The organism is Polaribacter sp. Z014, from assembly GCF_023555435.1.
Taxonomy (GTDB): domain Bacteria; phylum Bacteroidota; class Bacteroidia; order Flavobacteriales; family Flavobacteriaceae; genus Polaribacter.
The window spans coordinates 115,343-173,013 of the sequence record NZ_JALCZP010000005.1; the positions used below are offsets into that span (position 1 = coordinate 115,343).

At 29.1% G+C, this 57,671-nt stretch carries 58 protein-coding genes (2 of these 58 running past the window's edge); 28 read left to right on the forward strand and 30 right to left on the reverse strand.

Going from position 1 to position 57,671, the window contains the following annotated elements:
* The 6 genes from MPF19_RS08760 to MPF19_RS08785 all read right to left on the reverse strand — a co-directional run.
* A protein-coding gene (locus MPF19_RS08760) for a TonB-dependent receptor (RefSeq protein WP_249987822.1) crosses the window boundary here: on the reverse strand, nt 1-109 show its 5' portion. The gene continues 2,105 nt to the left of window position 1, outside the view; only the first 109 of its 2,214 coding nucleotides appear in the window; its start codon is at nt 107-109; its stop codon lies off the left edge, out of view.
* Between the two features lie 368 nt (nt 110-477).
* On the reverse strand, nt 478-792 hold the full coding sequence (locus tag MPF19_RS08765) for a hypothetical protein (RefSeq protein ID WP_249987825.1): 315 nt from the start codon (nt 790-792) through the stop codon (nt 478-480).
* Nucleotides 793-797: 5 nt separating this feature from the next.
* The gene (locus tag MPF19_RS08770; protein WP_203392120.1) at nt 798-1,562 is read right to left on the reverse strand and encodes a TerC family protein; all 765 of its coding nucleotides are present in this window, start codon (nt 1,560-1,562) and stop codon (nt 798-800) included.
* A 1-nt stretch (nt 1,563) separates the two neighbouring features.
* The gene (locus tag MPF19_RS08775; RefSeq protein ID WP_249987826.1) at nt 1,564-2,031 is read right to left on the reverse strand and encodes a hypothetical protein; all 468 of its coding nucleotides are present in this window, start codon (nt 2,029-2,031) and stop codon (nt 1,564-1,566) included.
* Nucleotides 2,032-2,051: 20 nt separating this feature from the next.
* A complete protein-coding gene (gene purB, locus MPF19_RS08780) occupies nt 2,052-3,395 on the reverse strand; it encodes an adenylosuccinate lyase (protein ID WP_249987828.1) in 1,344 nt (447 codons plus the stop codon).
* 255 nt (nt 3,396-3,650) lie between these two features.
* Nucleotides 3,651-4,190, reverse strand: a complete 540-nt coding sequence (locus MPF19_RS08785; protein WP_249987829.1) for a HEAT-like fold family protein — start codon at nt 4,188-4,190, stop codon at nt 3,651-3,653.
* An 80-nt stretch (nt 4,191-4,270) separates the two neighbouring features.
* On the opposite strand from MPF19_RS08785, the gene MPF19_RS08790 reads away from it, so the two are divergent.
* The 7 genes from MPF19_RS08790 (at nt 4,271) to MPF19_RS08820 (ending at nt 10,346) form a co-directional block, all read left to right on the forward strand.
* Entirely contained in the window at nt 4,271-4,984 is a 714-nt protein-coding gene (locus tag MPF19_RS08790; protein WP_249987830.1) for a toxin-antitoxin system YwqK family antitoxin, read from the forward strand.
* 111 nt (nt 4,985-5,095) lie between these two features.
* A complete protein-coding gene (mnmA, locus tag MPF19_RS08795; RefSeq protein ID WP_249987832.1) occupies nt 5,096-6,283 on the forward strand; it encodes a tRNA 2-thiouridine(34) synthase MnmA in 1,188 nt (395 codons plus the stop codon).
* Nucleotides 6,284-6,296: 13 nt separating this feature from the next.
* Entirely contained in the window at nt 6,297-7,106 is an 810-nt protein-coding gene (locus tag MPF19_RS08800; RefSeq protein ID WP_249987833.1) for a toxin-antitoxin system YwqK family antitoxin, read from the forward strand.
* A 43-nt stretch (nt 7,107-7,149) separates the two neighbouring features.
* The gene (locus MPF19_RS08805; protein WP_249987835.1) at nt 7,150-8,811 is read left to right on the forward strand and encodes a S8 family serine peptidase; all 1,662 of its coding nucleotides are present in this window, start codon (nt 7,150-7,152) and stop codon (nt 8,809-8,811) included.
* Nucleotides 8,811-9,752, forward strand: coding sequence for an NAD(P)H-dependent flavin oxidoreductase (locus tag MPF19_RS08810; protein WP_249987836.1), 942 nt, complete (start codon nt 8,811-8,813; stop codon nt 9,750-9,752). The genes MPF19_RS08805 and MPF19_RS08810 overlap by 1 nt, the downstream gene beginning before the upstream one ends.
* Before the next feature lie 116 nt (nt 9,753-9,868).
* Nucleotides 9,869-10,060, forward strand: a complete 192-nt coding sequence (locus MPF19_RS08815) for a cold-shock protein (RefSeq protein WP_018943662.1) — start codon at nt 9,869-9,871, stop codon at nt 10,058-10,060.
* An 88-nt stretch (nt 10,061-10,148) separates the two neighbouring features.
* Nucleotides 10,149-10,346 carry a YwbE family protein gene (locus MPF19_RS08820; protein ID WP_284041439.1) on the forward strand — a complete coding sequence of 66 codons (198 nt, stop codon included), beginning with the start codon at nt 10,149-10,151 and terminating at the stop codon, nt 10,344-10,346.
* Nucleotides 10,347-10,354: 8 nt separating this feature from the next.
* Here the strand turns inward: MPF19_RS08820 and MPF19_RS08825 are convergent, their stop codons facing one another.
* Genes MPF19_RS08825 through mtaB form a run of 3 tightly spaced genes read right to left on the reverse strand, consistent with a single transcriptional unit; the run spans nt 10,355 to nt 13,319 of the window.
* Nucleotides 10,355-11,257 (reverse strand): lytic transglycosylase domain-containing protein, encoded by a 903-nt coding sequence (locus MPF19_RS08825; protein ID WP_249987838.1) that lies wholly within the window; start codon nt 11,255-11,257, stop codon nt 10,355-10,357.
* A 46-nt stretch (nt 11,258-11,303) separates the two neighbouring features.
* Entirely contained in the window at nt 11,304-11,963 is a 660-nt protein-coding gene (locus MPF19_RS08830) for an alpha/beta hydrolase family protein (protein WP_249987840.1), read from the reverse strand.
* 21 nt (nt 11,964-11,984) lie between these two features.
* Nucleotides 11,985-13,319, reverse strand: coding sequence for a tRNA (N(6)-L-threonylcarbamoyladenosine(37)-C(2))-methylthiotransferase MtaB (gene mtaB / locus MPF19_RS08835; RefSeq protein ID WP_249987842.1), 1,335 nt, complete (start codon nt 13,317-13,319; stop codon nt 11,985-11,987).
* A 126-nt stretch (nt 13,320-13,445) separates the two neighbouring features.
* Between mtaB and MPF19_RS08840 the strand changes: the two genes are divergently transcribed.
* Nucleotides 13,446-13,943 carry a GNAT family N-acetyltransferase gene (locus MPF19_RS08840; protein ID WP_249987843.1) on the forward strand — a complete coding sequence of 166 codons (498 nt, stop codon included), beginning with the start codon at nt 13,446-13,448 and terminating at the stop codon, nt 13,941-13,943.
* Between the two features lie 57 nt (nt 13,944-14,000).
* Here the strand turns inward: MPF19_RS08840 and MPF19_RS08845 are convergent, their stop codons facing one another.
* The 7 genes from MPF19_RS08845 to MPF19_RS08875 form a co-directional block, all read right to left on the reverse strand.
* Nucleotides 14,001-15,011: an endonuclease/exonuclease/phosphatase family protein gene (locus MPF19_RS08845; RefSeq protein WP_249987845.1), complete on the reverse strand. Its 1,011-nt coding sequence runs from the start codon at nt 15,009-15,011 to the stop codon at nt 14,001-14,003.
* 1 nt (nt 15,012) lies between these two features.
* Nucleotides 15,013-15,867: a rhomboid family intramembrane serine protease gene (locus MPF19_RS08850; protein ID WP_249987848.1), complete on the reverse strand. Its 855-nt coding sequence runs from the start codon at nt 15,865-15,867 to the stop codon at nt 15,013-15,015.
* Nucleotides 15,867-16,595 carry a rhomboid family intramembrane serine protease gene (locus MPF19_RS08855; protein ID WP_203392134.1) on the reverse strand — a complete coding sequence of 243 codons (729 nt, stop codon included), beginning with the start codon at nt 16,593-16,595 and terminating at the stop codon, nt 15,867-15,869. The genes MPF19_RS08850 and MPF19_RS08855 overlap by 1 nt, the downstream gene beginning before the upstream one ends.
* A 2-nt stretch (nt 16,596-16,597) precedes the next feature.
* Nucleotides 16,598-18,412: a DNA mismatch repair endonuclease MutL gene (mutL, locus tag MPF19_RS08860; RefSeq protein ID WP_249987849.1), complete on the reverse strand. Its 1,815-nt coding sequence runs from the start codon at nt 18,410-18,412 to the stop codon at nt 16,598-16,600.
* Nucleotides 18,412-18,687, reverse strand: coding sequence for a riboflavin synthase subunit beta (locus tag MPF19_RS08865; RefSeq protein WP_203392136.1), 276 nt, complete (start codon nt 18,685-18,687; stop codon nt 18,412-18,414). The genes mutL and MPF19_RS08865 overlap by 1 nt, the downstream gene beginning before the upstream one ends.
* Before the next feature lie 303 nt (nt 18,688-18,990).
* The gene (ribH, locus tag MPF19_RS08870; RefSeq protein WP_249987851.1) at nt 18,991-19,497 is read right to left on the reverse strand and encodes a 6,7-dimethyl-8-ribityllumazine synthase; all 507 of its coding nucleotides are present in this window, start codon (nt 19,495-19,497) and stop codon (nt 18,991-18,993) included.
* A 91-nt stretch (nt 19,498-19,588) separates the two neighbouring features.
* Entirely contained in the window at nt 19,589-20,380 is a 792-nt protein-coding gene (locus tag MPF19_RS08875; RefSeq protein WP_249987852.1) for a tetratricopeptide repeat protein, read from the reverse strand.
* 88 nt (nt 20,381-20,468) lie between these two features.
* On the opposite strand from MPF19_RS08875, the gene recF reads away from it, so the two are divergent.
* Nucleotides 20,469-21,548, forward strand: coding sequence for a DNA replication/repair protein RecF (gene recF / locus MPF19_RS08880; protein ID WP_203392138.1), 1,080 nt, complete (start codon nt 20,469-20,471; stop codon nt 21,546-21,548).
* 233 nt (nt 21,549-21,781) lie between these two features.
* The gene (locus MPF19_RS08885) at nt 21,782-22,078 is read left to right on the forward strand and encodes a DciA family protein (protein ID WP_203392139.1); all 297 of its coding nucleotides are present in this window, start codon (nt 21,782-21,784) and stop codon (nt 22,076-22,078) included.
* Between the two features lie 121 nt (nt 22,079-22,199).
* Here MPF19_RS08885 and MPF19_RS08890 read toward each other — a convergent pair whose 3' ends face one another.
* The 4 genes from MPF19_RS08890 to MPF19_RS08905 all read right to left on the reverse strand — a co-directional run bounded on the left by MPF19_RS08890 (nt 22,200) and on the right by MPF19_RS08905 (nt 25,404).
* Nucleotides 22,200-22,790: a hypothetical protein gene (locus MPF19_RS08890; protein WP_203392140.1), complete on the reverse strand. Its 591-nt coding sequence runs from the start codon at nt 22,788-22,790 to the stop codon at nt 22,200-22,202.
* Between the two features lie 206 nt (nt 22,791-22,996).
* The gene (locus tag MPF19_RS08895) at nt 22,997-23,581 is read right to left on the reverse strand and encodes a tetratricopeptide repeat protein (protein ID WP_203392141.1); all 585 of its coding nucleotides are present in this window, start codon (nt 23,579-23,581) and stop codon (nt 22,997-22,999) included.
* A 321-nt stretch (nt 23,582-23,902) separates the two neighbouring features.
* A complete protein-coding gene (locus tag MPF19_RS08900; protein WP_203392142.1) occupies nt 23,903-24,322 on the reverse strand; it encodes a nucleoside-diphosphate kinase in 420 nt (139 codons plus the stop codon).
* Nucleotides 24,323-24,372: 50 nt separating this feature from the next.
* Complete coding sequence (locus tag MPF19_RS08905; protein WP_249987854.1) at nt 24,373-25,404, reverse strand: alkaline phosphatase D family protein; 1,032 nt, start codon at nt 25,402-25,404, stop codon at nt 24,373-24,375.
* An 80-nt stretch (nt 25,405-25,484) separates the two neighbouring features.
* Here MPF19_RS08905 and MPF19_RS08910 point away from each other — a divergent pair, with 80 nt between their 5' ends.
* Genes MPF19_RS08910 through MPF19_RS08930 form a run of 5 tightly spaced genes read left to right on the forward strand, consistent with a single transcriptional unit; the run spans nt 25,485 to nt 29,504 of the window.
* A complete protein-coding gene (locus tag MPF19_RS08910) occupies nt 25,485-26,513 on the forward strand; it encodes a DHH family phosphoesterase (RefSeq protein ID WP_249987855.1) in 1,029 nt (342 codons plus the stop codon).
* Nucleotides 26,503-27,036 (forward strand): gliding motility-associated peptidyl-prolyl isomerase GldI, encoded by a 534-nt coding sequence (gene gldI, locus MPF19_RS08915; protein WP_249987857.1) that lies wholly within the window; start codon nt 26,503-26,505, stop codon nt 27,034-27,036. Before MPF19_RS08910 ends, gldI begins: the two co-directional genes overlap by 11 nt.
* Before the next feature lie 2 nt (nt 27,037-27,038).
* The gene (gene bamJ / locus MPF19_RS08920) at nt 27,039-27,767 is read left to right on the forward strand and encodes a BamJ family beta-barrel-assembly machinery protein (RefSeq protein ID WP_249987859.1); all 729 of its coding nucleotides are present in this window, start codon (nt 27,039-27,041) and stop codon (nt 27,765-27,767) included.
* An 8-nt stretch (nt 27,768-27,775) separates the two neighbouring features.
* Entirely contained in the window at nt 27,776-28,939 is a 1,164-nt protein-coding gene (locus MPF19_RS08925) for a peptidylprolyl isomerase (protein WP_249987860.1), read from the forward strand.
* 1 nt (nt 28,940) lies between these two features.
* The gene (locus tag MPF19_RS08930) at nt 28,941-29,504 is read left to right on the forward strand and encodes a phosphatase PAP2 family protein (protein ID WP_249987862.1); all 564 of its coding nucleotides are present in this window, start codon (nt 28,941-28,943) and stop codon (nt 29,502-29,504) included.
* A gap of 322 nt (nt 29,505-29,826) precedes the next feature.
* Here the strand turns inward: MPF19_RS08930 and MPF19_RS08935 are convergent, their stop codons facing one another.
* Nucleotides 29,827-31,824, reverse strand: a complete 1,998-nt coding sequence (locus tag MPF19_RS08935; protein ID WP_249987864.1) for an LTA synthase family protein — start codon at nt 31,822-31,824, stop codon at nt 29,827-29,829.
* 130 nt (nt 31,825-31,954) lie between these two features.
* Here MPF19_RS08935 and pheT point away from each other — a divergent pair, with 130 nt between their 5' ends.
* On the forward strand, nt 31,955-34,381 hold the full coding sequence (gene pheT / locus MPF19_RS08940) for a phenylalanine--tRNA ligase subunit beta (RefSeq protein WP_203392150.1): 2,427 nt from the start codon (nt 31,955-31,957) through the stop codon (nt 34,379-34,381).
* Nucleotides 34,382-34,451: 70 nt separating this feature from the next.
* Here the strand turns inward: pheT and MPF19_RS08945 are convergent, their stop codons facing one another.
* The 4 genes from MPF19_RS08945 to MPF19_RS08960 form a co-directional block, all read right to left on the reverse strand.
* Nucleotides 34,452-39,014, reverse strand: coding sequence for a T9SS type B sorting domain-containing protein (locus MPF19_RS08945; protein ID WP_249987866.1), 4,563 nt, complete (start codon nt 39,012-39,014; stop codon nt 34,452-34,454).
* Nucleotides 39,015-39,146: 132 nt separating this feature from the next.
* Nucleotides 39,147-39,992, reverse strand: coding sequence for an ABC transporter permease (locus tag MPF19_RS08950; protein WP_249987868.1), 846 nt, complete (start codon nt 39,990-39,992; stop codon nt 39,147-39,149).
* A 22-nt stretch (nt 39,993-40,014) separates the two neighbouring features.
* A complete protein-coding gene (locus tag MPF19_RS08955) occupies nt 40,015-40,914 on the reverse strand; it encodes an ABC transporter ATP-binding protein (protein ID WP_249987870.1) in 900 nt (299 codons plus the stop codon).
* Between the two features lie 177 nt (nt 40,915-41,091).
* Complete coding sequence (locus MPF19_RS08960; protein ID WP_203392154.1) at nt 41,092-41,595, reverse strand: IS1096 element passenger TnpR family protein; 504 nt, start codon at nt 41,593-41,595, stop codon at nt 41,092-41,094.
* Between the two features lie 71 nt (nt 41,596-41,666).
* On the opposite strand from MPF19_RS08960, the gene MPF19_RS08965 reads away from it, so the two are divergent.
* Both MPF19_RS08965 and MPF19_RS08970 read left to right on the forward strand, forming a co-directional pair.
* On the forward strand, nt 41,667-42,092 hold the full coding sequence (locus tag MPF19_RS08965; RefSeq protein ID WP_249987871.1) for a PaaI family thioesterase: 426 nt from the start codon (nt 41,667-41,669) through the stop codon (nt 42,090-42,092).
* A 211-nt stretch (nt 42,093-42,303) separates the two neighbouring features.
* Nucleotides 42,304-43,353, forward strand: a complete 1,050-nt coding sequence (locus tag MPF19_RS08970; protein WP_249987872.1) for a chorismate-binding protein — start codon at nt 42,304-42,306, stop codon at nt 43,351-43,353.
* 209 nt (nt 43,354-43,562) lie between these two features.
* On the opposite strand, the gene MPF19_RS08975 is transcribed toward MPF19_RS08970, so the two are convergent.
* The gene (locus MPF19_RS08975) at nt 43,563-43,940 is read right to left on the reverse strand and encodes a PUR family DNA/RNA-binding protein (RefSeq protein WP_203392156.1); all 378 of its coding nucleotides are present in this window, start codon (nt 43,938-43,940) and stop codon (nt 43,563-43,565) included.
* 80 nt (nt 43,941-44,020) lie between these two features.
* On the reverse strand, nt 44,021-45,775 hold the full coding sequence (locus MPF19_RS08980) for an ABC transporter ATP-binding protein (protein WP_249987873.1): 1,755 nt from the start codon (nt 45,773-45,775) through the stop codon (nt 44,021-44,023).
* A gap of 194 nt (nt 45,776-45,969) precedes the next feature.
* On the opposite strand from MPF19_RS08980, the gene nusB reads away from it, so the two are divergent.
* From nusB to MPF19_RS09020, 8 genes are all read left to right on the forward strand, one after another.
* Nucleotides 45,970-46,908: a transcription antitermination factor NusB gene (gene nusB, locus MPF19_RS08985; RefSeq protein ID WP_249987875.1), complete on the forward strand. Its 939-nt coding sequence runs from the start codon at nt 45,970-45,972 to the stop codon at nt 46,906-46,908.
* A 51-nt stretch (nt 46,909-46,959) separates the two neighbouring features.
* Nucleotides 46,960-47,421, forward strand: coding sequence for a DUF1573 domain-containing protein (locus MPF19_RS08990; protein WP_203392159.1), 462 nt, complete (start codon nt 46,960-46,962; stop codon nt 47,419-47,421).
* 5 nt (nt 47,422-47,426) lie between these two features.
* Entirely contained in the window at nt 47,427-47,747 is a 321-nt protein-coding gene (gene yajC, locus MPF19_RS08995) for a preprotein translocase subunit YajC (RefSeq protein WP_203392160.1), read from the forward strand.
* Nucleotides 47,748-47,853: 106 nt separating this feature from the next.
* The gene (locus tag MPF19_RS09000) at nt 47,854-48,792 is read left to right on the forward strand and encodes a CdaR family protein (protein WP_249987876.1); all 939 of its coding nucleotides are present in this window, start codon (nt 47,854-47,856) and stop codon (nt 48,790-48,792) included.
* Nucleotide 48,793: 1 nt separating this feature from the next.
* Entirely contained in the window at nt 48,794-49,384 is a 591-nt protein-coding gene (coaE, locus tag MPF19_RS09005) for a dephospho-CoA kinase (protein WP_203392161.1), read from the forward strand.
* 109 nt (nt 49,385-49,493) lie between these two features.
* Complete coding sequence (locus MPF19_RS09010; RefSeq protein WP_203392162.1) at nt 49,494-51,062, forward strand: sensor histidine kinase; 1,569 nt, start codon at nt 49,494-49,496, stop codon at nt 51,060-51,062.
* 11 nt (nt 51,063-51,073) lie between these two features.
* Nucleotides 51,074-51,775 (forward strand): response regulator transcription factor, encoded by a 702-nt coding sequence (locus tag MPF19_RS09015; RefSeq protein ID WP_203392163.1) that lies wholly within the window; start codon nt 51,074-51,076, stop codon nt 51,773-51,775.
* 73 nt (nt 51,776-51,848) lie between these two features.
* A complete protein-coding gene (locus tag MPF19_RS09020) occupies nt 51,849-52,469 on the forward strand; it encodes an L-threonylcarbamoyladenylate synthase (RefSeq protein ID WP_249987877.1) in 621 nt (206 codons plus the stop codon).
* A 294-nt stretch (nt 52,470-52,763) separates the two neighbouring features.
* Here the strand turns inward: MPF19_RS09020 and MPF19_RS09025 are convergent, their stop codons facing one another.
* Nucleotides 52,764-53,762: a glycosyltransferase family 2 protein gene (locus MPF19_RS09025; protein ID WP_203392165.1), complete on the reverse strand. Its 999-nt coding sequence runs from the start codon at nt 53,760-53,762 to the stop codon at nt 52,764-52,766.
* 159 nt (nt 53,763-53,921) lie between these two features.
* Nucleotides 53,922-54,365 carry a type I restriction enzyme HsdR N-terminal domain-containing protein gene (locus MPF19_RS09030; RefSeq protein ID WP_203392166.1) on the reverse strand — a complete coding sequence of 148 codons (444 nt, stop codon included), beginning with the start codon at nt 54,363-54,365 and terminating at the stop codon, nt 53,922-53,924.
* 17 nt (nt 54,366-54,382) lie between these two features.
* On the opposite strand from MPF19_RS09030, the gene holA reads away from it, so the two are divergent.
* Nucleotides 54,383-55,384: a DNA polymerase III subunit delta gene (holA, locus tag MPF19_RS09035; RefSeq protein WP_249987879.1), complete on the forward strand. Its 1,002-nt coding sequence runs from the start codon at nt 54,383-54,385 to the stop codon at nt 55,382-55,384.
* A 1-nt stretch (nt 55,385) separates the two neighbouring features.
* Nucleotides 55,386-55,838, forward strand: a complete 453-nt coding sequence (locus tag MPF19_RS09040) for a DUF1569 domain-containing protein (protein WP_249987880.1) — start codon at nt 55,386-55,388, stop codon at nt 55,836-55,838.
* A gap of 398 nt (nt 55,839-56,236) precedes the next feature.
* Here the strand turns inward: MPF19_RS09040 and MPF19_RS09045 are convergent, their stop codons facing one another.
* Nucleotides 56,237-57,671: the 3' portion of an alpha-amylase family glycosyl hydrolase gene (locus tag MPF19_RS09045; RefSeq protein ID WP_249987882.1), read on the reverse strand. 1,334 nt of this gene lie beyond the right edge of the window; only the last 1,435 of its 2,769 coding nucleotides appear in the window; the start codon falls outside the window, past its right edge; it ends in the stop codon at nt 56,237-56,239.

A 57,671-nucleotide genomic window follows, 5' to 3' on the forward strand; every position in this document is an offset into this window, starting at 1 on the left:
CGTCGGCTAAAGAGTTATTATCTATATCCGTAATTTTTCCTGAAATGCTATTTTGTGCATTCACAGAAAATCCCGCCACTAAAAGTAGCAATGTTATTAATGTTTTCATTGATGTTTTTTTACTGATTATTAAAATCTATGCGTCATTTTAAATAGTATGAAGCAATCTGTTTGTTTTATAGTGAGGTTACTTCGTCATTCATCCTACCATTTTTATATTTGGTGGTGATTCTGTTTTAAATGATCTATTGAGTTTAAAAGTTAAGAAAAACCTTCCGGTAGTCATTTCGACGATAGGATAAATTTCATAATTTAGAAAACCAAAATCATGTAACTTTAAGTAATTTCTTCATAGCTTCGCTAGATACTTTCAATTAAAAAATATTTTAATTTTAGTAGTAGTAGAAATGACAAAACTTCACTAGATCATTTTCGTTTGAGAATTTTTTTCTCGCGTATCAAAATGACAATTGTAATTTAAACAGTAAAATAGGGTGGGCCTCTAGATGTTTTTATAGACTGACAAACTTCTTTAATTCTTTGAGGTTTATCTATGAAAATTGAAGTGTAATAATGCGCAGGAATTACATCGAAATTAGATGTAAAATCCATTGAAAATATGGTTAAATGCTTATGGAATTTAGCACAATTTAAATGTTGATTATGTATGTGATGTTCACTAACAGAAGTACATACAGAGTGTTCATGATTTTGTAAATCGTGAATTATTTCTATAGATGTTGGTAACATCAATAATAAGAGAAAAAAAAAGCTAAATAATTTTTTATACAAAAGTTTTATTTTTTTCTAATTTTTAAATTTAGCATTTCTACCCCTAAAGAAAATGCGATCGCAAAGTACAAATAACCTTTTGGAACCGCACCAACAGATTGGTTAAAAATTACTGTATTAGATAAATGAGCACTTTCTGTAATCAACATAAAACCTATTAAAATTAAAAAGGACAATGCCAACATTTGTATCGTCGGGTTTCTGTTTACAAAATTACTAATAGGGCTCGAAAAAATCATCATAATTATAATAGAAACAATTACGGCAATAATCATAATTAATAATGCGCCATCAATTCCGTTAGTCATACCAACGGCAGTTAAAATACTGTCAAAAGAAAAAACGATGTCTATTAGTATAATTTGAATTATAACATTTGTAAGAGATATTACTTTTGGCGTTTTTAAAATTTCATCTTCATTTGTGTGTTCTACTTTTTCTCTAATTTCTTTGGTACTCTTGTAAAGTAAAAAAAGGCCACCTAAAAATAAGATGATACTTTGGCCTGTTAAAGCTGTTTTAAACCAACCAATATTAATTTCTAAAAAAGGTTCTTTAAAAGCAATTAGATAAGAGATACTAATAAGTAATAAAATTCTAGTAATCATTGCTAAAGACAATCCTAGAAGTGTTCCTTTTTTTACTTGGTGTTTAGGTAGTTTATTAGCAGAAATTGAAATAAAAATAATATTGTCTATTCCTAAAACTATTTCTAAAAAAGTTAAGGTTAATAAGGCAACCCAAGTATCTAAATGTAAGAAAATTTCCATTTTACTTTACTTTATAAACAGTACCGTTTTGTTTAAATTTACTAAAACCAATTTTTGCAGTAAAATTATAAGAGCTGTCAGTAACTTTTGTTATTTGAACATAAATAGGATCTTTGTCAAGTTCTTTTTTTGGAGATTTCATTTTTAAAGAATAAAAGAAATTATTTTTCCATTTGATATATAAGGTATCAATATGTTTCATTCTTTTTTCAGTTGTAATACTGTCATTAGAAATACTTATAATCTTTTCGTATTCTTCAATTTGAAGGCTATCTTTTCTTATTACGGTGGTTTTACTATATCCTTTTCCTGCAGGAATTTCAAAAACTCCTTTTTTAAAACGATCTCCATTGTCTTTAATTTCTGATTGACAAGAAGCCAGAAAAAAGAAAAGAGATAAGAGAGAAAAGAACATAAATCTTCTTTTATTTATATTAAAAACAGAAACTTTTACATTCTTTACTCTCATAATATTTACTTCTTAAAAATTTATATTCCTGTATAGTTTGCAGGTGTAATTGCTTTTAATTCTTCTTTAATCTCTGAAGAAACTTCTAAAGTGTCAATAAAATCTGCAATAGATTTTTGGTTGATTTTAGCATTTGTTCTTGTCAACCCTTTTAAGGCTTCATAAGGGTTAGGATATGCTTCTCTTCTTAAAATAGTTTGAATTGCTTCAGCAACAACTGCCCAATTATTTTCTAAATCATCCTCAAATTTTTGCTTGTTTAGTAACAATTTGTTCAATCCTTTTAAGGTAGATGTAAAAGCGATAATTGTATGCCCAAAAGGCACACCAACATTACGTAAAACTGTACTGTCTGTTAAATCACGTTGCAAACGAGAAACTGGTAATTTTGCAGAAAGGTGTTCGAAAATGGCATTTGCCAATCCTAAATTTCCTTCAGAATTTTCAAAATCTATAGGATTTACTTTATGTGGCATTGCAGAAGAACCAACTTCACCGGCCTTAATTTTTTGTTTAAAGTACTCCATAGAAACGTATGTCCAGAAATCTCTATCTAAATCTAAAACAATAGTATTTATACGTTTTAGCGTATCAAACAAAGCAGCTAAATGATCGTAATGTTCTATTTGAGTTGTAGGAAAAGAGTGATGTAATCCTAATTTTTCTTGTACAAAAGTACTTCCAAATTCCTTCCAATCTATGGTTGGATAAGCCACTTTATGAGCGTTATAATTACCTGTTGCACCACCAAATTTAGCTGCACTTGGTATGTCATTTAATAAGTTAAATTGCTCTTTTAAACGAACTACATAAACATCTATTTCTTTACCTAACCTTGTAGGAGATGCTGGCTGACCATGCGTTCTTGCCAACATAGAAATGTCTTTCCACTCAATAACTAGTTCTTGTAATCTTTCTAAAAGCTCAATATATTGAGGAACATAAACATCATTCATTGCTTCTTTTATAGAAAGCGGAATGGCAGTATTGTTTATGTCTTGAGAAGTTAAACCAAAATGGATAAATTCTTTATGTGCTTGTAAACCTAATGCATCAAATTTTTCTTTGATAAAATACTCAACAGCTTTTACATCATGATTGGTAATGCTTTCTATATCTTTTATTTTCTGAGCATCTTCTGTAGTAAAATCGATATAAATTTCACGTAAATCATCAAATAAATCGGTATTAAAGTCTGCTAATTGTGGTAAAGGAATTTCGCACAAAGCAATAAAATATTCAATTTCTACACGAACTCTGTATTTTATTAAAGCTTCTTCAGAAAAATAGTCTGCTAATTTTGATATTTTATCTCTATAACGTCCATCAATAGGAGAGATGGCATTTAATTTAGTTAAGTTCATTTTTTAGTTATGTTGTTAATTGCAAAAATAGTGAATTTAGCAGATTTATGATGTTTTTTGGATACGAATTTTATGAATTAACACATTTTTAATGGTCAGAAATTCACGATTTTTTTAATTATTAATTATGGCAAAGGTTGTTTCTTAAATTTTTAAATAAGGTGAATAATTTTAAACTTTAGATATTATGTAAGCGCTGTTAATTTTTTTTACTAAATGAATTTTAGATAAAAAGAATCTGGTTTTCTAATTATTTTAAGTTCGTTTAGCGATCAAACTTAAAATAAATTTTCCACGTGCTTTACAGCCTTTACTTTCGTGAATAATTTTAGTTTCAATTAAATATTTTAATTCTGGGTGAATCCATTTTTTTTCTAAGCCAAAGAAGTACAACGTATTCATAGTATAAGCTCTTACCGCAATTTTTTGTGGTGTAATGAGCCAATCGAAACCTGTTTCTATTATGGCCTCTATTTGCAGATGGGTAAGTTTTTTTTTGATTTCATTTTCATTTTTGGCATAATAAGCAGTCGCTAAATGTTCGCAAATTTTGGCACAAGGTCTAATAGCACTATCAAATTTTAGAGATGCTATTTTTGAAGTAAATGCATCTAAATGTGGTAAAATCCATTCTAAATGATGATGCGTACATATCCATTCTAAAACCCAAGCTGCTTTTATAGAAACTTTATTTTCAATATCAAAAGTAATAGAAATCAATTCTTTAAATAAATTTTGATTTTCCAATACAATATCCGCAACTCTTTGTCGGTTTTCCTTTTTAGGGTTTTCCATATTATGGAGGTGTTCCGTTAAGAAATGAAGATTTGTTTTTGGCACTATTAATGTATATTTGTTTTCAAAATTAATACTAAATGTTAAATGTAAAGAGACTATTTTTTATTTTACTCTTTTTTGCCTGTTTTTTCACTAATGAAACAAGCAATGCTCAGAGAATTAATCAATTTGATCAGAATAAAAAAAGAACAGGTGTCTGGAAAAAATATTATTCCAATAAGAGAATACGGTATGTAGGCGAATTTAAAAACGGAAAAGAAGTTGGCGTTTTTAAGTTTTATGATATTACTAGCTCTAAACATCCTGTTATTATAAAGACGTTTTTTACAGACTCTGATTCTTTATATGTTCAATTTTTTACATTAAATGGTAAAATTGAAACAGAGGGAGTTATAAATGGTAGAAAACGTGTTGGAAATTGGAAATATTTTTATCCTGATGGCAAAATTATGTCGGAAGAAAATTATAAAAACGGTAAATTAGATGGAGCTCAAATAATTTATTATCAAGATGGCCAGGTTACAGAGTTTGCCACTTATAAAAATGGTTTGTTAGATGGTGTTGCTAGTAAATATTCTGATAAACGGGTTCTTATTCAGGAGATTACTTATAAAGAAGGAGTGTTAAACGGATTGGCGAAATACTTTGAACTCGACGGAAAATTAAAAGAAACTGGAAATTATAAAAACGGATTAAGAGTTGGCAATTGGGAATATTATATGGATGGGGAAGTGGCAACAGAAAAAGAACTAAGAAAGAAAAATACTTTTACTCGTAAAAAGGAAGATTGATTTTAGGCGTTTTTTCGTTATTCTATATAAAACAAAACAATAGCTACATCAATTCTTTCAATCTATAAAAACCATTTCTAATTTGTATCTTTGCAACCTCAAAAATTAAAAATGAAACGAGTAGTTGTTGGTCTTTCTGGTGGTGTAGATTCTAGTGTTACTGCACATTTATTAAAAGAACAAGGTTTTGATGTTATAGGACTTTTTATGAAAAATTGGCATGATGATTCTGTCACTATTTCTAATGAATGTCCTTGGTTAGAAGATTCTAATGATGCAATGATTGTTGCAGAAAAGCTAGGAATCCCTTTTCAAGTGGTAGATTTAAGTAACCTATACAAAGAACGTATTGTAGATTATATGTTCGATGAATATTCTAAAGGTAGAACGCCAAATCCGGATGTACTTTGTAACCGAGAAATAAAGTTTGATGCTTTTATGGACATTGCTTTAAAATTGGGTGCAGATTATGTGGCTACCGGTCATTATTGTAGAAAAGGAGAAGAGATTATCGATGGGAAACCAGTTTATAAATTATTAGCAGGTAAGGATAATAATAAAGATCAGTCTTATTTTTTATGTCAATTATCTCAAGAACAATTAACAAAAGCATTATTCCCGATTGGTGAATTAACAAAACCAGAAGTAAGAAAAATTGCCAAAGAAGCAGATTTAATTACCGCAGAGAAGAAAGATTCTCAGGGTTTATGCTTTATTGGTAAAGTTCGTTTACCAGAGTTTTTACAACAAAAATTGCAACCTAAAGAAGGTGTAATTGTTACCATTCCAGCGGATTTTGAGCAGTACACAAAACAAGCTCCTTCTTTTGAAAATAAAGAAGAGGAGTTAAAATATTATGCTACTAAATTCACTTACAATAAAGAAGATGGTAAAGTGGTTGGTAAACATCAAGGAGCACATTATTTTACGAAAGGACAACGTAAAGGCTTAAATGTTGGTGGCACAAAAGAAGGTTTATATGTAATTGAAACGGATGTTGTAGAAAATGTAATTTATACAGGAGAAGGTAAAAATCATCCAGGATTATATAGAAATGTGTTATTTGTTTCTAATAAAGAAATACATTGGATTCGTAAAGATTTAACACTAAAACCTGGTGAAAATATGCAAGTAGCTGCTAGAATTAGATACAGACAACCTTTAGAAAATGCTACTTTATATAAAGTAGAAACAGGTTTGTATGTTGCGTTCGAAAACCAACAATCTGCCATACAAGAAGGGCAATTTGTAGCTTGGTATAAAGAAGACGAATTATTAGGTTCTGGAGTCATCTCTTAAAGTTTAAAAAAATATGAAAAAGAAGTTTTTATTATTGTTTTGTTTCCTGGTTTCTGTATCAACTTTTTCTCAAAAAGATTCTGTTGTAAATTATTTAGACAGAAACTATAAGAAAATAAAGAAAGAACAAGCAACATACATTCAAACAATTGTTGAAAAAGATTCTTCTTGGTTAGGCACAGTTTACTTTGGAAGTGGAAAAATGAAACTTCAAGGTTCTTTTAAAGAGAAAAATCTTAAAACAAGAATAGGTGTTTTTAAGACGTTTGATGAAAAAGGAAATTTAAAATCTATTCAAGAATACAATTCCAAAGGAAAAAAGGAAGGTGTTTATACGTATTTTAATGATAACGGACAAAATATTACAAATGGATATTTTCTTAATGGAAAAAAAGAAGGTGTTTGGAATTATTTAGATAATCAAGAAAATAATAGAGCTAGAATTGTTTTTAAAAAAGGCAAAGTATTAAAGTACAATTTATGGGATGAAAAAGGAAATGTTTTAAATGAAAAGTTGATTTTATTTAGAAAACCAACCTATAAACGAGGAGACGAAGCTTTTAAATCAAAATTAAGACAAGAACTATTATCCGATTTAAAGAAAGAAGGTTTTAGCACTAATTTTTTAGTAAAATGTTTTATAAATGAATCTGGAAAAATTAAAAATATTCAGATTACTCCAAAGTTAGATGTTGTTTTTGAAGAAAAAATAATTGATTATTTCAGTAATGTTGAAGATATGGAACCTGCTATTATAGCAAATAGAAAAGTTAAATTCCCGCTAAAAGTCCCGATTATATTAAATAATACAAAAAAGCATTGATATAAATTATTTTAAAATCGTTAAAAAGTAGTAATTTCGGAATATGAAGAAATTACTACTTTTTTTATTTTTAAGTACTTTTATTCAAATTACAGCACAAGAAGATGCTTGGCTTTTTTTAAAAGATAAACCAAGTGAAACTTCTTTTTTAGAAACCCCCTTAACAATGCTTTCTCAAAGAGCATTAGATAGAAGATCTAAACTAAATATTTCTTTAGATTCTAAAGATGTTCCTGTTGAAGAAGCGTACTACAGCCAACTTAAAAATGATGTAAACATTGCTGTTTTAGGGAAATCTAAATGGCTAAATGCGATTCACATTCAAGGAGAAATAAGTGCTATTAATAATTTACGATCCACATATAATTTTATAGATCATATTGAGTTTGCTAATAAATCTTTAAATTTAAACGGAAAATCAAAAGGAAAAAAAATAACACCTAATCATTATAATAAGCTGAATGAAACCTTTATTGATTTTGATTATGGTGCTACCGATAATCAAATTAAAATGTTAAATGGAGATTATTTACATCAGCAAGGTTTAACAGGTGAGGGGCAAATAATAGCTATTATAGATGCCGGTTTTCCTAATGTAAATACCTTAGATGCTTTTAGTAGAATTAGAGATAATGGTCAAATATTAGGCGGTTATGATTTTGTTGAAAGAAGTACTGATTTTTATACGGGCGATAGCCACGGAACAAATGTTTTGTCTACCATTGGTGGTTATATAGAAAACGAATTTGTGGGTGCTGCCCCAGATGCTTCGTTTTATTTGTTTAGAACAGAAAACGGAGCAGTAGAAGTTCCTTTGGAGGAAACTTTATGGGTAGAAGCAGCTGAAAGGGCAGATAGTATTGGGGTAGATGTTATTAATACTTCTCTAGGATATACCACTTTTGATAATCCTAATTACAATTATTCTTACGCAGACATGGATGGTAAAACAACCTTTATTTCTAGAGGAGCAGAAATAGGTGCTTCTCGTGGCATGCTTCTAGTAAATGCGGTAGGTAATGATGGAGATAAAACATGGAAATATATGGGAGCACCTGCAGACGCAGCTTCTGTAATAAGTGTTGGAGCGGTAGATTTTTCTGGTAATATTGCTAGTTTTAGTTCTTTTGGACCAACTTCCGATGGAAGAATAAAACCAGAAATTTTGGCGAAAGGTCAAAATCCTGCCGTTATAAATTATGATACAGGAGAAATAAGTACAGCATCTAGCGGAACCTCTTTTTCATCGCCTATTATGGCAGGTTTAATTGCGTGCCTAAATCAGCATGAAGGTAATTTGTTGAAATCATCATCAAAAACAGCTACAGATAATTTTAATACTTATTTAAAACAAGCTATTTATGAATCTGCGGATAAATTTAATAATCCTACGGACCAATATGGATATGGAATTCCGAATTTTGAGGTGGTTTTGAATAGTTATATTGCTAGTTTATCCGTGTTAAACAATGAGATTATCAACTTTAAAATATTTCCAAACCCTGCCGAAAGTGAGTTTCTAGTATCTACAGACAGTTTAAATAATTATACAATTCAGATATACACGGTTCTAGGAAAAAAAGTTCTAGAGAAATTAGATTCGAATTTTAAGTCTGTTGATATTTCTTTTTTAAATAAAGGTGTTTATATCTTAAAGATTTCAAAAGGAAATCAACATAAAACAATTAAGTTGATTAAAAAATAATGAAAAATAAAATCACGGAACTTTTTAAAGTAAAATACCCAATTGTTCAAGGAGGAATGGTTTGGGTGTCTGGTTGGAGATTAGCTTCTGCAGTTTCTAATGCTGGTGGCTTAGGTTTAATTGGTGCAGGTTCTATGTATCCAGATGTTTTAAGAGAACATATTATAAAATGTAAAAAAGCGACTTCTAAACCTTTTGGAGTAAATGTGCCAATGTTGTATCCTGAGATTGAAAATCTTATGGATATTATAGTGGAAGAAGGTGTGAAAATTGTTTTTACTTCTGCAGGAAATCCAAAAACGTGGACTAATTTTTTAAAGGAAAAAGGAATTACAGTTGTGCATGTAGTGAGTTCTGTAAAGTTTGCTTTAAAAGCCGAGGCAGCAGGTGTAGACGCTATTGTTTGTGAAGGTTTTGAAGCAGGTGGACATAATGGGAGAGAAGAAACGACCACTTTTACACTTATACCTATGGTAAAAGAACAAGTTAAAATACCTGTAATTGCAGCTGGTGGAATAGGAACCGGTAGAGGAATGTTGGCTGCTATGGTTTTAGGAGCGGATGGAGTGCAAATAGGAAGTAGATTTGCAGCAACAGTAGAATCTTCTGCACACATAAATTTTAAAAATACTATTATTGATGTTAAAGATGGGGATACTTATTTAACTTTAAAAGAGTTGGCTCCTGTACGTTTGGTGAAAAATAAATTTTATAATGATGTACAAGAATTGTATAAACAAAACCCATCTAAAGAAAATCTTATAGAATTATTAGGAAGAGCAAGATCTAAAAAAGGAATGTTTGAGGGAGATTTAGAGGAAGGGGAGTTAGAAATTGGTCAAATTGCTGGTTTAATTCATGAAATAATTTCTGTTAAAGACGTATTTAAAGAGATAATTGATGAATTTAACTTAGTTAATTCGTTGATTATTAGTTTGTAGTGCTGTTTTTTAAAAATATTTTAAATATTTTGTTCTGTTTGTTGTTTTTTGGCATTACATTTGCAATTCAATAAACGTTGTTAGGAATTAATTTAACAACATTATATTTTTTTATTATGAATAAAGGTACCGTAAAATTTTTCAATGAATCTAAAGGATTTGGATTTATCACTGAAGAAGGATCAAACAAAGAACATTTTGTACATGTGTCTGGATTAATTGACGAAATTCGTGAAAACGATGAAGTTGAATTTGACTTACAAGATGGAAAAAAAGGATTAAACGCAGTAAACGTAAGAGTATTATAATATATATTTATTACTAGTTAAATTTTTATCTAAAAGCCTATCAAATTTTGATAGGCTTTTTTTATTTTAGTACTTTAAAACTTTATGTATGATTGACGGTAGACAACGAAAAAATGTTAAGATTGGTTTATTTGTAGAAATTGTACAAAAACCACATCAAAGAAGTGGGGAGTTAACAGAAGGCGTAATTGCAAAAATTCTAACTAAATCTCAAAACCATCCGTATGGAATTAAAGTTCAGTTAGAATCTGGTTTGGTGGGTAGAATTAAAAATATTATTGAATAATAGGATTCTTAATTTACAGGTATTTTAATTTCGTATACTTTTCTACTCTTATTGTTCAGTTTGTTCTCTCTTAGCCAAGGATTGTATATTTTAAATTCTTTATAATTCATTCCGAATTTTTTAGCAAAATGAGTAATATTAGAAATTGCGGTGTCAACTTTTATAGTTCTAGTTGCTGCCAAGGTATATAAGTCTTCATTTTCAAAAACAAATCCATATTTTCTAGGGTTAGAAATTACTTCTTTTAGCGCAATAATTCTTAAAACATATCTTTCTGTCTCATCAGGTAGTTTAGCATCATAATAATTATCTACTTCTTGGGTTTCTAGTCGTTTACTAACTCCATAGTTTCCTGCGTTGTATGCAGCAGCAGCTAAGGTCCAAGAGTTAAAACGTTCTTTAGATTTTATTAAATATTCTGCAGCAACTCTTGTAGATTTTTCAATATCATAACGTTCATCTACGTTACTATTTATTTCTAAACCATATTCTTTTCCTGTAGCCTTCATAAAATGCCACATACCTGCAGCACCTACATTAGAGGTTTCATCTATAAAAGCACTTTCTGCCAAGGCTAAAAATTTAAAATCGTCTGGTAAACCATATTTTTTAAGTAAAGGCTCTAAAATAGGAAAGTATTTATTAGCTCTTTTTATAAGTAACAACCCATTAGATTGCCAATAGGTATTTACTAATAATTCTCTTTCCATTCTTTCTTTAACATCTGGTATTTCTACAGGAACTCTTTCTCCGGCAAGATTTAAATTTACAGGAAGTATTAAAGCTTTTATTTTATAAGTTTTAGATGTACTAGTTTTAGGGTCAGTTTCATTTTTATTAATAGCGTTATAAAACAAGAAAGCAACTATTAGTACGCAAAATAGCGAAAGGAAACGGAAGGATTTATTCATAATATTAAATTTTTTAGTTATTTAAAAAGAAGGAAATATGCTGGTTTTAAGAAGTTAAAATAGCATCAATAATTTTAGATATTTTTTTTGCTTTCGTGATAATCATAATGTGGCTTCCGCCTTTAATCTCTATACAATTATCTATATTTTTAATAGGAAACACATGATCATCTGTACCATGAATGTGAGTTATGTTTGTGTCTTTTTCTGTTTGTTCCCATCTAATAATAGTACCTATAGACCAGTTTAAGTATAATTTACTTCTTACCGAAAGATATTTTTTATAAATATCTGCTCTCTTTTTTAAAGATTTTCCTAAAAAATATTGAGCGTAATCTTCAAAATTAGAAACAACTTTTGTTGGAAAAAATTTATATGCTTTTGTGAATTTTACTACTCGAAATCTTTTTGGAAGTTCTTGATGATGTTTTACACTAGAAACGATAATTACTTTTTTCGTGTCTAAGTATTTACTCATTTCTTGCACCATAATTCCCCCAAAAGATACACCAATTAAAACAGGATTTTCTGTTTTAACTTCTTCACACATTCTCATGGCATAGTTAGCAATCGTTTCTTCTTGTGCTACAGGCGTTATCCATTTTAAATAATGAATTTCATATTTGTCTTTTGGTAATTCTAAGTTTTCAAAAATTTCTGGTCCAGCAGCTAATCCAGGTACTAGGTAAATAGCAATTTTTTTCATGTTTTATAGAAATAATATTTTTTACGCTGTAATTTTATTTTTATCAAAATTAAATCTTACAAGACCATCTTCATCAATTTTGGTAAGTGTTATAGTGTGTAATGTATTCACTAACTCCGGATTCCAAGGTGTTTTAACTTTAACGTAATTTTCTGTAAAACCGTTTATAAAACCTTCTTTATTTTCGTTTTCAAACAAAACAGTTAATGTATTTCCTAATTGACTTTCATAAAAAGCACGCCTTTTTTTAGCAGATAAACCACGTAACATTTTACTACGCTTTGCACGTACTTTTTTAGGTATAACACCGTCTAAAAGAACAGCTTCTGTGTTAGGCCTTTCCGAATAGGTAAAAACATGTAAATATGAAATATCCATTTCATTTAAATAGTTGTAGGTGTCTAAAAAGAGTTCATCCGTTTCACCAGGAAAACCTACAATAACATCTACACCAATACAAGCATTAGGCATTACTTCTTTAATTTTAGAAACTCTATTTGTATACGTATTGATTAAATACCTACGTTTCATTTTCCTTAGTAATTCATCACTACCAGATTGTAGAGGTATGTGAAAATGAGGTACAAAGGAATTTGATTTTGATACAAAATCAATGGTTTCATCTTTTAATAAATTAGGTTCTATTGATGAAATTCGTAAACGATGAATGCCCTCAACTTTATCTAATTCTTTTACTAATTCTAAGAAAGTATGTTCGTGCTTTTTATTACCAAATTCACCTTTACCATAATCACCAATATTAACGCCAGTTAAAACGATTTCTTTAATTCCTTTAGATGATATTTCTTTGGCATTTTCAATCACATTTTCTAAAGTATCACTTCTAGAAATTCCACGAGCTAAAGGTATTGTACAATACGTACATTTATAATCGCAACCATCTTGCACTTTTAAAAAGGCTCGAGTTCTATCTCCTATGGAATAAGAGCCCACATAAAAATCTGCATCAGAAATTTCACAAGAGTGAACTTCACCAATATTATTTTTAGTTAAGTCGTTTATATAACTTGTAACATTAAATTTTTCTGTTGCTCCTAAAACTAAATCTACACCATCTACTGCAGCTAGTTCCTCTGGTTTTAATTGCGCATAACAACCAACAGCAATTAAAAAGGCATCATCATTTTTCTTTAAAGCATTTTTTACAATGGTTTTAAAGCGTTTATCGGCATTATCTGTAACGGAACAGGTGTTTATAACATATACATCTGCTTTTTCTTCAAAATCTACACGTTCAAAACCTTCACTCACAAAATTACGAGCAATTGTAGATGTTTCCGAAAAATTTAATTTGCATCCTAAAGTGTAAAAGGCAACTTTTTTTTCTGCATTCATTCTAATAAGTTTGTTTAACTAAAAAACAAAACTTTAAAAAAAAGGATATATTTCTTAAAGTTCTAATTGTATATTTACAAATACTGTATTAAACAGTTTAGTAAGAGCAAAAGTACGACATTATTGATGATTTTTGAAACGGAAAGGTTAATTATTAGAAGACTAATTTTGGAAGATTTAGATGCATTTCATGAACTTGAGAGTAATGGTAATGTTCTAAAATATGCTACAGGTACACCAAAAACATTTATTGAAAATAAAAGAGAATTAAATTCTTTAATTTTAAGATATAATCAGCAAAAAAATGATTTTTGGATTTACGCAATCATTAGAAAAATAGACAATCAATTTATAGGAACAGTTGCCCTGGTAAAAGACAATTTAGATGATGAAATTGGATACCGATTTTTAGAAAAGTTATGGGGTTATGGTTTTGGAACAGAAGTTTGTGTTGGGTTAATTTCTTATTGTAAGAAAATTGGAATGAAAAAAATTGTAGGCTATGTTGTGGATAAGAATAAAGCTTCGGCAAAAATATTAGAAAAAAATGGCTTTACGGTAGTAAAGAAATTTATTAGTGATGATCTAAAGCTTCCTGAAACGAAATATGAATTGTATTTATAATTGAACGTAAATATGGGGTTGAAAAGTAAATTAAAGTATTTTTTAAGATAAATAAATTTACCAATTAATTCTTGCCATTATAGGATAGTGATCGGAGTATTTTTCTGTATATGTTTTAAATTGATTTATTGTTGCTGTATTATCTGTTAAAATAAAATCTATCCTCATGGGAAAAGGGTAATCAAAACTTTTTCCAAATCCTTTACCTGCATTTATAAAAGCATCTTTTTTGTTTCTAGAAATTTGGTTGTAAACCCAAGAATATGCTGTGTTATTAAAATCTCCACAAACAATTTTTTTGCCTTTCCATTCTTTTTCATGGGCTAAAAAGAGTTCTGTCTGTTCTGCTTGTTTTTTAAAGGAATTTGTAACTCTTCTTAATAGTTTTTCTGAATTTTTTTGACCAAAATTTTCTTCATGCGGTCTTATTCCAAGAGATTCTAAATGTGTACCATAGATTCTTATAGTGTCTTTATCCTTTACAATATCCGCAAAAATTATATTATTAACCGTGTTTTTTAAATCGAAAGAACCAGAATTTATTATTTTATATTTAGAATAAATGGCCATTCCATATTTATGGTTTTTTGGCCATAGCCTAATATATTTATAGGGAAATGAAATATTTACTTTTTTAGATTTGTAAAATTCTTGAACTACTAAAATGTCGGGATCTTTAACTTTAATAAATTCAAAACCATTTAGCTCTTTACCTTTAGAATCTTTTTTTATAAAAAGATCAAAAGATTTAACATTATAAGACATTACCTTTAAATCATTATTTAAAGCTGAGGTTTTACTAGAAATTTTAAAAAGAGGAGTAGAGAAAAAGAATCCTATTATTAAAACTAAAGAAGATAATAAAAGTTGTTTTTTTAGTTTTATTAACCAATAAAAGACAAAAATTATATTAATTATAATTAGTAAAGGGATAAAAGTACTTAAAACAACAAAAACAGGTAACGTTTTTGGAGAGATATAACGTAGAAAATAAGACAGCAATAAAATTGAAGCCAATAGCCCATTTATAGTGTATATAACCTTGTCAAAAAGCGATAATTTCTTCATGTTATTTTCTTCCTTGTTTAAACAAAAATTCTTTCTCGGCTTTGGTTAAAGTATCATAACCAGATTTACTAATTTTATCTAAAATACTATCTATTTGCTGCTGATTTAAATTGTTATTATTACTTGAATTAGCAGTCTTTTTAGGAGCTTTGTATACCGTTTTTAAAGGTTTCTGTTTTGATGAAAAAAAGGAAGAAAAATACTCCCAAATTTTTATTTCTTTATTTGCCGCTTTCTTAACGTAAAAAAAACCGAATAATGCGCCGCCTAAATGAGCAAAATGTCCTCCTGCATTACCTCCGGATAAGGCTAAAATATCTAAACCAACCCAAATGACAGCAAGGTGCCAAAGTTTTACAAAACCAATAAAGCGTATTTTTAATTGATAATTAGGCATGTAGGTGGTTATGCCTATAAAAATGGCTGAAATTCCTGCGGAAGCTCCTACTAACATAGAAGATTGTCCTTGAAATAAGGGAAAATAATTTTGGCTTAAAATGAATAAAATTCCACCAAAAAGAGTTCCTAATAAGTAAAAAGTTAATAATTGTTTTTGTGTAAAATATTCTATAAATAGATTGCCCACAAAAAATAAGGTGATTAGATTTAAAAGAATATGTAAAAAGTCTGCATGCAAAAATCCATAAGTAATAATAGTCCATGGTTTTGTAAGGATAGAAGATAAGTTATCATCTAAAGAAAACCATTCTACTACCCAATTTACTTCTCCTTTATACAAATCTTGAAAAACAGAAACTAATAAGGTAAAAACAAAAACAGCAATATTTACGTAGATTAATTTTTCTACGATATTTCCACTTTTATAGCGGTTTTTTATTTCATCTATAAAACTCATTAACTTGATTTAAATTGATTTTTTTTCCAATACCAGGCAATAATAAAGCCTATTAAAGCACCACCAACATGAGCAAAGTGTGCTATATTTCCAATAGAATACTTTGTCATTCCAAAAAACAAATCACCTAAAATAATAACAGGAATAAAGTACTTTGCAGCAATAGGAACAGGGAAAAATATTAAAGCCAATTTTGCGTCTTTAAAATACATTCCAAAGGCAACTAAAACCCCATACACTGCTCCAGAAGCTCCAATTGCAGGAGTATGATATAAGCTGTAAAATTTATTCATAGTTTCGCTAGAAAGGGTAATAAGAGAATCATTATAACTACCACTATTTAATATGTTTTGAATATCTGAAGCATTTAATCCTAATGCTATAAGTTGATCGTATATTCCATTAAATTGATAATAATTAACTAAAGTATAAATAACTCCTGCTCCAATTCCGGCAGAAAAATAGAAGAATATAAACTTCTTTTTTCCCCACATTTGTTCTAAAGGTGTTCCAAAAGCCCATAAACCATACATATTAAATAATATATGGCCAAAACTACCATGCATAAACATGTGAGTTACATATTGCCAAATTCCGAAATGTTCATTTTTAGGAAAATGTAAAGCCAAAACATTTGTTAAATCTATTTTTAAAAGTTGTGGAGCAACAAATAAAATTACATTTATAATAATTAAATGTTTTATAGCATCTGTAAGTTTATTATTCATTTTTAACTGTTAAATAGATTATCTATTTCGTTTAATGTTAGTGTTTTAAAAGTGGGTTTTCCAAAAGGAGAAACAGTAGGTTCTTTGCAAGAAAATAAATCATTTACCAAGCCTTCTTGTTCTCTCTCAGAAAGTTGAGTTCCTGTTTTTATAGACAATGTTTTTGCAAATGATTTAGCCATTACGTCAAAATGACTAAAACTTGCGTCTGGCACTTCTAAATCTATATCACTTAATAATTCTTCTAATATAATAGTTATTTTACTTTCTGTAACGGAAACCGGAATTCCTTTTATAGTAACACTATCTTTTGTAAATTCATCAAAAGAAAAACCTGCATTTTCTAATTCGGTTTTTATGGTGTAAATCATTTCTATTTCTGCAGATGTATAAGAGATTTTAACCGGAAATAATAATTGCTGACTATTGGCTTCTTTTACGGTAATACTTTCTAAGAAATCTTCGTATAAAATACGCTGATGTGCTAAAGATTGATTTATTAAAACAACACCAGACTTTATAGAACTCAATAAATATTTACGTTGAATTTGAAACGTTTTTTGTGTTTTTATTTCTTGCTGATTGTCAAATAATTCAGACTGTTTTTCTTCGTCTGTAATAGCAACTGAAGTATATAAAGATTCCCAACTTTGGGTTTGTGTTTCTCTTTTAAACGGCGTATGAATTTCTTTACTGGCTTCTTCTTTAAATGGATTAAAATCTGGATCTACAGATATTCTAGGAGTAGAAGTCGGTTTTGTTTTTGTATTAAACTCATAAGGAGTGTCTAAATTAGCATCTCTATTAAAATCTAAAAGAGGCGCTACATTATACTGCCCTAAACTGTGCTTTACAGTGGCTCTTAACATGGCGTACAATGCTTTTTCATTATCAAACTTTATCTCCGTTTTTGTGGGATGTATATTGATGTCAATAGTGTTTGCAGGTACGGTTAAATACAAAAAGTAGGAGGGATGCGATCCCTGTTCTAATAGACCATCAAAGGCATTTACAACTGCATGATTTAAATAAGAACTTTTTATAAAACGATCATTTACAAAAAAGAATTGTTCTCCTCTTTTTCTTTTAGAAAATTCTGGTTTTGCAACAAAACCTTCTATACCAACAATATCTGTTTGTTCGTTTATGGGAACTAATTTTTCATTCATTTTAGTACCGAAAACACTCACAATTCGTTTTCTTAAATTACTGCTTTTTAAATGATACACTTCATTATTGTTATGATGCATTAAAAAAGCAATAGTTGGATGTGCTAATGCTACTCTTTGAAATTCATCTATAATATGACGCGTTTCTACAGTATCCGATTTTAAAAAATTTCTTCTAGCAGGAATATTGTAAAACAAGTTTTTTACAGCAATACTTGTTCCTTTACTGGTAGAAATAAAATCTTGTGATACAATTTTACTTCCTTCAATTTTTATACAAGTACCCAGTTCTTCGTTGTCTTGTTTTGTTTTTAACTCTACATGAGCAATTGCTGCAATAGAAGCCAAAGCTTCTCCTCTAAAACCTTTTGTGCTAAGGTTAAATAAATCTTCTGCTTTTTGAATTTTAGAAGTTGCATGACGCTCAAAACTCATTCTAGCATCTGTAGCGCTCATTCCTTTTCCGTTATCAATTACTTGAATTAACGTTTTTCCAGCATCTTTTAATAATAGTTTTATGTTGGTTGCACCTGCATCGATTGCATTTTCTAATAACTCTTTTACTACAGAAGCAGGACGTTGAACGACTTCTCCTGCAGCAATTTGGTTTGCAACATGATCTGGTAATAGTTGAATAATATCCGACATTAATTTTTATTGAAAATAGATAAATCGAAATCTATGATGTACAAAAAGATAAGTACCAAAATTGCGATGATAATAAAAAGTGTTTTGTTTACGCTTTTATCTGAGTTTTTTAGATCGTCAATAGCGTCACCAAATTTACCTTTAATCCCTTTATTTTTACCAGTAGTAGATCTAAATTGATCTAATTTATGTTCAATTTTAAAAGGACTTCCTTCTCCCTTGTAGAAGCGAGGTTGGTAATCAAATTTTTTATTAGTACGTTTTAAAAATCCCATAGTTTTAGTATTATTGGTTTATAATTTCTTGAATAAATCAAGGATTATACCAACTTATATAAGTATTTCAAATTTACAGAATTAAAAGTAATTCTTCAAAAAAAGATGTTAAAAGAGTTCTTAAAACTGTCAGAAGACACGAGGGGTCAATTAATTTCACATACAGTTTTGTTATTTCTACCAAAGGGAGAAATAACATAAAGCTATAATCCTTTAACTATAAAAACTTAGAAATTATTTAAGAATTTAAGAATACCTATCCTGCAAGGTTTCTAAAACATTGCAGGGTAGGTGTTAATTTAATTAATATCCAATACTTTCTGTAGAAGTATCAATGTTTTTAAGTGCAGCCATTTTTATTGCTGCTACAGCACATTCGGTTCCTTTATTACCTAATTTACCGCCAGATCTATCTAAAGATTGTTGTTTTGTGTTATCTGTTAAAACACAGAAAATTACAGGAACATCATACTTTACATTTAAATCTACAATACCTTGGGTAACACCTTCACAAACAAAATCGAAATGTTTTGTTTCTCCTTGTATTACATTACCAATGGCAATAATAGCATCTACTTGTTGTGTTGCAATCATTTTTTTGCAGCCATAAACCAATTCAAAACTTCCAGGAACATTCCAAGAAATAATGTTTTCTTTAGTTGCTCCACAATCTAATAAAGTGTCAATTGCGCCTTTTTGTAAATTCTCTGTAATTTCTGGATTCCATTCAGAAACAACAATCCCAAATCGAAAAGATTTCGCATTTGGGATTGTTGTTTTATCGTAAACTGATAAATTGGTAGTAGCCATTTTTATTAAGTTTTAAGTTTTAAGTTTCAGTATCTAGTAAGTTACTGCCTACTGCAACTGCTTACTGGTGGACTGAGAACTGCAGACTATTTTAGTTAGCGTATTTTGCAGCTGCTATATATTTTTCTATATCTCTACCTTGGTCAGATTTAGAATAGTTTTCTTTAATTTTTGTAAATAATGTTTCTGCTTTACCAAAATTCTTTAATTCCATAGCAGTTTGTCCTGCTTTAAATAAGTATAATGGAGCAGTAAATTCATTACTTTTTTTATTCGCTGCTTTTTCATAATATTCTAAAGCATCTTCTGGTTGATTAATATCTGCAAAAGCATCACCAATAGCACCTATAGAAACAGGTCCTAATAATTCATCATCAGAATTAAATTTACTTAAATACTCAATTGCTTTGTCGTATTTCTTCATTTGTAAGTAAGAAACACCAGCATAATAGTTTGCTAAATTTCCAGCATCTGTTCCGCTAAAAGAATCTGCAATGTCTAAAAAACCATATTTACCATCTGCACCTTCTAAACCTAAAGTTAACAAAGAATCTATTCCGGTACCTGCAATGGCAGCTTCATCAAAATATTTTCTAGGAAAAGCTAATTCATTAGAAGCTTCTGTTTCATTTGGTTCAGACACATATTTATTATATCCTAAATATCCTAAGAAGATAACAACAATTGTTATTAAAGTTAAAAACAAAGGTTTGTTATTCTTTTCAATCCATTGTTCTGATTTAGAAGCTGTTTCATCTAAAGTATGTAATACTCCAGCTGTTTCAAATTCTGATTCATCAATTTGATTTTCTACTTTTTTACTTTCTGCCTTATATTTTTTCTTGTATGTTGCCATTATTTCCTTAAAAATTAGTGGCGACAAAAATAGTTTTTTTAATTGGATTTTAAAAGCGGATAATTCGCTAAATTTTCAATAATTTGCAAAACGTTTTCAATATCAAATTTTATTCATGTATTTAAAGAAAATTTCTTTACTCAATTTTAAAAATATTGAGTCGCAATCTTTTGATTTTCAACAGAAAATAAATTGCTTTGTAGGTAATAACGGTATTGGAAAAACCAATGTTTTAGATGCTATTTATTACTTGTCTTTTACAAAAAGTTATTTTAATTCTGTCGCAGTTCAGAATATTAGGCATGGAGAAGGGTTTTTTATGATAGAAGGAGACTATCTTTTAAATGATAGAAATGAAAAAATAGTCTGCAGTCTTAAAAAAGGACAAAAGAAAGTCTTAAAAAGAAACGGAAAAAGTTACGAGAAGTTTTCTGAGCATATTGGTCAGTTGCCTTTGGTCATTATTTCGCCTGCAGATAGAGATTTGGTAACGGAGGGGAGTGATACGAGGAGAAAATTTATAGATGGTGTAATTTCTCAGCAAAATAAAACTTATTTAAAAGATTTATTGTCGTATAATAAGGTATTGAGTCAGCGAAACGCATTATTAAAATATTTTGCAGCTAATAGAACTTTTGATGCTTTAAATTTAAGTGTTTATGATGAGCAACTTTCTGAATATGGAAGTCGAATTTATGAGGTTAGAAAAAAATTTTTAGAAGAGTTTATTCCTATTTTTAATGAAAAATATCAAATTATATCTGGCGATAAAGAACGTGTTAATTTATTTTATAAGAGTCAGTTACATGATTTTGAAATGCAGGATTTATTGCAAAAATCATTGGTAAAAGATAAGATTATACAATACACCACTTCTGGCATACATAAAGATGATTTAAGTTTTGATATTGGCGATTATCCTATTAAAAAGTTTGGCTCACAAGGACAGCAAAAATCGTATTTAATTGCATTAAAATTGGCGCAGTTTGAGTTTATCAAACAACAATCGAAGGTGATTCCTATCTTATTATTAGATGATATTTTTGATAAATTAGATGAAAATAGGGTGTCTCAAATAATAGATTTGGTAAATAATGATGAATTTGGACAAATATTTATAACAGACACTCATTTTGAAAGAACCGAAAATATATTAAAGCAAGGAAGTAAAGAGTATCAGATTTTTAAATTGTAAGTTTCAAATCAAAACTTTAAAAATGAATCTGATAAAAATTGATAAAATGTTTATTTGATACAATAATGAGATTACTATGTCAAGCAAAAAAAGTTTGATTCGTAATGACGAAGAAGTTTCATGATTTCAAAATTCAATTTATTTTACGAATATCAGACAGCGCTTGTCGAAGTCTTTTTATTCAAACAACAATTAGCGAAAGGCAAATAGTAAAAAGTAAAAAGCTACATATAATGGCAAAAAGAGAAAACGATTCCTTTTCAATAGAAGATTTAATGAAAAGTTTTATCAAGGAAAATAACTTGAGTAGGGGAATGCAAAAAATAAAAGCAGAAGAAACTTGGAATAAAATGATGGGGCCTGGAGTTGCCAATCATACAGTTTCTGTGAAATTGCAAAACAAAACTTTGGTTATTCAATTAAACTCTTCTGTTTTACGGGAAGAGTTAAGTTATGGAAAAGAAAAAATTATTAAAATGATGAATGAGGAAATTGGCGACGGTGTAATTTCTAAATTGTTATTGGTGTAGGGTTTTTCTCAACGTTCTATTAAAAGAATCGCGTTTAGATTGAAAAGAATATTTTTCAGTTTAAGAAGACCTTTTCTATTCTTTATTGTTTTTAAAACCTTAGGGCTTGTTCGTTATTTTTTTACTTTTTTATCTTCATCATTTCACTAAGCAAGTCATTCAAAAATTTTTGTTGCTTTTCATCTTCACTAAAATATCTTTGATAATTTACACTACAAGATTCAATATCCGAAATATTTTTTTTATTAAAAGACCAATCGTCAGTGTCTTGCACACTTATTTGTAATTTACTACTACAACTTTTCCATAAATTAGAAAATTGGGTTTCTTTGTTTTTATCTAATCTATTAAAATCAGCATAAACACTAAAACCTTTCATTTCTGGATTAAAAAATTTTAAAATAGAAGTAATTGGAACTCCTCCCCAATTTATTACTTCTGGAAAAGAAATCTCTTTAATGTTTTTTTCATTAAGTAGTTCTTTTTGCTCATATTTTTGCCAAAAGTAGTTTTTCTTATAGCTGATTTTCGTTCCTTTTGGCAAAAGTATATTTTTAACCACTATAGGTTTGGTTGTTATATAAAAAGGACTTTCATCAGGCTTATTCCCAAGAGCATACATTGAACCCAATCCTTTGGCATAGATGTAAAATAAACCAATAAGAACAAATAGTATTATTCCTAGTATTATAAGTATTTTCTTAGTTTCCATTCTTTTTTAGAGATTTTGTTACATATGGAAAGTAACCTTCCTTATGTAATTTTCAGTTTAATGATTTAGTTTAGAAGTTAGCTAAATTAAAGTTTTTGGCGTAGAAAGTGAATATGAAAACTTTTATTCCATCATAGAAATAAAAGTTTCCATGAAAGTATTATGGTCTCACCTATTTTTTTACCTTTCTATTTGTGGAAGATGTCTTATTTTATCAATTCTTTCATGATCATTTGGTTGGTCTTGTTTTTGAATTGGTGAACTAAAAAAGAATAATCCTTCATCTTCTCTAGTTCTTTAAAGTCTTCAAGATAAGATTCGTCTCCCATAAATTTCTTTGATAATGCTCTATTCAATTTATTAGCATTAATATCCTTTAGGTTATCAGGATTATTAATTCTGTCTGTGAAAATTTTAATACTTTTCTTATAATAAGTATTCGCTTTTTTATTATTCCCTTGGTGTTCATTTAAAAGTCCAGCAAAAAACCAACCTTCTGCTAATTTAGGTTTTTTCTTTATTACCATTTCACTTTCATACAGAGCTTTTTCGTATTCTTTCATCTCTAAATAAACTCTAATCTTGTTTAAATGTGGTAAATAGTAACTGTTATCAAGTTCAATAGCTTTGTTGTATAAAGTTAAAGCACTGTCTTTTTTAGAATCTATTGAAAGCTTTAAAGCATTATTGTTCAATTCTACGGCTTTCCGATTATATTCTGAATTTGCTTTTTTAGCATTCTTACAGCTTGCAAGCCCAATAATAATGAATAAGGTTATTAAATATTTCATATTTGTTTTTTTTACGTACTCTAACTTAAATGATACAACGTTTGTTTTACTGATTTAAATTAGAAGTTAGCGAAATATATTGGTTTTAAGGCAGAAGGTTAAAATGAAAAAAACTTTTTTAAAAAGTAAGCGTCTTAAAAAGATTAGGTCTTGGTGGTGTTGAATTAATTTTTTGTGTCTGAATATAAAAATAGCTAGTTGCTATGAGAATATGTAATAAGTTTAGGTTGATAAAAAAAGTATTCATTTTTAAACGAAAAAGACTCGTAACAATTATGTTACGAGTCTTTTTAAAATATTTTATTAAGAATTTTAAAATTCTTAAAATTGCTCTCTTCCAGAAAAATGAAAGTTTCCTTCAATTTCTGCATTTTCATCAGAATCAGAACCATGTACTGCATTTTCTCCCATAGAAGTTGCATACAATTTTCTAATAGTTCCTTCTGCAGCATCTGCTGGGTTTGTAGCGCCAATTAAAGTTCTAAAATCTTCTACAGCATTCTCTTTTTCTAAGATTGCAGCAACGATTGGTCCACGTGTCATGAACTCTACTAATTCTCCAAAAAACGGACGCTCATTATGCACAGCATAAAAAGTTTCTGCATCTGCTTTTGTCATTTGAGTTTTTTTAACTGCTACAATTCTAAATCCTGCAGCGTTAATTTTTTCTAAGATAGCACCAGTATGTCCGTTTTCTACAGCATCTGGTTTAAGCATTGTAAATGTTCTATTTGTTGCCATTCTATTTTTTATATTTTTGCAAAAATACATTATTTAATGTTAACTGCAAGTTAAGGGTAAACTTGTGTTAATTCTTGCTGTAATTTGTTGTTTTTACCTCGCATTTCCATAGTGATTTCTTTTTTCTTAAAATTGAATTTTAAAAGCCCAAAACTAATTTTAGAGACTACATTTTGCACTCTATATTTATTGGTTTCCTTAGTAAAATCACTATAAGAGTGAGTAAGTCCGCTAGAAGTGAAATCTATAAGTGGGTACGAAAGGTTTGGGACTGCTGTTTTAGAAAATTCAGAAATATGTCTATCTCCAGAAAGTAATAAAACACCTTTTGCTTTACTTTTAATAATTGTTTGTTTTAATTTATCAACTTCATTTGGGAAATTTCCCCAAGTTTCAAAACCATGCTCTGCAGCTAATACCTGAATACTACTTGTAATGATATTAAAATCTGCTTTAGAGGTGTTTAATTCTTTTATAAACCATTCCCATTGCGTTTTTCCTAAAATAGTTCCTTTTTCGCTAGTGTTTGGTGTAAATCTTTTAGAATTTTTGGTATCTTTTGTTAAAGCACTTCTAAAGTATCTAGTATCTAAAACAATAACTTTAATACTTCCTTTTGTTGTATTAAAAACTTCTGAATGATAAACGCCTTCCTGTAGCCTTCGAGGGCTTGTTTTATCAACATTAAAAAAATCTAAGAAAATTTGTTGCGCTTCTTTTTTTGTTGGCGATTCTACACCGCTATCATTTAGTCCATAATCATGATCATCCCAAGTAGCCATAACAGGTATATTTTCTACCAAGTCTAAATACCCCTTTTGCTTTCTTAATGTTAAGTAATCATTTCTTAATGTGTCCATGTTATGTGTATCCGAATAAATGTTGTCACCTCCCCAAATCCATAAATTTGGTTTGTTTTTTTTGATTTCTTTCCATAAAATATTTTCTAGATATTGTTTATTACAAGATCCAAAAGCAATGGTAAAATCATTGGTGTTACTATGATTAGAGTTTTTAGAGGACGAGCAAGAAACGAGAGCAATTGTAACTAAAAGGTAAATAAAGTTTGTTAAATTTTTCAAGACTAAATGGTTTTGTTTTAACACAAATGTAAAAGAAATAATATTTTGAACAATGTTATTAAATTGTATCTTCGCAGCTTATGATTTTAAAAGGATTTGAAGACTTAAAAATATTTCTTGATAAATCGAGAAATATTGTAATTGTAGGACATAGAAATCCGGATGGAGATGCTATGGGTTCTACATTGGCTTTAAAGCATTATTTAGATAAAAAAGGACACAATGCAACTGTTGTTGTACCGAATGAATATCCAGAATTTTTACATTGGTTGCCAGGGTCTGATACCACATATCGTTTCGATTGGCAAAATAATCAATCTCAAAAAGCAATAAAAGCATCAGATCTTATTTTTCTTTTAGACTTTAATACGTTGCATAGAGTAGGTTCTGATATGCAAAAAACGTTAGAAAAATATCCTAAAGATTTTGCTATGATAGATCATCATCAACAACCAGATGATGTAAAATATATGTATTCTGATGTTACTATTTGTTCTACAAGTCAAATGGTGTATCAATTTATAGAAATGAATAACGATTTAGATTTAATTGATGCCGCAATAGCTACTTGTTTATATACAGGTATTATGACAGATACTGGGTCTTTTCGCTTTAGATCTACTACAAGTACAACACACAGAATTATTGCAGATTTAATAGATAAAGGTGCTAAAAACGATAAAATACATAACAATGTATACGATGCAAATTCTTATAATAGATTGTTATTATTGGGACAAGCATTAAGTAATTTACAAATTTTACCAAAATATAAAACGGCTTATATTACCTTAACTTCGGAAGAAAAAAAGAGATTCGATTTTCAAAAAGGAGATACAGAAGGTGTTGTAAATTATGCACTTTCTTTAAAAGGAATCATTTTTGCAGCCATTTTTATTGAAGACAGCGAGCAAGGAATTATAAAAATATCTTTCCGTTCTAAAGGGCGTTTTTCTGTAAATCAGTTTTCTAGAAACCATTTTTCTGGAGGTGGACATGATAATGCAGCCGGAGGAAGGTCTGAGGAATCGTTGGCAGAAACTGTAACCAAGTTTGTTAACTTATTACCACAATATCAAAAAGAATTGGAAGCGTCTTATGAAAATTAAAATTTTAATTCTTACAACTATTTTGTGTTGGGGTTGTTCTAAAGTAGCACCTAGAAGACCAATAAATCCTAAAAATTCTACCACAATTTTAAAAGAAACTATAAATAAGTCTATTCGATTAAATAAAATTGAAGAAGATAAAATTGTAACGTTAATTAAAAAAGATTCAACTAAAACGTATCAAATTTCCCCAAATGGATTTTGGTATACTTATATCAATAAAATAGAAAAAAATACACCAACGCCAAAAGTAGGAGATGTGGCAACTATAGCATATAATATATCTGATTTACAGGATCATATTATTTATAGTAAAGAGGCAATAGGTGAAAAAAAGTACCAAGTAGATAAAGAAGATTTTATTTCTGCACTTCAGGCCGGAATAAAGTTGATGAAAGTTGGAGAAACCATTACATTTGTCATTCCGTCTTATAATGCTTTTGGTATTTCTGGTGATGGAAATAAAATAGGAATTAATCAATCAATAAAAAGTACAGTAACATTAATCAATATAAATAATTAAAAATGAAAGTAGTAAAAAGTGTTTTAGCAGTAGCAGTTGTTGCGTCTATGGTTTCTTGTAGTAACCAAGTAAAAGAAGTTAAATCTTTAGAAACAGAAATAGATTCTGTTAGTTATGCAATTGGTTTAAGTATGTCTGGTCAATTAAGGTCTGGTTTTGAAGAAGTTAATCAAGAAGTACTTACACAGGCTATTAGAAATGGTTTAGATTCTACTAATTTATTAATAGATATTAAAGATATTCAGAAAGTAATAAGCCCTTACTTCCAAAAGAAGCAAGCAGAGCAAATGAAAGAACAACAAGCTAAAGTAGCTAAGGAAGCAGAAACTAAATTTGGTGATAATAAAAAAGCAGGTGAAGATTTTTTAGCTGAAAACAAAACTAAAAAAGGAGTTGTAACTACAGCTAGTGGTTTACAATACATTATTTTAAAAGAAGGTACAGGAGAAAAACCAGCAGGACCAACAACTAAAGTTAAAGTACATTACCATGGTACTAATTTAGAGGGTAAAGTTTTTGATAGCTCTGTAGATAGAGGTACTCCTGCAGAATTTGGTTTAAATCAAGTAATTAAAGGATGGACAGAAGGTGTGCAATTAATGAATGTTGGTTCTAAATACAAATTTTTTATACCTCAAGAATTAGCTTATGGAGCAAGACAACAAGGTGCAGATATTAAACCATTTTCTACATTAATTTTTGAAGTAGAGTTATTAGAAATTAAAAAATAATACCCTTTATGAAGAATTTAAAATACTTAATAGCATTTGTTGTTTTATTAACTGCATGCAGTACTACTCCAGAAAAGTATAAAGAACTTAAGGATGGAGTTTATGCTGAAATCTTAACTAACAAAGGAACGATTTTAGTAGAATTATATGCAGAAAATGTACCCATGACAGTTGCTAATTTTGTTTCTCTTGTAGAAGGAACAAATAGTAAGTTAGTAGATTCTTTAAAAGGTAAAGACTTTTATGAAGGTATTATTTTTCATAGAGTTGTAGATAATTTTGTAATTCAAGGTGGTGGTTTTACTGCTACTGGAAGAAAAGATGCGGGTTATACTTTTGGAGATGAATTTCCGAAAAGTGAAGATGGTAATTTAATGTACAGACATGATGATAAAGGGATTCTTTCTATGGCAAATGCCGGACCAGAAACCAATAATAGTCAGTTTTTTATTACACATAAAGCCATACCGCATTTAGATGGTAAGCATACTGTTTTTGGTAAAACAACCATCAATTCTCTTCAATTAAAAGAATTAAAAAATAAAATTAAAGATTCTTTACAGTTAAAAAAGGCTATAGATTCTACAAGAATGGCTGTTGTAAATAGTATTGTACAAAAAGATACTATTTTATCTGTAAAGATTCTTAAACTAGGTACTAAAGCAAGTAATTTTAACGCAGCTGAAGTTTTTGATGCGCAATTGGATGCATTTGAAAACTCAGAAAAAGATAAAAAGAAAGCAGAAGAAGAAGTTGAAAAAGCAAGATATGCTACTTACTTAACTGAAAAAGAAGCGTTTTTAGCTAAAATGGATGAAGGCAAAGCGATAAAAACATCTTCTGGACTTAGAATTTTAAAATTAAAGAAAACTTCGGGTAAAAAGATAGTTGATAACAAACCTTTGTCTATTAATTATACCTTGTATACGGCCGATGGTAAAAAGATTCAATCTACTTCAGATGCTAGTGGAAAACCTTTTGTTTGTCAGTTAGATGATGCTCAAAGGCCTATGATTGCTGGTTTTAAAGAAGGTGTTTTAACCATGAATGAAGGCGAAAAAGTACGACTGTTTATCCCTTATTATTTAGGGTATGGAGAAGGTAAATACGGTCCTTTCCCGGCAAAATCAGATTTAGTTTTTGAAGTTGAAGTTTTAAAAATAGGAAAGTAATTTGTTAGATAATCTTATACATTTAGATAAAAATCTTTTAGTTTTTTTAAATAATTTAGGAAGTGAACAATGGGATCCGTTTTGGTTGGTAATTACCAATCAAATTTATTGGAGCCCATTGTTTATTTTTATTTTCTACCTAACCATTAAAGGTTATGGTTGGAAACGTGGAGGAATCATGATTCTTTCTATGATTTTATTGGTTGCATTTTCAGACCAATTTACAAACCTTATTAAAAATAACGTACAACGTTTACGTCCGAATAACGACCCAGAAATAATGCATTTATTAAGAACTTTAATAAATCCACAGAGTTACAGTTTTACGTCTGGGCACGCCACAACATCTACATTTTTCTCTGTTTTTGTAGTGCTTCTTTTAAAAGATAAATACAAGTACATTTATTTTATTTTATTTTGGCCATTAATATTTGCTTATAGCAGATTGTATTTAGGAGTACACTTTCCTATTGATATTTCTGCCGGAATTATTCTTGGCGCTACTTTGGCTAATATTTACTATTTCTTTTTTAAGAAGATAGATAAGAGATTTTTTTTAGGATAAAAATCTAAAATACAAGTTATTTTAACATGCATTTTTTAGGAGAATTATAATATCTTATTTTAAAGGTAAGGTGTTTTCTTTCTGTGAATTATCTTTTAAAAAAATGTAAAGTGTAAATAAATAAGGACTCAAAGGAAGCTTTATAAATTACTAAAACCCTTAGATTTGTTTTAAAACTAATAAACAATAGGCGGTAAGGAATATTCTACCTACCATTCTGTCTATTACATCAAAGATTGCAATCTTAAATCTAAGGCGTTAATAATAACTTTAAGGTTTATTAAACTACGTAAATTGTAGTATTAGTAAATCACAAAACCAATTACTTCTTTTTCTTATTGTTAAAATATAAATATTTTGTAGCATGGTAATAAGCGCTCAATAAACTATCCATTTTCTTCGCTACTAAAGGATATGTATCTTTAATATCTTTTACTTCTTTTGTTTTTAAATTAAACAACCCAGTTGTTTTACTGATGTCGGTTTTAGAGTAATATAAACTATCTTGTAGTAAACCTACAGCAGGTTCTCCATTAATTTTTAGATACACAAAAGAAGCTGTTTTTTTAGGGATAGAATCTAATAAATTGTTACCAAGTGTATAGTTTGTATAATTTATTTTAGCCAAACTAGCTACTGTTGGAAATAAATCTATTAGTTTTCCATTCTTAGAAATTGTTCCTGTTTTAATTAAGTTAGGTGCATGAATAAAGAAAGGAACATGTTGAGCTTGAATATTTAAGTCAAATTCTTTGGTAAACTTATCGGTCCTTTTCATAGATGTATTATGGTCTCCAAAAAACGCAAAAATGGTGTTGTCATAGTATCCAGATTTTTTAGCTCTTTCTAAAAATTTAGCAATGTTAAAATCTAAATATCTTAAAGCATTTAATTGAGCAACAGATTTAAAACCAGATTTCTTTAACAAATCATCACTCACTTCATCTTCACTTAAAGGCATATAACTTTCTTTTTGATCAGGCACTGTAAAAGGCATGTGATTAGAGGCGGTTTGTATAAAAGCAATAAAAGGTTTATCTTCTTTAGATAATTTTTTTAATACTTTATTCGATTCATTAAATAACTCATAATCATCAATCCCCCAAACATCAGCTCTTTTTTCGGTTTTGTAACTTCCTTCTTCAAATATTTGTAATCCATTTATATTCGATTGAAAAATACTTCTAATATTAGCCCAATTGGCACTTCCTCCTAAAAAGTATAATTTTTCATATCCTTTAAATTGATCAAAAATAATACGCTGATCTTGAATTAATGGATTTCTAGAAGCTGTTTTAACATTTTCTATATCTGGTAAACCTGTTATGGTTGCAAAAACACTAGCGGCAGTACCTACCTTATGAACATAAAAATTAGAAAAGCTAAGACTCTTTTTTATAATAGAATCTATTTTTGGAGAGCTATTTATAGCATTTCCGTAATAACTTAGTGGTTTTACCCCAACAGATTCCATCATAACAATAACTACATTTGGTTTTTTTGTATATGTGGAATCAAAAACTACTTTTCTTTCAAACGAAATACTGTCTTTTGGTAAGTTTAATTGTTTAGCTATAACAGGATAATAGGCTTTAAAACTATCCATATTTACGCCTTCACTTCTAAAAGCAAAACTATCGAAAAAGTATAAAACAGGATTCAAAGCAAATTGATTGACTTCGTTCTTTTTAGAGAAAAAAGCTTCACTCCAACGCAAAGGGTAGTGGGTAATACTATTGTAAATTCCGTAGGATAAAAGTAAGATTGTACTAATAAAATAGATGGCTTTTATTTTTTTTGAAATAGTAGTTCTCTGACTCGAATAAAAGTTATAAATAAATTTAGAGAATTTAAAAATTAGGAAGCATAGCAGTAAAAGCCCAAAAATTCCTTTATAAATGGGATAACTTTCCACTAAAACCTGACTAGAAATTTCTAAATTACTTAAAAAACGGAGAGAGGAAGCATCTAGTCGAATGCTTAAGTAATCATAATAACCAAAATCAAAAAGATAAAATAGGGTAAGTATTAAATATGCAAGTACTAAATATAAGTTAGCAATTTTTTTGTAAATTTTTGTTTTAAAAAAACGATAGTTAACAATTAGAATTAAGATTGCCAAAGGTAAAAATGTAATTACGGCTAATTTTAAATCAAAACGAACACCTAACGAAATTGCTTTTTGAACTTCTGAAGTAGCAACTCCTTCTAATTGCGCAAAAAACTGATAAAAAAGGATTCTAAAAAGTAAAATATAGATAAATAAAAATAAAACATTTGTAAAAATGTATTTGACGTAATTCGGTATTTTCTTGAACATTATTCAGATTTAAGAGTGCAAAGGTATTTATTTTAAAATTATTTAAATAAACTTTCGTTTTTAAAATGAAAAAGGATGATAAAAAGTAGATTTTAAGTAAATTTGCAGCTAATAAACGTATAGACAGAATATGAAAATATCATACAGTTGGTTGCAACAATTTTTGCAAGTAGATTGGGAACCTATTAAGACAGGAGAATTGTTAACTGATTTAGGATTAGAGGTGGAAGGAATTGAAACCAAAGAATCTATAAAAGGAAGCCTAAAAGGAATTGTTGTTGGTAAAGTTTTAACCTGTATACAGCACCCTAACGCAGATAGATTAAAAGTAACTACGGTAGATTTAGGTTCTGGAGAACCTGTACAAATTGTTTGTGGTGCACCTAATGTAGCCGCAGGACAAAAAGTACCCGTAGCAACTATTGGTACCACTTTATATGATGATAAAGGTGATGGCTTTAAAATAAAAAAAGGAAAGATTAGAGGAGAAGAAAGTCATGGAATGATTTGTGCCGAAGATGAATTAGGTTTAGGTAAAGGTCATGACGGAATTTTAGTTTTAGATGACAAACTTAAAGAAGGAACTCCGGCTGCAGAAGTTTTTAAAATAGAAACAGATTATGTGTTCGAAATTGGGTTAACACCAAATAGATCTGATGCTATGAGCCATTTTGGTGTAGCAAGAGATTTACGAGCAGGTTTAATTCAAAAAGAGATTAAATTAGAATTGATTTCTCCTTCTGTAAGTAATTTTCATGTAGATGAAAGAACACTGCGTATAGATGTAGAAGTAGAAAACAAAGAATTGGTTCCTCGTTATTGTGGAATAACGATAACAGATGTAGAGGTAAAGGATTCTCCAGAATGGATTCAAAATAGATTAAAAGCTATTGGTTTAGTGCCTAAAAATAATATTGTAGATATTACCAATTATGTGTTGCACGAATTAGGACAGCCTTTACATGCCTTTGATGCTCAGAAAATAAAAGGAAATAAAATTCTTGTTAAAACATTAAAAGAAGGTACTAAGTTTACCACTTTAGATGAAGTTGAAAGAGAGTTATCATCCGAAGATATTATAATCTGTGATGCAGATTCTAATCCGCTTTGTATAGGTGGTGTTTTTGGAGGTTTAAATTCTGGTGTTACAAAAAACACAACTTCAATCTTTTTAGAAAGTGCCTATTTTAACCCAGTTAGTGTTCGTAAAACGGCTAAAAGACATGGTTTAAATACAGATGCATCTTTCCGTTTTGAACGTGGTATAGATATTAATACAACAGAATATGCTTTAAAAAGAGCCGCTTTGTTAATTGAAGAATATGCAGGAGGTAAATTGGCTTCTGATGTTTCTGATTTTTATCCGGTTAAGATAGAAGATTTTCAAGTGTTTTTGTCTTACGAGCATGTTTATAGATTAATAGGGCAGGAGATTCCAAAAGAAACCATTAAAAATATTTTAGCTTCGTTAGAAATTAAAATTAATAGTGAAACAAATGGTGGTTTAGGTTTAACCATACCTTCTTATAGAACAGATGTTCAGCGTGAAGCAGATATTATTGAAGAAATCTTAAGAGTATACGGTTACAATAATATTGAGTTTTCTCATAAACTAAATACGTCTATTTCTTTTGATTCTAATAAAGAAACGAAGATTGAAAACGTTATTGCAAACCAATTAAGTGCTTTAGGTTTTAACGAAACGATGGCTAATTCTTTAACAAAGCCGGAGTATACTGCATTGTCAGAGAATATTAATGAAGAAGCTAACGTAGCAATGTTAAATCCGTTAAGTAACGATTTAAAAGTATTACGTCAGTCTTTATTGTTTAGTGGTTTAGAATCTGTTGCGTATAATATCAATAGAAAAAATAATTCACTACAATTTTATGAGTTTGGTAAAACCTACCATAAGTATACTGATAAATACGAAGAAAATAAACATTTAACGCTTTTTGTTACTGGTAGCAGAACTAAAGAAAGCTGGAGTGTTGCTAATAAAATGTCTGATTTCTTTTACTTAAAAGGTGTTATAACTTCTTTATTAAGTAGATTAGGTATCGATAAAGTAAAATCTTCACCATCGAAACAAGATGTTTTTTCTGAAGGAATTTCTTTTGGTTTGGGAAAAATAAAATTAGTAGAATTTGGTGTAGTTAAAGGATCTCTTTTAAAAGAATTCGGAATTAAGCAAGAGGTTTTATTTGCAGATTTTAATTGGGACACTATTTTAAAATTAGTAGGAAATAAAAACGTAAAAGTAAGTGAATTACCTAAATTCCCTACTGTAAAGCGTGATTTAGCTTTGCTAATAGATTCTAAAGTAGCTTTTAATGAAGTTTATAATTTAGCTTTTCAAGCTGAGAAAAAACTATTAAAAGAGGTAGATTTATTTGATGTTTATGAAGGAGATAAACTACCTGAAGGGAAAAAATCGTATGCAGTAAGTTTCTTATTACAAGATGAAACAAAGACTTTAGCAGACAAACAAATAGATAAAATAATGCAAAAATTACAGCAATCTTTTGAGAAAAATTTAGATGCTGTTTTAAGGTAATTTAAGAATTACTGTTATTCTTATAAAAACAAAAACCTCTTTGAGAAATCAAAGAGGTTTTTTATTAGTTTTATTTTCTAATTAAAGAAAAATGTCCTTTTTTAAGAATGGGCATTTTGTTGGTGTCTATTGGAATTAGTTGTGCAGTAAACCAATAATCGTTAGAAGGTAATAATTTTCCGTTGTAAGTTCCGTCCCAACCTTCACCACCTATAGTTGTTTGGGCTACTAATTTACCATATCTATCAAAGATGTTAATGCTACTGTTAGATTGGTATAACGTGTTACTAGCTCCTTTTACAAACCAAGTGTTATTTTTTGTATCGCCATTTGGCGTAAAGAATTTTGGAAATTGAATTACAGAAACTATTAATTCTGAAGTACCACACCCATCTTTATTTTCAACAATAATTTTATAAATTCCGCCTTCTATGTCTTCAAAAATATTACTGTCTTGAAAAGAACGTATTGTATTTCCGTTTTCATTTTCTAAAGCAAATAGAAATTCCTCATTAATCAATGGATTTGTAGGAATGTCTATACGGATACTTAAATTAGAGCTTATACCAGAAGTATCATCGGTAATGGTAACAATACTTTCTTCTAAGGTTTCAAAATTAGATTTTAAAACAATAATGGTTCTAGAATATGAACAAACTTTTGTTGTTTTACTAAATGCGGTAACTGTGTAATTTCCTGCATCATTAATGTCAACTTCTTTGGATTTTCCACCAAAAGGATCTCCGTTTTTTGTCCATTCATACTTATAAGCACCAAGGGTATTTACTTGTAATGTATACGGAATGTTTTTTGTGCAAATAATTATCGGGTTGTCTGGATCTTCTCCATCAACAGAAAAAACAGGGATAGCATTTGTTTTTAGAGATAATTTTCCAATTCCTTCACAATCGTTATTATTCTTATTTTTTATTTTGATGTATATAGTTTGATTAAAAGGATAACCAGTATTTCTATGTTTAGAAATATTTGGAATTGCGTTTGTAGCAGCATCTCTGTCTGTGGTAGTTTCGTAAAAATACACTTCGATATCTCCTTTAATTCCTGGAGGAAAAGTATCTATAACCTCTTGTCTTGCTGCACTAAAATCAAAATTTGTAATTCCATCAGGAGCATCATCAATATCTGTATAATCATCACATTCTTCAAAGGTTTTGTCATACAAAACATTGCCTGCATAAGAAGCTTCAACTTTAATATTAGCAATAGAGTAACAACCCGTATCGTTAGAAATTATTCTTACTCCCGCTTTAGCCAAACCATCAGTTACAAGGTAGTTTTCTATGTCAGTTATAAGATTGCTTGTATTTCCGTTAATAGCGTCTGTTTCTGTTTCATAATACTCAAAATAAAATTTACTATCGGTATTATTGATAATGGTTTTTTCTGCTTCCGAAAGATTTATAATGGTGTTTTTACTAGTATTGTCTGCACATTGTCTAAGCAAAACGCTATTATTTAACAATATTGGTTTTGGGTTTACCGTTAAAGTAATTGCTTTAGAAGTTAGTCCGCATGTATTTCCTGCTTTGTTTAAAAGAACTCTATAGTGGTTGCCATTATAAGAAGTTGGAATGTCTGTAATTTGTAAAGAGTTAGTGGTACTTCCTTGGTATAAATCTGTGGTATCAGTATCATCAATAATGGTCCAAGTTGTGCCATCTGTAGAAACTTCCCATTGAAAACTGTATTCTGATGCGTCTAGATCCATATCAATTGAAATTGTATCTGTATCACTTTCACAAAATGTAACATCTATAAATGATGTTATAACTATTGGTGCAGCTATAATATAATCTAAATTAGGGTCTGAATAACCATCAGAATTATTTATTATTTTTCCGTTTATATCTACTTCAAAAGTTGATGTATCTAAAATTCCATTTTCATTTGTATCACTAAATCCAGCTTCTTTAACATCAAAACAACCATCATCATCTGCATCTAATTCAACAAAATTAAAATTAGTATCTGCGTCAGTGTCTGTAATGGTATAATTAAGTGATAATGTTTGTATTGAAGTATCGTTTTCTAAAGAGTCTGCCAATCCGTTTTTATTGATGTCTGTAAAAGTATCAACAATGCTATCAAAATTTGTATCTAAATTATGACCCGCTTCTGTAGCATCAAAAATACCATCGTTATCAGAATCGTAGTCTAAATAGTTTTTTACACCATCAGCATCAGTGTCTAAATTTGTTGTTGTGGTGTCAAAAACATCATCTAAACCATCAACGTTTGTGTCTATTTTTATTAATGTAATATTTTGACCATAAGCATCGTATAAATCAGGAATTCCGTCATTATCAGTATCTAAATCGAACATGTTTTCAATTCCGTCTCCATCGGAATCTAAGGTAAAACAAGTCAAGCCTAAAGTTCCATTAAACGTAGAAATTTCACTGCTATTATTGTTGTGGTGTTCAAAAGAGATGTTTTTAATTTGATTAGCTACGAATTGAAAAGTACTTGAACTTCCTGCTAGATTAGATTTGAATTTGAATTTAATTTCTATGGAAGAAAATTGTGTTATGCCACTTTCAAATTCATTGTCATTATTGGTATCCACCAAAATTTGATCATCTGGATCTATTAACGTAATGTTTTTTTCTGTTTGTGATAATTTGATGATAAAATATTCATCAGAAGAAATAGTATGATTAGTTGTTGGATTTTGTGTTAATTTAAAGTTGATGTTTTTATCGAAATCTAACGTGTATTTTGTATTTGATGTTCCGCCTGAGCTCGCTATAGAAATAAAATTACCTGTTGCATCTCCTGTAAAGGTTGTATTTTTAGATGTAATATCAGCAGTAATTGTAGTTAAGTTATCTTCTACAATTGGTGAACTAGTATTTGTTAAATTGATAGTTTTATTCCCTAAAGATTCATCACAATTTAAAATTCCATCGTTATCTATGTCAACATCTACATTGTCGATAATACCATCTTTGTCATAATCATCAGGGCAAATACTAATGGGTATGTCATCAGAAATAAAATTTGTACCCGTACATAAAATTGTACCAATTAATCGGTATCTACCAGGTTCTGTTTGTAAAGGAGTGTAAGTGTTTTCTGTTCCTTTGGTTATCCAGGAATCTGAAGAGGTATCATATAATTGCCATTGCATACCACCATCAAATAAATCTGTATTTGATGCTTGTAATTTTAAATCATTACCAAGGCAGTTTCCTAGAGTAGAAATAGCTACGTTAAAAATAATTTCTGGTTTAGAAGGGAAACCTGAGTAAAAACCACCAGAAGTAGCAGAGCCATTTCTATTAAAGTAAGAACAATAAAGTTCTGTAGCTACATCATCTATTAAACTTTTTACGGTAATATTACCTGAAAGGTCCGTTACTTTGTAGGTTACATAATTACTATTACCAACAATATCTTTAGGCCCAACGATGGCATGTGTTGGGTTAGTAGAAACTTCGTCAATAATTAAAGTTGCATCTTTTTTTGTTACAATAGTAACACCACCCTCAAAGGTATAAGAGCCAATTTTATCAATATTTGGTATGTTATCTACAAAACCTGTACTTTCGCAATTTAGAGGAGGAACAAAAAATAAACCTTGATTTGCAGAGTTGTTGCCATATCCAACACCCTGATAAGCGAAAACGGGTTGTGTAGTTTGCACATACATATTACCATTTGAGCTGTATTGATCACCTTCAATTACATAGTATTCTCCACTTTTTAAAGGGACAGGTAATACTACATCTACACCATTAATTTTTATATTTGTGCCGTCTGTATGTGCAATAATTAGTACATTTTCCCAGTCATCTTTTCCGTCCCCTCTTACAAAAATATATTCGTCTCCAATTTTTTTGGCATCTACAATTTGGTCTATACCATAATCTCTATTGTTGTGACCTTCATAAAAACTACCTGTTGCAGAACCTGAATTAACCACAATTGGCTTGTCTTCATTATCAGATTTTATTAAGGCACCTATTAAATCGTTGGGGTTGCCTCCTAAATCAAAAGAAACAGAAACGATAAAGGTTTCACCTTCATTTAACGTTTTTGTAAACGGTACTGAACCAGTATAATTGTTTATTGAAATACTAGGAGCAAAATCACTAAAAGTTACATTGGTATTGTTTTCTGTAGCCATTACAGATACAAAGTTTAGATGGCCTCCTTTGGGAGAACTACTTGTAAAGCCTCCCATTCTAAATTCTGTACCTAGTGCAGATAAACCTTTACTTACAATTGCGGCTGCTTGATAAGAGCTACTAGATCTAATTCTTACAGAAACATAAATAACATCATTTGCTTCTATAATATAGCCTTTATCATTTGTTATTACAGCCGTTTTGTTTGATTCTTGAAACAACTGAAAGCCAACCCTTGATGAGGTGGTAGAAAAAGGAGTAGATTTAGAAACGGTTCCTGTAATTTCTTCGGAAGCTGGTCTTCCAATGGGTTTTATGGTAAATGAAACATTACTACTTTTTGGTGTAGAGATGTAAATATATTGGTTTTCTATAGGGTCATCACTCGTAATAGGAGGTAAATAATGCTTTTTGCTTAATTGTGCATTTATATTTTGAAAAGTTATAAAAATGAATAAAATATAGAGAAAACTTTTGCGCATTGTAATATTAAATTAAGTATTAATATTATTTGTGTTAAAATGGTATTAATAACACAATAATTTAAAGGCAAATTACAAAAGTTTATTGAATGTAATGGTTTTTAAATGTTAGAAAATAAGATAAAATATTTGCTATAAATCTCTCTTCTGGAGTAGTTTGTAAGAAAGGTACATAAAGATAAAAGTCCATGCACAAACAATAAGTATCGCGGAGAAATTTACATCGTAACTTTTTGTAAAATTTTCTCCTATTTGATTTGCTACAGATTTTACCGCATTTAATCTAGAAAATGGCTCTTTTATAAGGTTAGATATAGACTCTAACGGTAAAAATTGCATAATAGCATCAACAGATTCAGATGTTTTGTCCGCATCTCTAAAAGACCAAAAAAGATACCCTTTAAACATACTTTCTCCTATAAGCCAAACTACCATGGCGCCTACTGCAAAAGCAGAGCGTTTTACTAAGATTCCAAAAAACAATCCCATAGAAAAGAAACCAACTAGTTTTATAAAAAAAGCTAATAGGTAGATTAAATCTGTAGTTATTATTGATAATTCATTATAATCTGAGTAAACAAGACCTAAAATTAAAGAGACTACAAATACAAAAATTGTTGAAATTAGTGCAAAAACGACTACTGTATAAAATTTAGAAAGTATAAATTCTTTTTTACTTAAACCATCAATTAAATTCTGTTTTAATGTTTTGTAGCTGTATTCATTGGCCATCATAGAAACAATTACCAAGAGTAAGAAAAACTTTAAAATGGATGCCATGTATGTATTAAAATGCCAGATGTACGGGAAATTAAAAATTCCCATATCTGCTAAATGGAATTTTATAGGTCCAATATCAAATTTTACGGCAGCAATTAATGCAATAGAAGTAAGTAAGCCAAAGTAAATAAGTGATAATACTTTACTGGCTCTGTTGTATTTTAATTTATGAAACTCTATGGTTAGTAGTCTTAACATGACTTTGTAGTTTAAAAGGTGGTTAGTTGTTGTTTGTTAGATCTAAGAATTGTTGCTCTAAACTAGGTTTACGTTTTACTAAATGCGATAAAACAATTCCTTTTTTAAAGAGAAATTCATTTATTTCTGCGGATGAAATAGTGGTATTTAAGGTAGCAATGATCGTTTCGTGATCTTTAGAAACTTTTGCTATTGCAGGATGTTCTTCTAATAGAGATAGTAATTTATCTTCGTTAGCTTCAACTTTTAATTCGAACAAACCATTAGAAGCTGTCATTTCATCTACACGACCAGCGTATAATTTTACGCCATTTCTAATAACAACAACATGAGAACATACTTTTTCTACTTCATCTAATAGGTGAGAAGCTAATAAAATAGTAGTTCCGGTAGCGGCAATATTTTGTATAATTTGACGAATTTCATGAATTCCTTGCGGATCTAAACCATTAGTAGGTTCATCTAAAATTAAAATTTCTGGATCATTAAGTAGGGCAGAAGCAATAGCTAAACGTTGTTTCATTCCTAAAGAAAACGTACTAAATTTACTATCTCTGCGGTCAAAAAGATTTACGGTAGCAAGTTTTTCGTTAATTTTTTCTGTGGATATTTCTTTGATCTTACAGATTAAAGCTAAATTTTGAGTAGCCGTCATGTAAGGGTAAAAATTAGGTCGTTCTATAATAGCACCTACTTTCTTTAACGCTTGGTGTGTAGAAAGTTTTCCGTTAAACCAAGAAAACTCTCCAGAAGTTCTGTTTACAACATTTAAGATAATCCCTAAAGTGGTAGATTTTCCACTTCCGTTAGGACCTAAGATTCCGTAGACATTTCCTCTTTCTATATCAAAAGAAAGATTGTTTACTGCGTGAACTTTTCCGTATTTTTTATCGAGATTTTTGAGTGATAAGATAGTTTCCAAAGAAATTGATTTAGTCGGTTATGTTTGTAAGACGACTAATTTACAATTTTGTTACGAGAAATAAGTCCACAGTTTTCAGTTGGCAGTAATCAGTCAAGTTCAGAATAGAAATAATTGACTTGAATTATATAAAGGATAGTGTATAATGAGTGCTATAAACTGCAACTGAATACTAAATTAATATTCATTATAATCGTAATCATCATCAAAATGACCATATTCATCGTCTATGTCTCCATCATCACCAAAACCATCATCTAGTTTTTCTGCAACAAATTCCTTATCAGGAGCTTCACTTGGTATTTCTCCTACAGTTAAAATAATTTGTGGTAAATCTTCTTTTTTCTCATCAGAAACCTCAATAACTTCAACGTAGAAAGTCCACATTTTTAAGAAATCATATACGTAAATTAGCTTATTACCTTCTTCTGGTAACGTATCATTTAAAATACAGGTTTGCATAGAAATACCTTCGCCCACTTCTTCCATATTAAATAACGGAATCTCTTCTCCCTGTTCCCATTCGTCATCCGTTCTATAAAAAGAAGCCATTTCTCTACCTCCAAAACCAAAGGCTTTAGCAATTGTGGCATGTAAATCTTCTAAGTTTAAGCTGTTATCAACCAAAATAGTTCTGATTACATCTTCTTTTGTGTCTAAAATTACGCGTATTTTGTACATGAAATGGATTAATTTTTCTGCTGCAAAAATACAAAATTTTATATGTACTTTTACCATATAATTTGAAGGATATGGATACAGTTGCTATTTTAAAAGCGTTTAACGAGAGTTCTAAAAACACCTTAATGGAAACGCTTGATATTGAATATGTTGCTTTAGGTGATGATTTTTTAACGGCAAAAATGCCTGTAAACTCTAAAGTTCATCAGCCTTATGGGCAATTACATGGTGGTGCAACGGCAGCATTAGCAGAAAGTGTTGGAAGCGCTGCTTCTAACTTTTTTATAGATAGTAAAACCCAGTTTGTAAATGGAATTCAGTTATCTATAAACCATATAAAAAGTAAAAGAGAAGGCACTGTTTTTGCAACTGCAACAAATATTCATAAAGGGAGAACAACGCATTTATGGGAAGTTAAAATTGTTGATGAAAATGACGATTTAATATCTGTAGCGAAAATGACCAATATTGTTTTAAATAGGAATAAGGACAAATAAACGCAAAGGAGCAAAGGCTTTCGCAAAGGTCGCAAAGTTTTTGTGAATTTTTCTTTGTTAACTTTTTTATGTTCGCTAGTGCTCTTTTAACTAGTGCCAAATAAGATATTTTCATTGAACAATACTCATTAAAATAAGCAAGATCTTTTTCCGCTAATAGAAAGGGAATCTTTGAAATAGATTTTAAAGACAAAATAATTTAGATAATACATTGAATATCATTTTTAATAAAATAGAAGAACATCACAAAAGAAATAGTCCTTTTGTAGCGTATAGAAAACCAAACTCAGAACAAGTTTCTGGTTTTTTTATGACTGATATTACATTGCATTTTACATCTCAATATACAGAGGCAGGATTTGTTTTTGCGCCTTTTAATAGAGAGGAAAATGCTGTTTTATTTCCTTTAGAAAAATCAGAATTTATCAATGAAAATATTTTAATTGAAGAAAATTTTTCTCTGAATGATAATTTTAAAGAAAATATAAATTCTGATAAAGAAAAACATCTTCATTTAGTAGAAAAAGCACTAGATGAAATTAATAAAAACGAGCTTGTAAAAGTGGTCGTTTCTAGAAAAGAAGAAATTCAATTAGATAAATTAGATATACTTCTTACATTTAAAAAACTTTTAAAAACCTATGCAAATGCTTTTGTGTATGTTTGGTTTCATCCAAAAGTTGGTTTGTGGTTTGGCGCAACCCCAGAAACTCTTTTAAATATTACTGGAAACAGTTTTAAAACAATGGCTTTAGCAGGAACTCAAGTTTATATAGATTCTGAAGAGGTTATATGGAAAAGTAAGGAATTAGAAGAGCAGCAATTAGTTACTAATTTTATAGAGAGCCAATTAAAACCTCTTTCTACCAATCTAAAAATTGATAAAAAAGAAACGGTAAAAGCGGGGAACTTGTTACATTTAAGAAGTAGTGTAGCAGGGGAGTTGAATAAAAGTGCTAGTTTAAAAGCATTAATTAGAGGTTTGCACCCAACACCAGCAGTTTGTGGTTTGCCAAGAGACAAAGCTGAGGAGTTTATTTATCAAAATGAAAACTATAAAAGAACATTTTATAGTGGTTTTTTAGGGGAATTAAATATTGAAAATAAAAATTCTTCGCTTTTTGTAAATTTAAGATGTATGAGTATTGAAGATAAAATTGCGTCTATATATGTTGGTGGAGGTATTACAAAAGATAGCAATGCTAAAAAGGAATGGGAGGAAACCGTTGCTAAAACAAAGACCATTAAGAAGGTACTTTAATTTATAAAAATAACACTCAAGAAAGGGTTTTAAATCCTTTCTTGAGTAGGTAATTCATAATAATTATTTCTTTAAAATCAAAAAACCGCAAATAGTAAATTTGCGGTTTTTCTCTTTGTGTAAAATTCGAATTAAAATATTTTTAACGGACTTATTTGCCTGTATTTAGGTATTCATAATTAAGGGAATACAAAAACGGTCTGTAACTGTTATATATCGTCAAAAGAAAGATCAGTAAAACTTTCTGTAGATTTTACTTCATCAGTTGTTTCTGTTTCTTCTTCTTTTTTAAAGTCTTTTTGGTGACGCTCACTAATTACTTCGCTACCTTTTTCATTTAAAATGTAATCGGTTGCTTTACCTAACATTTCTTGAAAATCGGTAAAATCTTCTTTGTATAAGTAAATTTTGTGCTTTTGGTAATGGAAAGAACCATCATCGTGCGTAAATTTTTTACTTTCTGTAACAGTTAAGTAATAATCATCTGCTTTTGTTGCTCTTACATCAAAAAAGTAAGTTCTTCTTCCTGCTCTTAAAACTTGTGAAAAAATTTCTTCCTGTTCAACTCTCTCTACTCTCTCTGCCATAATTCTTTTAAATAGTAATTATAATATGTTTTTTATACTTAACAAATCTAACAAAATATTTTATGTAGCAAGGTTAAAGATTAAATTTCTTTTTCTAAAAGTTGTTGCTCATACAAATCTTTATAATATCCTTCTTGCGTTATTAGTTGATTATGAGTTCCTTGTTGTGTAATTTTACCGTTGTCTAAAACAATAATTTTATCAGCATTTTTAGCAGAAGAAATTCTATGACTTATAATAAAAGTAGTTATATTTTTTGAAATTCGTTCTAAATTAGATAAGATTCTTTCCTCGGTTTCTGTGTCTACAGCAGACAAACAATCATCAAAAATTAAAATCTTAGGTTTTTTAATAATTGCCCTTGCAATAGAAACACGCTGTTTTTGTCCGCCAGAAAGGGTAACTCCACGTTCTCCTAATATGGTTTTATATCCTTTAGGAAAATCGATAATGTTTTTATGTACATCTGCATTTTTAGCCGCCGTAATAATTTCTTCTTCTGTAGCGTCTTCTTTACCAAATTTAATATTGTCTTCTATCGTTTCCGAAAATAAAAACGGATCTTGGGGTACAAAACCAATCTGACTTCTAACAGCATCTAAATTGGCTTCTTTAATAGGTGTATCGTCTAATAAAATGGTTCCTTTTTTGGTGTCATATAATCTAGATATGAGTTCAATAATAGTAGATTTTCCAGAACCAGTTTTTCCTAAAATAGCAATTGTTTCTCCAGATTTTACAGAGAAATTAACGTTTTTTAAAGCCGTAATATTTGTATCATCATACGTAAAAGTAACATCTTTAAAAGTAACGTTTCCTTTTAATTCAGAGTAAGAAGTATTGGTGTTTTGTATTTCTGGTACTTGCTTTAGAAATTCATTAATTCTTGCTTGCGAAGCTTCAGCTTGCTGTACCATAGAAGTAACCCAACCAACAACAGCAACAGGCCAAGTTAAAATATTTACATATAACATAAACTCTATAATAGTACCTATCTGTATTTCTCCATTTATATATAGTGTTCCACCAACGTAGATTACTAGTAAATTACTGATACCAATTAAAAAAATCATTAACGGAAAAAATAAGGCATTTGCTTTTTGAAGGTGAATATTTTTTTCCTTGCTTTCATCGGCAATTTTATCGAAGTCTTTTATTATAGAAGCTTCAATTCCGTAAGATTTTACCACATTAATACCAGAGAAAAACTCTTGATTAAAAGTGGTCAGTTTTGATAGATATTGTTGAACAACGGTACTTCTTTTATGTATTACTTTACTTAAAACGAAAATAGAAATGGATAATAAAGGAAAAGGAATTAGGGTGTACATGGTTAATTTTACATTAATACTCATCATCTGAGTAAAACCAACAGCAAATAATACAATCATATTCATACTGTACATAATTGCTGGCCCAACATACATTCTTACTTTAGAGACATCTTCAGAAATACGATTCATTAAATCTCCCGTTCTGTTTTTCTTATAAAAATTAAGTGATAATCTTTGGTATTGTTGATAAATTTCGTTCTTAAGATCAAATTCTATCAACCTAGAAGTAACAATAATCGTTTGTCTCATTAAAAAAGTGAAGATACCTGACAAAAGAACAGCTCCAATAATTATTAGAATGTTAATTAATAACTGATGCTGTACAATGTTTAAATCTGTAACATTTCCTGCTTGATAATCTTCAACAATATTTAAAGAATCACCAATTATTTGCGGAACTTTTAAAGCTAAAAATTTTGATAAAATGGTTGCTAATAATCCAATTAATAAGCGCCATTTATATTTAGAAAAGTATTTATTTACGTGCCTTAGTTCTTTCAATCAATACTGAATTTTAAAAAATAAAATTACAATTAATAAAGTGTTTGTAAAATATTTTTTTGTTAAAAAAGTGAAAGCACAAAGATACACGTTTAAGGATAGAATTAAATCTTAAAAAAGAATTAAAAAGGTAGTCGAATAAAAGTAAAATAACACTATTTTTGCACCGAAATTTATATATAAGTTCTTTAGAAATGATTAACAGAAGACATATTCGAGTTAAAGTAATGCAATCTGTGTACGCTATGTTACATTCTCATAATGATGATATCATTAAGGAGGAAAAATTTTTAAAACATAGTATTTTAAAAATGTACGATTTGTACGTTTTAAATTTACAGTTATTAGTAGAAGTACAGAAATTAGCCGCTAAAAAAATCGCACTTTCTAAAAACAAAATTCTTGCTACAAAAGAAGATTTAAATCCAAACAACAAGTTTTTAAACAATAAACTGATAAATACCATCGCAGAAAGCGTTAGTATAGAGGGGTATGTTGAGTTAAATGATTTAAGAAATTGGGAAGAAAGTGATGAGTATGTGAAAATTATTTTTGAGAAATTGCAAAAGAGCGATTTGTATAAAAAATATTTAGATACTGTAGAAGATTCTTACAAAGTAGATAAAACTTTTGTTATAGATTTTTTCAAAGAAATTATTGCTCCCGATGAGAAATTAGGAGAGTATTATGAAGATACTATGATTTCTTGGGCAGATGATATTCCTTTTGTAAATACTTGGATAGTAAAAACACTAAGTAAACAAAAAGACAATACCATTTTTGTTTTAGGAAAACTTTATAAAGATAAGGATGATGAAGATTTTGGATCTAAATTGTTTAAGAAAACGGTTTTAAAGAATGCAGAATACGAATTAATTATAGAAGAGAAAACGCCAAACTGGGAAATAGATAGAATTGCTGATATAGATATGATTCTAATAAAAATGGCAATTTCAGAATTTCTAAATTTCCATTCTATACCAACTAGAGTTACTATTAATGAATTTATAGAAATTTCTAAAGATTATTCTACAGAAAAAAGTAGTTACTTTATTAATGGAGTTTTAGATAAAATTTCAAAAGAATTTATAAAAGATAAAAAAATAGTTAAAATTGGTAGAGGCTTACTCTAAACTATTGTTTTCGAAAAATTATTTATTATTTTTACACAAAATTAAATCATAATGAAAAAAATAACAATTTTATTAGCATTTGTAATTACAGCATCTTTTTTTACCGCTTGTAAAGACGGCGGAAGTGCAGTAAAAAAAATTAACAAGGAAAATTTAGACCAAGCATCGTCTAGAGATAATGAAATTAAAAAAGGAACAGCATCTATTTCTTTAGATAAAAAAGTATACGATTTTGGTACTGTAAATGAAGGAGATATTGTAGAAACTAGTTTTTTAGTAACTAATTCTGGTAAAACAGATTTAGTAATTACAAACGCAAAAGGATCTTGTGGTTGTACAGTTCCTACATGGCCTAAAACACCTATTAAACCAGGAGAAACAGGTACTGTTAATGTAAAATTTAACACAAGCGGTAAACCAAACAGACAACAGAAAACAGTAACTTTAACAACGAATACAGAAGCAGGTAGAGAAATCTTAACACTTAAAGGTTCTGTAACACCAAAAGCATAATAATAATGATATCAACTGTAATATTTTTACAAGAAGGAGTAGGTAGTTTAATGAGTATGTTACCTTTTTTAGCAATTATTGTAGTGTTCTATTTTTTTATGATTAGACCACAAATGAATCGCCAAAAAAAGGAAAAAGCTTTTCAGGCTGAAATTAAAAAAGGCGCAAAAGTGGTAACATCTAGTGGAATTCATGGTAAAATAGCAGAAATAAATGCTACAGAAGGTACGGTAACGGTAGAAACAGGAGCAGGGAAAATTAAGTTTGAACGCTCTGCAATTTCTATGGAATTGACCAATAAAAAATTAGCTCCAGCTAAAAAATAAAAATTAAGTTTTAAAAGTATTAAGTGAGCTTTGTCTTTTTAGATACTGCTCACTTTTTTGTTTACATGCTTTTGTGTAGATTGCATAAAATTGAAATATAACCTCCTTGATAAAGAATAAAAAAATATCGAAAAGTTTTATAGGTTTTTTAATAGCATCTATTTTAATGTGGTTTTTAATTACGCTCTCTAAAGAGTATGTTACAACATTAACTTTTCCTGTAAAATACACAAATATTCCACAAGATAAGTTGTTGCAGAAAAAACCAATAAAAGAAATAGATATTATTGTAAAATCGTCTGGATTTAATATTATAAGCTCTAATTTTGGTGATAAAAGTATTGCCTTAAATGCAAATAGTTTACTTAAAAAATCTTCTAGTAAGTATTATTTTTTAACAAGAAATCAGGTAAACACTATTCAAAAACAATTGCCTTCTGGTGTTCAATTACAAGAAATTGTTTTAGATACTATTTACTTAGATATTGGCACTTTAACATCTAAGAAAGTGCCCTTAAAGCCTAATTTAGATATTAATTATCATATTGGTTATGATATTTTAGAGCCTGTAGTTGTAAAACCAGATAGTATTTTAATTTCTGGACCAGAAGCTCAAATAAATAAGATAACATCCATCAATTTAAAATTATTAAAATTAGATGATGTTCGGTCAGATTTCTCGAAACAAGTAGAAATTATATTACCTAAAAACTCGAGTAATATTAAAGTAAAATCAACATTTGCAGCAATAAGTGGTAAAGTAGAAAAATTTACAGAAGGCACTTTAGAAATTCCGTTTTTAGTAAAAAACCTTCCAGAAGGTGTAACTATTACTACACTAAATAAAACTGTAGAAGTTGTTTATGTGGTGGGGCTGTCTAACTTTAATAAAATTGATAAAAACTTTTTTAAAGTTGTTTGTGATTACAATGTTACTAAAGAGAATAACCTGGATTATTTGTTACCCAAAGTAATAGGGAGTCCAGATTATGTTAAAAGTTTTAAAATAATTCCTAATAAAATAGATTTTTTAATTCAAAAATAAAATGGTTGTAGGTTTAACAGGTGGCATTGGTAGTGGTAAAACGACTGTAGCTAATTTTTTTGCTAAATTTGATACAGTTGCTATTTACAATGCAGATTTTGAGGCCAAAAAGTTAATTAATGCTTCCTCAAGAATTAAAGCTAAAATTATTGAGTTTTTTGGTAAAGAATCTTATCAGGATAATCAATTAAATAGACCTTTTATAGCAAACCTTGTTTTTCAGGATAAAAGCAAATTAGCGGCCTTAAATGCAATTGTACACCCAGAGGTTAAAAATCATTTTCAACAATTTGTACATCAGCATGCAAATAAAGAGTATATATTATATGAAAATGCTATTCTTTTTGAAAGTAAAAGTAATTTAAAGTGCGATATTATTATTTCTGTTTATGCTCCTCTAAGTGTTAGAATAGAAAGAACAATGTTAAGAGATCATAGCTCTAAAAAGGATGTGGAAAACAGAATAAAAAACCAATGGTTAGAAGATAAAAAACTACTACAATCTAACTACGTTATTACCAATTTAAGTAAAGAAAATACTGAATTTCAAGTTATTAATATCCATAATATTTTAACAAAAAAATACTGTTGAATTTAATTTTATTCAATAGGATTGTTAAAATACTCTTAAATTTAAAGTAAAGCTGTTAATTTAGGTTAAAAACAATAAATTCAATTTTTGAAAGCCGTAACTTTGATGTATGGGTAAGAAAATGTTTGTTCTTATTGTAGTTTTAATGAGCATTTCTTTAATAGGAATTATTGCTGTGCAGATGTATTGGATAAACAATGCTGTGGCAAGTAAGAATGAACAATTTAAGAATGAAGTTCAAAAATCTTTAGGAGGTGTATCTCAAAAAATCAATGAGAAAGAAAAGGCCTTTTTTGATAAAAAAATGGAGAACTTTTTCGAAAATGTAGGTTTAGCAAATGATGCTCAAATTAGAAATTACCTTTTTCAAGAAATAGATACTACATCGAAAGAGCGATTTTCTTTAGGAACAACCTATTTAGAAGAAAATTTTAAGTTACCAACAGATTTTTTAGATAATGATTCTATTATTGTAAAAAGAGTTACAGGAAGGCAAGATTTTTTTCATTCTAGATTAATTAAAGGTGTAGATAACGCTTTTTCTTCTACAGATGAAAAAAGATACTCTTTTACTAAAAGATTTAAGGAAATTGAAAATGCGTATAATTCTCCATATTTTGAATACTATAAAAAGAATAAACCGATTCATCAAAGAATAAGTAATAATGATTTAAAGGTTACTATAAAAACGGCATTAGCAAAACGAAATATATTTTTAGATTTTAAATATGGGGTTTATAGTAAGGATGGTTTAGCAACAAAACTAAAGTCTGGTTATTATACGATTAATAAAAAGGAGAGCTATCGGTATCCACTTTTTTTTAACGAAAATGGACACGTTGAGTATGAGTTATATGTAACATTTCCGTCTAAAAATGAACACATACTTTCTGGTATTTCAAATATTTTATTACTGTCTTTGTTTTTTATCTTTATTATTATAATTGCCTTTTCAAGTTCTTTATATCAATTGGTAAGACAAAAGAAAATATCAGAAATTAAAACTGATTTTATTAATAACATGACACATGAGTTTAAAACTCCTATAGCTACTATTAATTTAGCTTTAGATTCTATTAAGAATCCTAAGATTATTAATGATAAGGACAAAGTTTTACGATATGTGCAAATGATTAGAGATGAAAATAAAAGAATGCATTCTCAGGTAGAAAATGTCTTAAGAATATCTAGGTTAGAGAAAAATCAATTAGATATTAGTAAGGAAACTATTGATATGCACGACGTAATAGAAGATGCAATAACACACGTAAGCTTATTAATACAAGATAGAAAAGGAACATTAGAGACCCATTTTGAAGCGATTATCACAGAAATTCCAGGGAACGAATTTCATTTAACAAATATAATTGTCAACATATTAGAAAATGGTTTAAAATATTCTGAAGGGGCTCCAAAAATTGAAGTTTATACAGAAAGTACAAATAAGTTCTTTATCTTTAAAGTAAAGGATTATGGAATAGGAATGAGTAAGGCCGTACAAAAAAACGTTTTTGATAAGTTTTATAGAGAGCAAAGAGGAAATATACATGATGTAAAAGGACATGGACTTGGTTTAGCCTATGTAAAAGAAATAGTAGAAAAACATCATGGTACAGTTGTCGTAGAAAGCGAAAAAGGAGTAGGAAGTACATTTACAGTAAAATTACCTTTAATTTAAAAAATATAACAATGGGAAGTAAAAAAATTTTATTAGTTGAAGATGATCCAAATTTTGGAACGGTCTTAAAAGATTATTTAGCATTAAATGATTACAATGTAACTCATGCTAAAGATGGAATAGAAGGATTAATCATGTTTAAAAACAGTGATTATGATTTATGTATATTAGATGTTATGATGCCTCGTAAAGATGGATTTTCTCTTGCACAAGATATTAGAACCACCAATAAAGAAGTGCCAATTATTTTCTTAACAGCAAAAACTTTAAAAGAAGATGTTTTAAGAGGATATGCTGTTGGTGCAGATGATTATTTAAATAAGCCGTTCGATTCGGAAGTATTATTGCATAAAATTAAGGCCATTTTACAACGAAAAGATACAGATAAAACTGCAGAGTCAGAACAATTCGAATTTGTAATTGGAGGTTTTTTCTTCAATTCTAAGTTAAGACATTTATCTGTTGGAAAAGAAGGAGAACCTATTAAATTATCTCCAAAAGAAAGTAAATTGTTACGTATGTTGGCAATTCATAAAAATGATTTAATGCCAAGAGAATTGGCTTTGACAAAAATATGGAGAGACGACAATTATTTTACGTCTAGAAGTATGGATGTTTATATAGCAAAACTACGTAAATACCTAAAACCCGATGAAAAGGTAGAAATTTTAAATATACATGGTGAAGGATTTAGAATGGTAGATAAATCTTAAGAAAATTATAATTTCCCAGAAATAAAAAACTCAACATGATTGTTATCAGGTTGAGTTTTTGTACATTTAATATATGGCAGAATTTATTAAAATATATAATGAGAACCCAAACCAAAAGGAAATAGACAAAGTTGTTAGGGTTTTAAAACGTGGCGGTTTGGTAATTTACCCAACAGATACTGTTTATGGCTTAGGTTGTGATATTACTAATAATAAGGCTTTAGAAAAGATTGCTCAGATTAAAGGTGTAAAGTTAGAAAAAGCTAATTTTTCTTTTATATGCAATAATTTAAGCCATTTATCAGATTATATAAAACAAATAGATAGCGCTACTTTTAAAGTGCTTAAAAGGGCGTTACCAGGTCCTTATACCTTTATTTTACCAGGAAGTAATAATTTACCGAAAGTTTTTAAAAAGAAAAAAACGGTAGGTATTCGTATTCCTGATAATAATATTATTAGAACTTTAGTAGAAGTGTTGGGCAACCCAATAGTGTCTACTTCTATTAGAGATGAAGATGAAGTTTTAGAATATACGACAGATCCAGAATTAATTTTTGAAAAATGGGGTAAGTTAGTAGATATTGTTATTGATGGGGGTTATGGAGATAATCAAGGATCTACGATTATAGATTTTACTGAAGGCTACCCAGAAGTAATAAGAGAAGGCAAAGGGAGTTTAGAAATTTTGTAAAATTAGTTGTAAAGCTTCATTTTTTTTATTTCTATACACGAGAAAAAAAATCTCAAGCGAAAATGATCACGGGCTGTTTTGTTATTTCAACCAAAGAGAGAAATTACTTAATATAGCTCAATTTTCCATTCTCCTCTTTATAAGACATCTCCCAAAAGATAGAAGTGATAGGTTCGTGGAGTTATTTTTATAATTTGAAAAATATAATAATTAGTTAATTTTCTTCTACTTATAAAAGACGTTAATGGTGGTGGTTTTTAAAGTATGAAAAAAAGTATCAAGATTTTTTTACAATTACTTTAAATCATCAAACTTTTTTCTGCCAAGAGCAAAATATTGCCAAACAATACTTGTGTGTAGATTGTACTCTTGTTTCTTTTGTAAAACTCTACGTTTACCTAAAAATTTAAAGAAGTTTTTATAAAAGCTAAAATGTGCTTTAATGATGGCCCAAGTATGTATGGGATTGAACTCTAATAGAAACTTAAGACCTGCAATTCCGTCTAAAATTAAACGAGAAAAAATAACGAATAGAAACCATTTTTTAGGAACATTTTTTACTACATTCAATAAGCTATTTCTAAAGTTTAAATATGTTTTGTGCGGATTTGTTTCTTGCAAAGTGGCTCCGCCAATATGATAAACAGTAGAAGTACCTACGTATTTTACTTTGTAACCTCTATTTTGTGCTCTCCAGCATAAATCTATTTCTTCTTGATGTGCAAAATAATCTTCATCTAAACCACCTAATAGGTGATATACTTTAGATCGAATAAATAGACAAGCTCCTGAAGCCCAAAAAATAGTAGCTTCATCATTAAATTGACCATTATCGGTTTCTAATTCATTAAAAATACGACCTCTACAATAAGGATATCCGTATAAATCTACAAAACCTCCAGCAGCACCCGCATATTCAAATTTTGTTTTGTCTTTAAAATCTAATAATTTAGGTTGAATAATAGCCGTATTTTCTTCACTTTTAAAAACAGAAATAATGGGTTTCAGCCAATTTTCCGTAACCTCAACATCAGAATTTAAGAGGCAATAAATATCTGCATCTATTCTTTTCAAAGCATCATTATACCCTTTTGCATAACCGCCATTTACAATGTTTTCTACAATTTTAACTGAAGGAAAAAATTCTTTCACATATTTAATTGAAGAATCTGTAGAAGCATTGTCTGCTATATAAATATCCGCTTCTTGCGAACTAAAATTCAGAACCGATGGCAAGAACTGTTCTAACAGTTTTTGACCATTCCAATTTAATATGACAATTGCTATTTTCAAGGGTGCAAATTTACATTTTATAAGTTAGTTTAATTCTAATTTTTTCTTAATAAAAACGATAAACTTAACGAAGCTTATATAAGGTTATTATGGCATCGGATATTAGAATTTGTTTCATGTAATGAATTTTAATTTCTGCTATCGCAGGATTTACCAATTTTATTTATAATTAGGTATTTCTTTTAGAAAAATATATGTCTCATTTTCAAAATCCATTTTGCAGTAAAAATGCTCTAAACCATTGGTAACTATTAAAAATGTAGCTTTTAATTTTAAGTTATAACGAGCAATTTGATCAAAAGTATCTTGTGTAATTTTAATAGAAGGTGCTTTGCATTCTACAATAATTTCATGATTTCCTTCTTTATTAAAAACTAAAATGTCAGTTCTTTTTTTGCGATTATTAATGGTTAACTGTTTTTCTAAAGCAATTAAAGAAGTAGGATATTTTTTTTCATCGATCAAAAAATGTACATAATGCTGTCTAACCCATTCTTCTGGAGTTAAAACCATATATTTTTTTCTCAAATTATCAAAAATAAGCGTCTTATTTTCGCTACTTTTGAGCTTGAAGTTATAAGTTGGTAGGTTGAGTTTTTGCATCAGTCAAAAGTAAGAAAATGAACGAAATAAGAAGTATTGTTTCAGAGATAAAGAAAGGGAATATAAAGCCTATTTATTTTTTAATGGGTGATGAGCCTTATTATATTGATAAAATTTCTGATTATATAGAAGAAAATGTTTTAGATGAATCCGAAAAAGGGTTCAATCAGCAAGTAATGTATGGGAGAGATGCTAGTATAGAAGATATTGTTTCTTCGGCAAAACGCTACCCAATGATGGCCGAAAGACAAGTTATCATTGTAAAAGAAGCGCAAGATCTAAGCAGAAATATAGAAAAGTTAGTTTCTTATGCAGAAAATCCGCAACCAACCACTGTTTTAGTTTTTAATTATAAGTACAAAAAATTAGATAAGCGAAAAAAATTGCATAAAGTAATTGCTAAAACGGGCTTAGTTTACGAAAGTAAAAAGCTTTATGAAAATCAGGTTTCAGATTGGATTCGCAGAGTATTAAGTGGTAAAAAATATCAAATAGAGCCGAAAGCTTCTCAAATGTTGGTAGAGTTTTTAGGAACAGATTTAAGTAAAATATCTAATGAATTAGATAAATTAATGCTAATTCTACCTAAAGATACTATAATTGATGACAAACATATTGAAGATAATATTGGTATTTCTAAGGACTTTAATAATTTTGAATTACGAAAATCGGTAGGAGAGAAAAATATTGTAAAAGCGAATAGAATTATAAATTATTTTGCAGAAAACCCAAAAAATAACCCTTTGGTAATGACGATTTCTTTGTTGAATGGTTTTTTTACACAATTGTTATTATTTCATGGTTTAAAAGATAAATCTAAAGGAGGTGTTGCAAAGGCACTTGGTGTGAGTCCGTATTTTGTAGATGAATATTTTTTGGCAGCTAAGAATTATCCGATGCGAAAAGTAGCGCAAGTAATTGCTTTTTTGCGAGATGCAGACGTAAAGAGTAAAGGAGTAGGAGCAAGCCAAACTCAAAAAGATATTTTAAAGGAACTATTATTTAAAATTCTTCATTAATATGAGAAATATTTTTGAGAAAGAAATCACCAATGAAGTTATTAAAAGAATTGATAATTTAACAGCATCCACAAAACCAACTTGGGGTAAAATGTCTGTTTCACAAATGTTATCGCATTGTTCTGTAAGTTATGAAATGGTTTATACGGATAAATATCCAAAGCCAAATGCATTTACCAAATGGATACTAAAGATGTTTGTGAAAAAGATTGTTGTTTCGGAAAAACCGTATGCTAAAAATGGTAAAACCGCTGCTCAATTCATTATTTCTGATGATAAGGAGTTTGAGGTTGAAAAGAAAATTTTAATAGATTATATAACTAAAACGCAAGAATTAGGAGAAGCTTATTTTGAAGGAAAGGAGTCTCATTCTTTTGGGGAGTTAACTGCCGTAGAGTGGAATAATTCGTTCTATAAACATTTAGATCATCATTTAACTCAGTTTGGAGTTTAGGTATAAAATTACTTAACCCGTTTTGATTTTATAAAATTATAGGAAGAACGAATATCGTATTATCGTTTAGAACAAAGAGAGAAATCACATAAAGATACTTAATTATAGGTTTTTCTAAATTGTGAGATTTCTCCTATCGCATAAATGACAAAATTGCACGTCATCATTTCTGCTTGTGAATTTTTTTTCTCGGGTCTCAGAAAGACATCTTGAGTTATAATTTGTTTTACGACATTATAGAATTCATTTGGGATTATAGGTTGAAATAACATTAGGAAGTGTTTTTACTCGAATTGATTGATTTTTTATCAATTATATAACAACTTTATTTATAATATAAAAGCGAACAATAAAATATTTACTGCTCGCTTTCTTAATTAATATCACTAATAATTGTCTTAATTTACAATCAACTTTTTAGTTAAAACTTGATTTTTTGAATCTTCAATTTTTATAAAATAAATACCTTTTTTTAAAGTTGATATTTCAAAGTAATTTGTTTTTATCACTTCATTAGAAAAGGATTTTACTTGTTTTCCAGTAACATCAAAAATGGTAACTTCATTTGTTTTATCAGAAAGAACAAAGTGTGTTTTAGCCGGATTTGGATACAGTTTCATAGAACTTATATCATCAACTGTAAAATCATCCGTAGAAAGAGAAGCAGGATTATTTGCATACACTTTAAATTCTCCGGGTGCTAAAGAAATAGTACTCGTTGTATTGGTAACAGAAATAGTAGCGTTATTTTTTAGTAAATTGTACCAAGTACCCGTTTGTTGAAAAGCAGGAGAAATACTTTGAGTAGTTACGCCAAAGTTTCCTATAATAACAATGTTTTGTATGTCTGAAGCAGCTGCATCTGTTAAGTGAATGGTATTTAATCCGTTGGCATTACCAACATCTAACGTGAAATCTGAAGTCTCAAAAATATTATATTGTAGTTTTAATTTAATTAATTTAGACCAAGTTTCTTTCACAGCTCTTCTGTTTTCGTTTGCTAAATAATTCCATAAAATAGGTTTATTACCCGTTCTTCCATTTTGTTCTATAGAAATATCATAACCCAATTCGCCAAATTGCCAAATCATTTTTGGACCTGGAATAGTAAAATAAAAGGCACCAGCTAATTCTTCTCTTTCTAAAGCGGTATTAAGGTTTTTAATATTGTAGCTACCACTAGAATTACCATATTGTAGATTCTTGTACATTAAACGCTCTTCATCATGGCTTTCCATATAACTTACATTTGCAGGTACAGACCAACCTCTATTTTTATAAGAAATCCAAGAGAAATCTGCATCACTACCAAAGCCCATAGTAGCTTGGTTATATTGATGGTTGTGATTGCCCCAAACCATAATTCCTTTTCCTTCGTCTAATTTATAATTTACCCATTCTGTTTCTTCTGCATTGGTACCTAAATGTTCGAAAATGATATAAAAACTGGGGTCTATTTCCCATTGGTTATCTGCATATTCTTTTAAAACATCAACTCTATCTTGTTGGTAAGCGTTTGTACAATTTTGGTCAGAATCAGAACAGTTTTGAGTAAATCCTTTTGTTAAATCCCAACGGAAACCATCAATTTTATATTCATCAATCCAATATTGAGTAACTCTTTTTACGTAGTCTTTAGTGGCTTGTTTAGCGTGATTAAAATCGTTGAAAACACTGTAAGAATGTGTAGCTGTTTGATTGAAAAAAGGACTATCTACACTTGCTTGTCCTCCATAACCACCATTGTCTGTATTGTACATTCTGTAGTATGGATTTTGGCCAGAAGCATGATTAAAAGCAACATCAATAATTACTGCAATTCCTCTTCTATGG

Excerpts from the sequence above, each read along its gene's own strand:
- MPF19_RS08805 (WP_249987835.1), top strand. The coding sequence starts at position 7,150 with ATGAAGAAATTACTACTTTTTTTATTTTTAAGTACTTTTATTCAAATT.
- pheT (WP_203392150.1), top strand. The coding sequence starts at position 31,955 with ATGAAAATATCATACAGTTGGTTGCAACAATTTTTGCAAGTAGATTGG.
- MPF19_RS09010 (WP_203392162.1), top strand. The coding sequence starts at position 49,494 with ATGGGTAAGAAAATGTTTGTTCTTATTGTAGTTTTAATGAGCATTTCT.
- MPF19_RS08820 (WP_284041439.1), top strand. The coding sequence starts at position 10,149 with ATGATTGACGGTAGACAACGAAAAAATGTTAAGATTGGTTTATTTGTA.
- ribH (WP_249987851.1), bottom strand. The coding sequence starts at position 19,497 with ATGGCTACTACCAATTTATCAGTTTACGATAAAACAACAATCCCAAAT.
- MPF19_RS08945 (WP_249987866.1), bottom strand. The coding sequence starts at position 39,014 with ATGCGCAAAAGTTTTCTCTATATTTTATTCATTTTTATAACTTTTCAA.
- mnmA (WP_249987832.1), top strand. The coding sequence starts at position 5,096 with ATGAAACGAGTAGTTGTTGGTCTTTCTGGTGGTGTAGATTCTAGTGTT.
- mtaB (WP_249987842.1), bottom strand. The coding sequence starts at position 13,319 with ATGAATGCAGAAAAAAAAGTTGCCTTTTACACTTTAGGATGCAAATTA.
- bamJ (WP_249987859.1), top strand. The coding sequence starts at position 27,039 with ATGAAAGTAGTAAAAAGTGTTTTAGCAGTAGCAGTTGTTGCGTCTATG.
- MPF19_RS09040 (WP_249987880.1), top strand. The coding sequence starts at position 55,386 with ATGAGAAATATTTTTGAGAAAGAAATCACCAATGAAGTTATTAAAAGA.
- mutL (WP_249987849.1), bottom strand. The coding sequence starts at position 18,412 with ATGTCGGATATTATTCAACTATTACCAGATCATGTTGCAAACCAAATT.
- MPF19_RS08950 (WP_249987868.1), bottom strand. The coding sequence starts at position 39,992 with ATGTTAAGACTACTAACCATAGAGTTTCATAAATTAAAATACAACAGA.
- nusB (WP_249987875.1), top strand. The coding sequence starts at position 45,970 with ATGATTAACAGAAGACATATTCGAGTTAAAGTAATGCAATCTGTGTAC.
- MPF19_RS08840 (WP_249987843.1), top strand. The coding sequence starts at position 13,446 with ATGATTTTTGAAACGGAAAGGTTAATTATTAGAAGACTAATTTTGGAA.
- MPF19_RS08910 (WP_249987855.1), top strand. The coding sequence starts at position 25,485 with ATGATTTTAAAAGGATTTGAAGACTTAAAAATATTTCTTGATAAATCG.
- holA (WP_249987879.1), top strand. The coding sequence starts at position 54,383 with ATGAACGAAATAAGAAGTATTGTTTCAGAGATAAAGAAAGGGAATATA.
- MPF19_RS08890 (WP_203392140.1), bottom strand. The coding sequence starts at position 22,790 with ATGGAAACTAAGAAAATACTTATAATACTAGGAATAATACTATTTGTT.
- MPF19_RS08800 (WP_249987833.1), top strand. The coding sequence starts at position 6,297 with ATGAAAAAGAAGTTTTTATTATTGTTTTGTTTCCTGGTTTCTGTATCA.
- MPF19_RS08785 (WP_249987829.1), bottom strand. The coding sequence starts at position 4,190 with ATGGAAAACCCTAAAAAGGAAAACCGACAAAGAGTTGCGGATATTGTA.
- yajC (WP_203392160.1), top strand. The coding sequence starts at position 47,427 with ATGATATCAACTGTAATATTTTTACAAGAAGGAGTAGGTAGTTTAATG.
- MPF19_RS08855 (WP_203392134.1), bottom strand. The coding sequence starts at position 16,595 with ATGAATAATAAACTTACAGATGCTATAAAACATTTAATTATTATAAAT.
- MPF19_RS08990 (WP_203392159.1), top strand. The coding sequence starts at position 46,960 with ATGAAAAAAATAACAATTTTATTAGCATTTGTAATTACAGCATCTTTT.
- MPF19_RS08775 (WP_249987826.1), bottom strand. The coding sequence starts at position 2,031 with ATGAGAGTAAAGAATGTAAAAGTTTCTGTTTTTAATATAAATAAAAGA.
- gldI (WP_249987857.1), top strand. The coding sequence starts at position 26,503 with ATGAAAATTAAAATTTTAATTCTTACAACTATTTTGTGTTGGGGTTGT.
- recF (WP_203392138.1), top strand. The coding sequence starts at position 20,469 with ATGTATTTAAAGAAAATTTCTTTACTCAATTTTAAAAATATTGAGTCG.
- MPF19_RS08825 (WP_249987838.1), bottom strand. The coding sequence starts at position 11,257 with ATGAATAAATCCTTCCGTTTCCTTTCGCTATTTTGCGTACTAATAGTT.
- MPF19_RS08960 (WP_203392154.1), bottom strand. The coding sequence starts at position 41,595 with ATGTACAAAATACGCGTAATTTTAGACACAAAAGAAGATGTAATCAGA.
- MPF19_RS08845 (WP_249987845.1), bottom strand. The coding sequence starts at position 15,011 with ATGAAGAAATTATCGCTTTTTGACAAGGTTATATACACTATAAATGGG.
- MPF19_RS09020 (WP_249987877.1), top strand. The coding sequence starts at position 51,849 with ATGGCAGAATTTATTAAAATATATAATGAGAACCCAAACCAAAAGGAA.
- MPF19_RS08810 (WP_249987836.1), top strand. The coding sequence starts at position 8,811 with ATGAAAAATAAAATCACGGAACTTTTTAAAGTAAAATACCCAATTGTT.
- purB (WP_249987828.1), bottom strand. The coding sequence starts at position 3,395 with ATGAACTTAACTAAATTAAATGCCATCTCTCCTATTGATGGACGTTAT.
- MPF19_RS08900 (WP_203392142.1), bottom strand. The coding sequence starts at position 24,322 with ATGGCAACAAATAGAACATTTACAATGCTTAAACCAGATGCTGTAGAA.
- coaE (WP_203392161.1), top strand. The coding sequence starts at position 48,794 with ATGGTTGTAGGTTTAACAGGTGGCATTGGTAGTGGTAAAACGACTGTA.
- MPF19_RS08770 (WP_203392120.1), bottom strand. The coding sequence starts at position 1,562 with ATGGAAATTTTCTTACATTTAGATACTTGGGTTGCCTTATTAACCTTA.
- MPF19_RS08965 (WP_249987871.1), top strand. The coding sequence starts at position 41,667 with ATGGATACAGTTGCTATTTTAAAAGCGTTTAACGAGAGTTCTAAAAAC.
- MPF19_RS08865 (WP_203392136.1), bottom strand. The coding sequence starts at position 18,687 with ATGGGATTTTTAAAACGTACTAATAAAAAATTTGATTACCAACCTCGC.
- MPF19_RS08850 (WP_249987848.1), bottom strand. The coding sequence starts at position 15,867 with ATGAGTTTTATAGATGAAATAAAAAACCGCTATAAAAGTGGAAATATC.
- MPF19_RS08935 (WP_249987864.1), bottom strand. The coding sequence starts at position 31,824 with ATGTTCAAGAAAATACCGAATTACGTCAAATACATTTTTACAAATGTT.
- MPF19_RS08885 (WP_203392139.1), top strand. The coding sequence starts at position 21,782 with ATGGCAAAAAGAGAAAACGATTCCTTTTCAATAGAAGATTTAATGAAA.
- MPF19_RS08790 (WP_249987830.1), top strand. The coding sequence starts at position 4,271 with ATGTTAAATGTAAAGAGACTATTTTTTATTTTACTCTTTTTTGCCTGT.
- MPF19_RS08815 (WP_018943662.1), top strand. The coding sequence starts at position 9,869 with ATGAATAAAGGTACCGTAAAATTTTTCAATGAATCTAAAGGATTTGGA.
- MPF19_RS08895 (WP_203392141.1), bottom strand. The coding sequence starts at position 23,581 with ATGAAATATTTAATAACCTTATTCATTATTATTGGGCTTGCAAGCTGT.
- MPF19_RS09030 (WP_203392166.1), bottom strand. The coding sequence starts at position 54,365 with ATGCAAAAACTCAACCTACCAACTTATAACTTCAAGCTCAAAAGTAGC.
- MPF19_RS08925 (WP_249987860.1), top strand. The coding sequence starts at position 27,776 with ATGAAGAATTTAAAATACTTAATAGCATTTGTTGTTTTATTAACTGCA.
- MPF19_RS09015 (WP_203392163.1), top strand. The coding sequence starts at position 51,074 with ATGGGAAGTAAAAAAATTTTATTAGTTGAAGATGATCCAAATTTTGGA.
- MPF19_RS08975 (WP_203392156.1), bottom strand. The coding sequence starts at position 43,940 with ATGGCAGAGAGAGTAGAGAGAGTTGAACAGGAAGAAATTTTTTCACAA.
- MPF19_RS08830 (WP_249987840.1), bottom strand. The coding sequence starts at position 11,963 with ATGAAAAAAATTGCTATTTACCTAGTACCTGGATTAGCTGCTGGACCA.